This window comes from Vibrio pomeroyi (genome assembly GCA_041879425.1).
Lineage (GTDB): Bacteria > Pseudomonadota > Gammaproteobacteria > Enterobacterales > Vibrionaceae > Vibrio > Vibrio pomeroyi_A.
The window spans coordinates 807401-865071 of the sequence record CP090854.1 but is presented as its reverse complement, the minus strand read 5'-3'; the positions used below and the strand labels follow the sequence as shown (position 1 = coordinate 865071).

Sequence of the window (57671 nt, the reverse complement as noted above, 5' to 3'; positions counted from 1 at the left end):
TTAATACAGAAACGCCCACTAGGTTATCTTAGTGGGCGTTTTTTGTTGTTGGCTAAGTCAAAACTAGGTACGAAGGTCGGCATTTAGCTCGACAGATTAATACCTTTCATTATCGCTCGCCTGCTACAAACACAAATCAGTAAATTGAGCTCGGGTAAGCAAGGCTAAGTCCTTTGGAGCTAGCTCGATTTCCAAGCCCCTCTTTCCTGCACTCACACATATCGTTTCAAAATCCGTCGCAGTGGAATGTACAAAGGTAGGTAATGCTTTCTTTTGACCAAGCGGACTGATTCCACCAACAACATAGCCCGTGGTTTTCTGCGCGATATCAGGGTTAGCCATCTCTGCCTTTTTTCCTTTCGCCGCTTTTGCTGCAAGTTTTAGGTTTAGCTTTTGGTCCACAGGAATAACCGCCACAGCCAAGTCTTTAGCCACACCGTTCAAACAGAACAAAAGCGTTTTGAACACACGTTTAGGATCCTGACCAAGCGCTTCAACCGCTTCCAAACCATAGTTGGTATTGTTGGCATCGTGATGATACTGATGAACGCTATGAGCGATTTTCTTTTTCTTGGCGAGATTGATTGCTGGGGTCATAACAAATCCAAACGATAGATAAACAAAAAGCGACGCCGAGGCGTCGCTTTAGTTAAATTTATCATAGTGCTAGAGTCAATCTAATTCAGCACCTAGTGATTAAATTTAATTGGGTTCAATTACTTGTAAACCATTTGACCAGAAGGTGCGTACTTGTTCACGTCTACTGGGCTGTTTGCTTCTAGGTACTCTTTCAGTACTTCTGCATCAACAAAGCCAGTGTTTACGTAACCAGGGTGGTCAGACAGTTTAGGGTAACCGTCACCACCAGCTGCGTTGAAGCTTGGTACTGTGAAGCGGTATGTTTCGTCTAAACGAAGTTGCTTGCCACCGATGAATACATTCGATACTTCACCGTTTGCTACTGTCATTGAGATGCCAGCAAACTGTGCGTAAGCACCAGAATCGATTGGTTTAGTCGCAACTACATTTAGGTAATCTAGAACTTCTTTACCCGTCATGTCTGTGTAAGTCAGGATGTTTGCAAAAGGTTGTACTGTTAGTACGTCTTTGTAAGTTACATCACCGGCTTCAATTGAATCACGTACACCACCAGAGTTCATCACAGCGAAGTCTGCTTTTGCACGCTCCATGTGAGAAGTCGCAATTAAACGACCTAGGTTAGTCTGTTGGAAACGAACAACGTTACGGTCACCTTCAAGCTTGCCATTAGTTTCAGCAATTTGAACTTCTAGCTGTGCTTGGCCTTGCTCTTGGAAAGGACGTAGGAACTCAAGTAGTTCTGGGTCTTGTGCGATTTCATCTTGAATAAAGACACGCTGTTTCTTGCCGTCAATCTTAACTTTTTTCTTAAGGTTAACTGGAACAAGATTGTAGCTCACCATCTCTAGCTCGCCATTACGGAATTCGTAGTCAGCACGGCCTACATATTTGCCCCACTCGTGAGCTTGAACGATGTAAGTACCATTTTGAAGGTCAGGTTTACACTCATCACCCGGCTTGAAGTTTTTCTTCGCAACGTTAGGCCCTTCCATACATACAGGCTCTTGAGAGTGACCACCAACGATCATGTCTAGGTCACCTTCATCTAGGTAACGGGCTAATGCCACATCGCCCGGTGCGTTAACGCCACGCTGACCATTTTCATAGTGGCCCATGTGAGTCACTGCGAAGATAAGATCTGGTTTTTCTGTTTCTTTAAGTTCAGCGATCAGTTGCTTCGCTTCTTCTTTAGGATCACGGAAGTCGATACCAGCGATAAACTCAGGGTTACCAATCTTTTGAGTATCTTCAGTTGTTAAACCAATAACCGCAATCTTGATACCTTGCTTTTCGAACATCTCGTAAGCTTGGAACTTGCGTTCGCCTGTCGCTTTATCGTAGATGTTTGCAGACAGCATTGGGAAGTTAGCCCAATCGATCTGCTTTTGTAGTACGTCTAGTGAGTTATCAAACTCGTGGTTACCTAATGCCATTGCATCGTAACCAATCTTGTTCATACCTTTGAAATCAGGTTCAGCATCCTGAAGATCTGACTCTGGCACACCTGTGTTGATGTCACCGCCAGATAGAAGCAACACGCTACCGCCTTCTGCTTCAACTTCCGCACGAAGTTGATCAATTAGCGTTTTACGCGCAGACATGCCGTATTCGCCGTATTTGTTCTGCCAGAAACGACCATGGTTGTCGTTAGTGTGAAGAATAGTTAGCTTGTAAGTTTCGTCTTGGTTCCAATCATGGGTCGATTGAGACGCACAACCAGCTAAAGTAGCTAGGATTGCAGCACTTAGTGCTGTCTTTAGAATAAGGCGTTGCTTCATTGTCATACCTTTGAACTTTTTAGGGGAATCCACTGCTTCAACCGCTCTCATTTAGCCAATGTCGACTTAAGAAACATCGTTAGAGAATGGTAAAACTTGAAGTAGTTTAAATTAAGACAGTAAACCTAACAGAGTGATTTCATATTTATGTAGGATAGATCACCTTAATCCGCTATCGAGTGTGTAACAAAGCGGCAAAGTTGCATTTGAGCAAATAAGTGATCACAGGCAAACGTTTTCATAATTTTTTATGATTATTTGTGATTTACTCAATTCAACGCTCCAATTAAGTAATCCTCGTTAAATTTATTTTATTAATCAAAGTCTTGAGCGTTATGTTATAACACCTCAAAACATACATTAGCTTGGTTTGAATATGTCGAAATACCGATAACTCATTTAACAATAGGTACAAAAAAGCCGGCATTTGCGCCGGCTCTTAATTCTTGCAATTCGATTATTTGATATCGATGTGTTCGAAGCCTTTGATAAGATCATCAAGTGCTTTCATCTGCTTCAAGAACGGCTCTAGTTTATCTAGAGGCAGTGCAGATGGGCCGTCACAACGTGCTTGGTCAGGGTTCGGGTGAGCTTCGATAAACAGACCCGCAATACCTGTCGCAAGACCCGCTTTCGCAAGTTCAACCGTTTGCTCACGACGACCGCCAGATGCAGCACCTGAAGGGTCGCGCATTTGTAGAGAGTGCGTCACGTCGAAGATGATTGGGCTGCCGTTTGAAGACTTCTTCATAACGCCAAAACCAAGCATATCCACAACAAGGTTGTCGTAACCCATACAAGCGCCACGTTCACATAGGATGATCTTGTCATTGCCACACTCAGCAAACTTATCAACGATGTTGCCAACTTGGTTCGGGCTCATGAACTGAGGCTTCTTCACGTTGATTACAGCGCCAGTCTTCGCCATCGCTTCAACTAGGTCAGTTTGACGAGCTAGGAATGCTGGAAGCTGGATAACATCAACCACATCTGCAACTGGCTGAGCTTGTGCTTCAGTATGAACATCAGTGATGATCTTCACGCCGAATGTGTCTTTTAGCTCTTGGAAGATTTTAAGACCTTCTTCCATACCAGGACCACGGTACGAGTGAACAGAGCTGCGGTTCGCTTTATCGAAAGACGCCTTAAATACATAAGGGATACCCAGCTTCTCTGTTACTTTTACGTAGTGCTCACAGATCTGCATTGCTAGATCGCGAGATTCAAGAACGTTCATGCCTGCAAATAGCGTGAATGGCTTGTCGTTAGCAATTGGCATATCGCCAATGTGAACTGTTTTCTGTTCCATCATATTCTCTCTAAATAATTATTAATTAGTGAACGACCACTGTCTTTTCGTTCATGACGTTCACTTGAGATTTCAGTAACTCAGATGCAGGGTCATCTGGGCATTGGTCGATAAAGTATTGATAATCCGTTGCTGCTACTTGGTGGCAGTCTAGCTGTTGATAGATAAAGCCACGATCGCGGATTTCATACGGATCATCCGGTACAAACGTTAATGCAAGGTCAGTACATTTCAATGCAAGCGTATAACGCTCTTCTCTTAGTAATGCACTCTTAAGCAATGCGAGCCACTTACCAATAATGGTTGGGTGGTCGGCCACTTCTAAATGCTCCGCTTTAAGCTTAGCTAATGGGCCATCATGCCCAATCAGCCACGCACGCAACGTCTGCTCGCCAACATACTCACCGTTGTAAGGGTTAATATAGACAGCAGCTTGTCCGTACCAGCTCACTTTAAGCAAGAACTGAGTTGGGAAAGAGACACCTTCTACAGGAAAGCCTAGCTTGCGACCTAGAAAAAGAAAGATCGCGCCAAGGCTTACTGGAATGCCTTTCTTTCTCTCAAGTACTTTATCAATGAATGCGTTTTCTGAAGAGAAGTACGCATCTTTATCGCCAGTGAAGCCCCACTCGTAGAAGAAGAGTCGAATAAAAGACTCAAACTTCTGCTGTTCGTCGGTTTCATGAACCAAAGCAAACTCAGCTTCTTTAAACAATCTTGCCAGCTCTTGCTCAGCCCAACTGTCTTGAGTTTCTGGGTTAATCGCTTTATTTAAGATCAATGCACCTTCAGCTAATTCTAGCTGGTCAAAGTCTTCATCAAAAAATTCGTACATAGATAGTTAACCGAAAATAAGGAGATAATTAACCGAAAAATGTTGGTGTCTTCGTCATTGCGATTTTGCCTGCCATTGCTAACCAGCCAAGTGCACCGAAGAACGAGAAAACTCTCAATAGCTTGTTCTTACCTAGCTTAAGCGCAAAGAAACCCAATGCGATGTAAGCCATAACACAGGTTAGTTTTTCGGTTAACCATGGTGCCGCCGGTGTAAATGGAATAAAACCAGTGATAAAAATCAAACCAATACCCGATAGCAGTAGCAACGAGTCATTGATATGAGGAAAACGCTGCAAGAAAGGATGCTTAAGCTTCGAAGAGTTAGCCATCATAAGAGCGAATCGAATCGAAAGCAGCAGTGCGCTTATCGCAATCGTTAGTAAGTGAAAATGTTTCAAACCTTCGTACATGGTATTCCTTTATATTTTTATATGTGCTTTCGTTAACACGAGCCACACAATACCCGTTAATGCTCTGTATTTCTGCGCTAAATGCATCACCGAGTGAAATGTATTGTCGAGTTAAAGGTATAAATCTAGCAAGTTCATCATCTATTGCTCACAAGATGATTAACCGCAGCCGATGGACAGTTACTATCTATGAACAGTCACTACCTATGAACAGTAACGACCCAATGTCACTCGGTCATTACCACCGTAATCTTTCTCTGTGACAACATCTAGATAACCGAGCGCCTGCATTATCTCACGTACTGCCAAGCCTTGATCGTAACCGTGTTCAAACGCCAACCAACCTTCATTTTCCAAAAAGCCACGTGCATTTTTAGAAATGTATCGAATGTCAGCCAGTCCTTTCTCTTCAGCAACCAATGCGGTAATTGGCTCAAAACGCACATCCCCTTGAGATAAATGAGGGTCATCTTTCTCAATATAAGGTGGGTTAGAGACAATTAAAGAGAACTTGGTATCGTTGCCATCAGAAGCTAGCTCGCTTAAAGGATCAAACCAACTGCCATGTAAAAACGTAGCGTTGGTGATGTTTAAGCGCTTCGCATTTTCTGTCGCAAGCTCTTGAGCTTCAGGACGCAGATCAATACCCGTCACAGGGCGATTTGGCATTTCAGACGCCAGCGCCAATGCGATCGCACCTGTACCCGTCCCCAAATCTAGAATCGCACCTTGTTTGCCATAGGTTTTATCCAAAGCCACTTCAACCAAACGTTCAGTGTCTGGACGAGGGATTAAAGTAGAAGGAGAGACTTTTAACGGCAATGACCAAAACTCTCGCTCACCAACAATGTAAGCCACTGGCTCACCGGATAAACGACGTTTTAGTAGGATATTGAATTCAGATTCTTGTTCTGAGGTGAGATGCTTCTCAGGCCAAGTAAGTAGGTAAGATCTTGGTTTGTCTAAGGCGTGACATAGCAGTACCGCAGCATCAATCGAGGGCGATGTGTTATCGCCCTCTTGTAGCTGCACGATTGCTGCTTTTAATGCACTTTCAACCGTATAAGCAGACTGCATATCGTTAGTTATTTTCTGCCAATGCTGCAAGTTGGTCAGCTTGGTGTTCTTGTAGAACAGGATCAAGCAGACTTTGCATATCACCTTCCAAAACTTCGTTCAGGCGGTAGATAGTTAAGTTGATGCGGTGGTCAGAAACACGGCCTTGTGGGTAATTATAGGTACGGATACGGTCACTACGGTCACCAGAACCTAGTAGGTTACGACGTGTGTCAGAGATTGCTGCCGCACGGCGCTCTTCTTCCGCTTGAACGATACGAGCCGCCAGAACTGCCATCGCTTTCGCTTTGTTTTTATGCTGAGAACGCTCGTCTTGACACTCTACTACTGTACCTGTTGGTAAGTGAGTAATACGGATTGCTGAATCCGTGGTGTTAACGTGCTGACCACCCGCGCCTGATGCACGGAAGGTATCAATCTTAAGATCGCCCGCTTTGATTTCTGGAAGATCCGCTTCTGGGATCTCTGGCATAACAGCAACAGTACATGCAGATGTGTGAACACGGCCTTGAGATTCTGTCTCAGGTACACGTTGTACACGGTGACCACCTGATTCAAACTTCATTGTGCCGTAAACACTGTCGCCACTGATCTTAGCGATCATCTCTTTGTAGCCGCCTTGTTCTGAGTCATTGCTGCTCATTACTTCAACGCGCCAGCCTTTCTTCTCTGCAAACTTAGAGTACATACGGAAAAGGTTACCAGCAAAGATACCAGCTTCATCACCACCCGCACCTGCGCGGATTTCTAGGAAACAGTTGCGCTCATCGTTTGGATCTTTTGGAATAAGAAGAATCTGTAGCTCATCAGTCAGACGCTCAATCGCTGCTTTCGCATCTTTGATTTCATCTTGAGCCATCTCACGCATTTCTACGTCGTCTTCGTTTGCCATCTCTTCAGCAGCTTCTAGATCTTCTTTAGCTTGCTGGTATGACTGGAAGCAAGCTGTCACTTCTTCAAGTTGAGAGTACTCTTTTGAAAGTGCACGGAATTTGTCTTGATTCCCGATTACATCTGGATCACCAAGTAGATGTTGAACTTCTTCATAGCGTTCAACAAGTGTTTCAAGCTTTACTAGAATCGAGGCTTTCATAATGTCTTATCTTGTTGGAGGTCTAATATTATTGAGGGTTTTCTAAGCCCAAACTCTGTCTAATGACCATTAATTTTGCAGGTTCTCCTTGCTCAGCTGCACTTTGAAGTGCGCGCGTTGGAGCATGGATCAATTTGTTTGTGAGCTTATTGCTGAGCTCGAGTAAAACTTTTTCAGGGTCACCGCCAGCGGCAAGTGATTGTAAACTTTTACTTAATAATTCTTCGCGGATTTCGTTAGCCGATTTACGGAAATCTCGAATACTGTCTACCGCTTGCAGTGAGCGCATCCAACTCATGAACGCAGCACTTTCTTCACTGACGATCGCTTCAGCTTGAATCGCTTCAACTTTACGTTGTTCGATATTGCCATCAACGATCGACTGCAAATCATCAACTGAATAAAGGTAGGCATCGTTCAGATCACCAACCTGCGATTCAACATCACGAGGAACGGCAATATCAACCAATAGCATAGGCTGATGCTTTCTTGTTTTTAGAGCAGTCTCAACCATACCCTTACCGATAATAGGTAACGGACTTGCGGTTGAGCTGATAACGATATCCGCTCGGTGCAGATGATCAGGAATCTCATTCAAGCTGATCACCTCAGCACCAAACTCTTCAGCTAGCCCTAGAGCACGCTCTCGAGTTCGGTTCGCCACTATCATTTTTGTACAGCCATTCGCCGAAAGATGCTTAGCCACCAGTTCAATGGTTTCGCCCGCGCCCACCAGTAACACGGTTGAATCGGCGATGGATTCAAAAATATGCTTGGCTAAGGTGCAAGCTGCGTAAGCAACAGAAACCGCGCTTCCGCCGATTTCAGTCTCAGTTCGAACACGCTTCGCAACAGAAAATGATTTCTGGAATAGTTTTTCCATTGAAGCATCAACGGATTTGTTCTCTCGCGAGTCCGTATACGCTTGCTTCACCTGACCTAAGATCTGCGGTTCACCCAAGACTAAAGAGTCCAAACCACAAGCAACGCGCATTAAGTGCTTAATCGCGGCTTGCTCTTCATGGATATAAAGGCTTGGTTTTAGCTCTTCAGGGCTCACTTGATGGAAAACTGATAACCAATCGATAAGTTTGTTCTTAGCCACGCCTTTAACGTCGCAATACACTTCAGTTCGATTACAGGTAGAAAGTATGACACTTCCATTCACGTGTGCATTTGCGTTAAGTTGCTTGAGTGCCTCAGATAATTTATCTGGACCAAAAGCGACTTTTTCTCGCAATTCAACCGACGCTGTATTGTGATTGATACCTACGGCAAGCAAAGACATGTATCAGAAGTTCTCGATCAGGGAATGGAAACAAGGGGCGAATTTTACTTGATGCATGGCTCTATTTAAAGAGCAAGCGGGATTTGTTTTCCTGAGTTCGTGAATTCAATGCTATAGTTGAAGCGTTTTTTAGATAAATTTGAACAAGTTGTGAGCAAATATGAGCAAACTTCGTAGAATCACGTCTCTTATTTTTATGACCATAATTATGGTGGGTTGCTCGTCTATACCTGAACAACCGACCAGTGTTGAGTGGCAAAGTCACCAAAACCGACTTCTACAGATAGAAAACTACCAAGCCTCGGGCAAGCTCGCCTACATTTCTCCAGAGCAGCGCCAAAGCCTAAACTTCATTTGGAAACATTCACCAAATCAAAGTCAATTGAGGCTCACTACGTTTCTCGGTCAAACCGCATTGAACCTGACTATAGATCCGTCGGGTGCCAAAGTGGTGACCTATGACGACCAAGTATTTACTCACGCAAGTGCCTCTCTATTGGTTGAGCAACTGACAGGTTTACAGATCCCTATTGATCACCTGCCTCAATGGTTTTTGGGTATTCCAGATCAAGCCGACAGCTACCAGTTAAATACAACCAACACGCTTGAGTATCTAACCAAACAAGTCAGCAGCCAGCTATGGACACTGAACTTCGCGAATTATCGAAATACAGAGATGCCTAGTAATCAACTATCGGATGAAGGCAACGCGAATGTAGAAAGCATCCCCCTCCCTACTCGATTGTCATTCAAGCAAGACGATAACAAAATCAACATTGTAGTTTCGAAGTGGACACTGAAAAAATGATAACAACGCCAACGCATTGGCCTTCTCCGGCTAAACTGAATCTATTTCTTTACATCACAGGTCGACGTGACAATGGCTATCACGAGCTTCAAACCTTGTTTCAGTTTGTCGATTTTGGCGATGAACTAACGGTTACCGTTAATGAAGAAACAAACTCAATCACCATTACACCGGAAATCCCAGGCGTTGCGACCGAAGACAACCTGATTTGGAAAGCCGCCACCGCCCTTCAACAATATACATCGACTTCTTTCGGTGCCGATATTGAGCTAAAGAAAGTACTTCCGATGGGAGGTGGCATTGGTGGAGGTTCTTCAAATGCCGCAACCGTGTTGGTCGCACTGAACTATCTATGGCAACTCAAGCTATCGGATGATCAGCTCGCAGAGATCGGATTGAAACTTGGCGCTGACGTTCCTGTGTTCGTTCGAGGCCATGCAGCCTTTGCAGAAGGCGTTGGAGAACAGCTTCAACCCGCTAATCCGGATGAAAAATGGTATCTCGTTGTTAAACCTCAAGTGAGCATAGCAACTGTAGACATATTCACACATTCAGAATTAACTCGAAATACGCCGAAGCGAGCGCTATCAACGCTTCTAGAGCAAGAATACGTAAACGATTGCGAAAAAATTGTGCGAATGCTGTACCCAGAGGTTGATAAGCAACTTTCATGGCTGCTACAATACGCGCCGTCGAGATTGACTGGCACTGGTTCATGCGTTTTTGCTGAATTTAGCAGCAAAAAAGAAGCCGAATTGGTGTTGGAACAACTGCCTGACACAGTTTCCGCTTTTGTAGCGAAAGGACGAAACATTTCTCCTTTAAAAGAAACTTTGGCTGAATACCACTCAGCCCACCCACAATCTATTTAAAACTGGACGCAACCCGAGGTTTCCACCGTGCCTGATATGAAGCTATTTGCTGGTAACGCAACACCTGAACTAGCCCAACGTATTGCTGATCGTCTATACATCTCTCTTGGCGATGCTACTGTAGACCGTTTTTCTGATGGCGAAGTCGCTGTTCAAATCAATGAAAACGTTCGTGGTAGCGATGTATTCCTGATTCAATCAACTTGTGCACCAACCAATGACAACCTAATGGAATTGGTGGTAATGATTGACGCAATGCGCCGTGCTTCTGCTGGCCGTATTACTGCTGTAATCCCTTACTTCGGTTATGCCCGTCAAGATCGTCGTGTACGTTCTGCTCGTGTGCCAATTACTGCAAAAGTTGTTGCAGATTTCCTTTCTAACGTTGGCGTTGACCGCGTTCTTACTATCGACCTACACGCAGAGCAAATCCAAGGCTTCTTCGATGTACCTGTTGATAACATCTTCGGCACTCCAGTTCTTCTAGAAGACATGGCGAACCGTGGCCTAGAAAACCCAGTTGTGGTTTCTCCAGACCTTGGTGGTGTTGTACGTGCTCGTGCTACTGCTAAAGCGCTAGGTGATGTTGACATCGCTATCGTTGATAAGCGTCGTCCACGTGCTAACGTTTCTGAAGTAATGAACCTAATCGGTGATGTTGAAGGCCGTGACTGTGTTATCGTTGATGACATGATCGATACGGGTGGCACACTATGTAAAGCAGCTGAAGCGCTTAAAGAGCGCGGTGCCAAGCGTGTATTCGCTTACGCAACTCACGCTGTTTTCTCTGGTACTGCTGCGAACAACATCAAGAACTCTGTTCTAGACCAAGTTATCGTAACGGATTCTATCTCTCTATCTCCAGAGATGGCTGCGACAGGTAAAGTAACAACACTTAGCCTTTCTCGCATGCTTGCTGAAGCGATTCGTCGTATCAGCAACGAAGAATCAATCTCAGCGATGTTCAACTAATCAACGCTTCATAGCTTTTTTTTACAAAAGCTTAGTTTTAGAAACACGTTAGAAAAAGACATCAAGCACTTCATTCAATGGAGTGCTTTTTTTATGTCTGAGTTATATCGCACTGCTATTTATCACAATCAGGAATAATCGTGTTGCTATCAGCTAGCTCGCACCTTTTTCACAAACTGTGATATCATACGGCGCTTTTTGAAATCCCAAGAGAGATCCATACCTTGAGCCAACAAATAAAACTTCTCGTTGGACTGGCTAATCCAGGTCCAGAATACGCCAAAACTCGCCATAATGCGGGTGCTTGGGTAGTTGAAGAATTAGCACGTGTACACAACGTGACACTAAAGAACGAACCAAAGTTCTTTGGCCTAACGGGTCGTATCATGGTTCATGGTGAAGATCTTCGTTTGCTGATCCCAACGACTTTTATGAACTTGTCAGGCAAAGCAGTTGCAGCTTTGGCAAAATTCTACCAAATTAAACCTGAAGAGATCATGGTTGCTCATGATGAGTTAGACCTTCCTCCTGGTATTGGAAAGTTTAAAAAAGGGGGTGGTCACGGCGGACATAACGGTCTGAAAGACATCATCAGTAAACAGGGTAACAATAAAGAATTCTATCGTCTTAGATTAGGCATTGGCCATCCAGGACACAAAGATAAAGTTGCAGGTTATGTATTAGGCAAAGCTCCACAAAAAGAGCAAGAGTGTATCGAGGCCGTCGTTGACGAATCGGTTCGCAGCCTAGACATCTTATTAAAAGATGGCCTACCAAAAGCACAAAATCGCTTACATACGTTCAAAGCAGAATAAGGTTTATATCATGGGTTTTAAATGTGGCATCGTTGGTCTACCAAACGTTGGTAAGTCAACTCTGTTTAACGCACTGACTAAAGCAGGCATCGAAGCAGCAAACTTTCCATTTTGTACGATCGAACCAAACACAGGTATCGTTCCGGTTCCAGATCTACGCTTAGATACATTAGCAAAAATTGTTAATCCACAGAAGATCCTTCCAACGACAATGGAATTCGTAGATATCGCAGGCCTAGTTGCTGGCGCATCTAAAGGTGAAGGTCTTGGTAACAAATTCCTAGCTAACATCCGTGAAACTGACGCTATCGGTCACGTTGTACGCTGCTTTGAAAATGAAAACATCGTTCACGTTTCTGGCAAAGTATCTCCAATCGAAGACATCGAAGTGATCAACCTTGAACTTGCGCTGGCTGACTTAGACAGCTGTGAACGTGCAATTCAACGTAACGCTAAGAAAGCAAAAGGCGGCGACAAAGACGCTAAGTTCGAAATCACAGTACTAGAAAAGCTACTACCAGTTCTTACTGAAGGCGGTATGGCGCGTACTGTTGAACTAGGCAAAGAAGAAGCGGCAGCAATCGGCTACCTAAACTTCCTAACGCTGAAACCAACAATGTACATCGCAAACGTTGCTGAAGATGGTTTTGAAAACAACCCTTACCTAGACGCTGTTCGTGAATACGCAGAAAAAGAAAACAACGTTGTTGTTGCTGTTTGTGCGGCTATCGAATCTGAGCTTTCTGAGCTTGATGACGAAGATCGCGAAGAGTTCCTAGCAGACATGGGTATCGAAGAACCAGGTCTTAACCGAGTGATCCGTTCTGGTTACGAGCTACTGACTCTTCAAACTTACTTCACAGCTGGCGTTAAAGAAGTTCGCGCATGGACAATTCCTGTAGGTGCAACAGCACCACAAGCTGCTGGTAAGATCCACACAGACTTCGAAAAAGGCTTCATCCGAGCTGAAGTTGTTGGTTTTGATCACTTCATCGAGTTTAACGGTGAGAGCGGTGCAAAAGATGCAGGTAAATGGCGTCTTGAAGGCAAAGAATACATCGTAAAAGATGGCGACGTTGTTCACTTCCGTTTCAACGTATAATTGTTGATTTAACATCAAATAAAAGGCCAGTGAATTCACTGGCCTTTTTGTTTTTACTCTTTCGAAATAGTCCTGCATCAGAAAGTTAACTTCCTATATATATCGCCTTTTTGACCTGTTTTTTGCCGACAAATACGCCTCTTTGCCTAAAAAGAAACCGAACAGATGTTTATTCGCGATTTATTCAAAAAAAAAGTTGACGGGTTTCACTCAACTCCGCATAATGCGCCCCGTTCACAGCGAAGCGGCAACGTTTCAAAATGAGCAACAATATGGAAATGGCTACTTAGCTCAGTTGGTTAGAGCACATCACTCATAATGATGGGGTCGCAGGTTCAAATCCCGCAGTAGCCACCATTTCCTAAGCACTCTATTTGATATTAAAGTTTGTCTTTAGTAACAAAGAGTTTTTAGGAAATAATGCGGTCGTGGCGGAATTGGTAGACGCACCAGATTTAGGTTCTGGCGCCGAGAGGTGTGAGAGTTCAAGTCTCTCCGACCGCACCATATTGAGATGTCTTCAAGACATCATTGTTGGGCTATCGCCAAGCGGTAAGGCACCGGCTTTTGATGCCGGCATTCCCTGGTTCGAATCCAGGTAGCCCAGCCACAATTTAAAGTGTAATTATCTTTAAAAAGATAATGGCATTGAAAGCAAGATTATATTATATTGTCTCGCTCTCAGATGGCTACTTAGCTCAGTTGGTTAGAGCACATCACTCATAATGATGGGGTCGCAGGTTCAAATCCCGCAGTAGCCACCATTCTTTCTTCGAGAAAGAAAAGACAACGTTGTATTGAATCACCAATATTCAGTATGACTAAAAGATTTGCTGCGGTCGTGGCGGAATTGGTAGACGCACCAGATTTAGGTTCTGGCGCCGAGAGGTGTGAGAGTTCAAGTCTCTCCGACCGCACCATTATTCAGAATGTGTTTCTTTTAATAGATGACCATTCATTGTTGGGCTATCGCCAAGCGGTAAGGCACCGGCTTTTGATGCCGGCATTCCCTGGTTCGAATCCAGGTAGCCCAGCCACATACAACGTTACTTAGACAAACCATAAGTCTTCTTAACTATACTCTTCGCTAGAGTAAAAGCTTTGCTGCGGTCGTGGCGGAATTGGTAGACGCACCAGATTTAGGTTCTGGCGCCGAGAGGTGTGAGAGTTCAAGTCTCTCCGACCGCACCATTATTTCTCTTTCATTAGAGAACAAATAGTGAATCTATTAGATTTATTATTGGCTACTTAGCTCAGTTGGTTAGAGCACATCACTCATAATGATGGGGTCGCAGGTTCAAATCCCGCAGTAGCCACCACTTTTTCTTTTGAAATAGAAAGACAACGTCTTATTGAATCACCAATATTCGATATGACTATAAAGATTTGCTGCGGTCGTGGCGGAATTGGTAGACGCACCAGATTTAGGTTCTGGCGCCGAGAGGTGTGAGAGTTCAAGTCTCTCCGACCGCACCATTATTTAGAATGCGTTTCTTTTAGTAGATAACCATTCATTGTTGGGCTATCGCCAAGCGGTAAGGCACCGGCTTTTGATGCCGGCATTCCCTGGTTCGAATCCAGGTAGCCCAGCCACTATTTATAACTCCTTGCAAAAGCAAAGAGCACAACGTCTTATTGAATCACCAATATTCAGTATGACTATAAAGCTTTGCTGCGGTCGTGGCGGAATTGGTAGACGCACCAGATTTAGGTTCTGGCGCCGAGAGGTGTGAGAGTTCAAGTCTCTCCGACCGCACCATTATTTAGAATGCGTTTCTTTTAGTAGATGAGCATTCATTGTTGGGCTATCGCCAAGCGGTAAGGCACCGGCTTTTGATGCCGGCATTCCCTGGTTCGAATCCAGGTAGCCCAGCCACTATTTATAACTCCTTGCAAAAGCAAAGAGCACAACGTCTTATTGAATCACCAATATTCAGTATGACTATAAAGATTTGCTGCGGTCGTGGCGGAATTGGTAGACGCACCAGATTTAGGTTCTGGCGCCGAGAGGTGTGAGAGTTCAAGTCTCTCCGACCGCACCATTATTCAGAATGTGTTTCTTTTAATAGATGACCATTCATTGTTGGGCTATCGCCAAGCGGTAAGGCACCGGCTTTTGATGCCGGCATTCCCTGGTTCGAATCCAGGTAGCCCAGCCACATACAACGTTATTTAGACAAACCATAAGTCTTCTTAACTATACTCTTCGCTAGAGTAAAAGCTTTGCTGCGGTCGTGGCGGAATTGGTAGACGCACCAGATTTAGGTTCTGGCGCCGAGAGGTGTGAGAGTTCAAGTCTCTCCGACCGCACCATTATTTAATAATGAATCTATTAGATTTATTATTGGCTACTTAGCTCAGTTGGTTAGAGCACATCACTCATAATGATGGGGTCGCAGGTTCAAATCCCGCAGTAGCCACCATTTATACAACGTCTTATTGAATCACCAATATTCAGTATGACTATAAAGATTTGCTGCGGTCGTGGCGGAATTGGTAGACGCACCAGATTTAGGTTCTGGCGCCGAGAGGTGTGAGAGTTCAAGTCTCTCCGACCGCACCATTATTCAGAATGTGTTTCTTTTAGTAGATGACCGTTCATTGTTGGGCTATCGCCAAGCGGTAAGGCACCGGCTTTTGATGCCGGCATTCCCTGGTTCGAATCCAGGTAGCCCAGCCACATACAACGTTATTTAGACAAACCATAAGTCTTCTTAACTATACTCTTCGCTAGAGTAAAAGCTTTGCTGCGGTCGTGGCGGAATTGGTAGACGCACCAGATTTAGGTTCTGGCGCCGAGAGGTGTGAGAGTTCAAGTCTCTCCGACCGCACCATTATTGAATGAAACCCAGCTTTTTAGCTGGGTTTTGTTTTATCTGGAATATGTAAATCTGCTATCCAGGTCACCAAGTATTTTCTCCTGCTTAATCACTTCATGGCTTTTTTATAAGACAATGTCTGCTCCATTTTCTAATTGAGTATGACTGCCTATGAAAACCCTACCTTTAACGATTGGTTGCTACACAGATACTCCCAGTAAAAGCCAAGGCGTATATCAGACTCAATTAGATTTAGATAACGGAAAGCTATCACCGTTAGAACTCGTTGCTGAATGTACCAATCCATCTTTTGTCGTAGCGACACAACTCGGTATCTACACGGCTTCTGAAGTTGACCAGCCCAAACAGCCACAATTGGTTCATATCGCTAATGCTAGCTCAAAGACCGCTAATAACTCAGGGGCTATCTCTGGTGATCATCCTTGTCATATCACCATTGATCCTAGCCATAAGTTTGCTATTACGTCGCAATACTCATCAGGCACATTCGATATCTTTAGTTTAAGTATCAACGGTAATATCGATAAACGACTCAAAACAATCAAAATGGTCGGTTCTGGTCCAAACAAAGAACGACAAACAGGACCACATGCCCATCAGTGTTTGTTCTTACAAAACTCACCACAATTTGTCACCGTCGATCTTGGCGCCGATAGAATCAACTTTTACTGCTTTGATGAAGAACAGGAAGAGTTTCTAGACGAACCAATGCAATCCATAAAAGCTCCAGCTGGCAATGGGCCTCGTCATTTAATCTTCAATAAGGCTGAAGATAAGGCCTATGTGATCTGTGAGCTATCCGAAACGATACTAATGTTGGAAAAGGTTTTAGGTGTATGGAACATTGTGGAGGAAATAGACGCGCTTCCCAATATGGAGAAAGGTGAAGCAACGGCTGCAATAAAACTATCACCGGATGAACAATTTCTTTATGTGTCTTGTCGACACCAATCAAGGATCAGTAGTTTCAAAATCGAACCAAACACCAAAATGCCTATTTTTATTGATAGTTATAGTACTGAAGGTAATTTTCCTCGTGATTTTCATATTACCGACTGCGGGCAATGGCTTATCGCCGCAAACCAGCACTCCAATAACATCACCTCATTCAAACGAAATATTGAGGATGGCTCTCTGGTTTACACAGGCTACTCTTTGGAGCTAGATGCACCTGTTTGTGTAACACAACAGCGATAGTAATCATCGGATACAAAAAAGGAGAGCATTCGCTCTCCTTCTCTTTATAAGCAGTCTAAAAGTTCAACTAAAGACCCAAGGCGTATTTCAATACTTGAACTTTAATCGGGCCTGAATTTTCAGCAAGCTTAAGCGCAGCATTACGTACAAACTTCAGTGGGCCAATATCATTACTGAATGTTTTATAGAAGAAATCCATACCGCTTTGCATCATCAGGTTGTCGCCTCTTCTCATCACCTCATAGCGCCTTGCTACAGAGTGATTCAGCTCGCCTTTATCCTTGGTCACATCCAATAGAGCGGCAACATCTTTAAAGCCTAAGTTTACGCCCTGCCCTGCTAATGGGTTTATCGTGTGTGCCGAATCTCCAACCAGAATGCAGTTGTTCTTAACATAAGATTGCGCATGACGTCGAGTGAGAGGGAATGAACCAGAATTGAGGACTTTGATGTCTCCCAGTTCCGCAGGGAAGTTAGCAAGCACTTCATTTCGCAACTTGTCTGGGCTCATTGCCGACAGTTGCTTTATGCGAGATGGCGAGTCATACCAAACCAATGAACCCTGCCCGACTTCTTTCCCTTCAGAAACGACAGAACACAGAGGCAGAAACGAACGCGGGCCACTTGGTAGAAACTGTTGCCAAGTAATATCTTGTTGAGGGAGCTCAGTTTCCACATTGATCAGCATACAGTGCTGGCGGTAGTCCCAAGCCGTGATACCGATACCAGCCTGCTGACGAACAGCGGAGTTAGCGCCATCAGCACCAATCACCCATTTAGCCGATAACTCAGCACCAGATTGAAGCTTAACGATATTAGTTTCGCCAAATTCAATAGAATCCAACTTTTCAGGGCACAACAGTTCTAAATTGTCATAAGCATCAAACTGAGACCATAAGCCCAATTGAATCAGTCGGTTTTCAACAATGCAGCCTAAACGAGGTAAATCTAGTGATGCGGCATCAAACCGAGTACGACATTCTGGGTGTTCCCACGTCTCTAAGCGCTTATAAGAACATACTCGCATTGCTTCTATGTTCTGCCATGCGCCAAGATCGTCAAGCAAATCGACCGATGCTTGAGAAATAGCGGAAACACGAATATCCATTGCTTGCGACTGATCAAAAGCTTGTGGGGCAAAACCTTCGATCACAGCAACACTCAGACCTTGCTTTGCAAAACCAATCGCTGTTGCTGCACCGACCATGCCACCACCGACTACCACAATATCGTAACTGTTCATATTTTGTACTTATCAGTTTGATTCTTTGACTGTTTTTGATTGTACTTTTTCATAACTAACTTGTAACCAAAAACCTTATTTGAAAAAAGGGTTATCCCTTGCTGTGTCTAGCGTTAACGATAATAAAAACCACTACATAAGAGATTTTATCAGACTACTAGTCAGTCGGTTTTGAAACCAGTACAATACGCCGCTTGCTGCTAGAGCCAGTCATAAAATGAATACCTAATTATGACAAATGGTCCTCGCGGATGAATACTGGGCGATTTGCTCCCTTAAATTAAACTAACGATCGAGCGAACAAAAAATGAGTAAGAAACTGCTAATTAAAACTTGGGGCTGTCAGATGAACGAATACGATTCATCAAAAATGGCCGACCTGCTTAACGCTGCTAATGGCTATGAGCTAACTGAAGTACCTGAGGAAGCAGATGTACTACTACTGAATACTTGTTCTATCCGCGAAAAAGCGCAAGAGAAAGTATTCCACCAGCTTGGTCGTTGGAAAACGCTAAAAGATAAGAAAGAAGGCGTGGTGATCGGTGTGGGTGGCTGTGTTGCGACTCAAGAAGGCGATCACATTCGTCAACGTGCACCATACGTAGACGTTATCTTTGGCCCTCAAACACTGCACCGTCTTCCTGAGATGATTAAATCTTCTCTATCAAATGACGCGCCAGTGATGGACATCTCTTTCCCTGAGATCGAAAAGTTCGATAGCCTGCCTGAGCCGCGTGCTGAAGGTGCAACGGCGTTCGTTTCTATCATGGAAGGTTGTTCTAAATACTGTACTTACTGCGTTGTGCCTTACACGCGTGGTGAAGAAGTTAGCCGCCCAATGGACGATGTACTGTTCGAAGTGGCTCAACTTGCAGAGCAAGGCGTACGTGAAGTTAACCTGCTAGGTCAAAACGTAAACGCATACCGTGGGCCAACTCACGAAGGTGATATCTGTTCATTCGCAGAACTGCTTCGCCTTGTGGCTTCTATCGATGGTATCGACCGTATTCGTTTCACAACAAGCCACCCGCTTGAGTTTGGTGATGACATCATCGCAGTTTACGAAGATACACCAGAGCTTGTGAGCTTCCTTCACCTGCCTGTACAAAGTGGTAGTGACCGTATTCTTACTATGATGAAGCGCCCTCACACAGCGATTGAGTACAAGTCGATTATTCGTAAGCTACGTAAAGCGCGTCCAGACATTCAAATCAGCTCTGACTTTATCGTTGGTTTCCCTGGTGAATCTAACCAAGATTTCCAAGATACGATGAAACTGATCAAAGACGTTGATTTCGATATGAGCTTCAGCTTTATCTTCTCTCCTCGCCCAGGTACACCTGCTGCAGATTACCCATGTGATGTGCCAGAGCAAGAGAAGAAAGATCGTCTATACGAACTACAGCAAACCGTGAACACACAAGCAATGCGCTACTCTCGCCTAATGCTTGGTACAGAGCAACGCGTATTGGTTGAAGGTCCATCGAAGAAGAACCTAATGGAACTGCGTGCTCGTACTGAAAACAGCCGCGTAGTGAACTTCGAAGGTTCTGCTGACCTTATCGGCCAGTTCGTAGACGTGAAAATCACAGAAGTATTTGCTAACTCTCTACGTGGTGAAGTAGTACGTACAGAGAAAGACATGGATCTTCGCAGCGTGATCTCGCCGACTCAAATGATGGCAAACACAAAACGCGAAGACGAGCTAGGTGTAGCGACATTTACGCCATAGGCAATACAACTGTTTGAGCACAAAGCGCAAGCACAAAGCTTGAAATTACCTAACTAAGTGACCATCTTAGAAATAGGGACATCACCATCAGAAGCCCGGTCTAAATCGGGCTTTTTGCTCTTTGTTTTATTTAAGAGCGAGTGGCACAAAATGAGAGGCTAATTTGAGCAATAAAATCGTTACCTTAGAGATAAATCTAGAGCCAGCCGACAATAAGCGCTTGGCTAGCTTATGCGGACCATTCGACGACAACATCAAGCACCTTGAGCGTCGTCTTGGCGTTGAGATTAATTACCGTAGCAACTTCTTCACCATCGTTGGTAAGCCTCACACTACTGCTGCTGCTTTAGACATCATCAAACACCTCTATGTTGAAACGGCTCCAGTTAAAGGCAACATCATCGATATTGAACCAGAGCAAGTGCACTTAGCGGTCACTGAGTCTGGCATTTTGGAGCAACACGTCGAGTCTGAAATTGACTACGGCAAAGAAGTCACGATTAAGACTAAAAAAGGCGTGATTAAGCCACGTACTCCGAACCAAGCACAATACCTAATGAATATGGTCACTCATGACATCACTTTTGGTATTGGCCCTGCAGGTACAGGTAAAACGTACCTAGCGGTTGCGGCGGCTGTCGATGCACTTGAACGCCAAGAGGTTCGCCGTATTCTACTGACTCGCCCTGCTGTTGAAGCGGGTGAGAAGTTAGGTTTCCTTCCTGGTGATTTGAGCCAGAAAGTCGACCCATATTTGCGTCCACTTTACGATGCACTTTTTGAGATGCTCGGTTTTGAACGTGTTGAAAAGCTGATTGAACGTAACGTGATTGAAGTCGCTCCACTGGCTTACATGCGTGGCCGTACTCTGAATGATGCATTTATCATTCTTGATGAGAGCCAAAACACCACGGTAGAACAGATGAAAATGTTCTTAACTCGTATCGGTTTCAATTCGCGTGCAGTTATCACGGGTGACATTACGCAAATCGATTTACCTCGTGGCGCGAAATCTGGTCTACGTCATGCAACGGAAGTACTGAGCGAAGTCGATGACATCAGCTTTAACTTCTTCATGTCTGAAGATGTGGTTCGTCACCCTGTTGTTGCTCGTATCGTTAATGCCTACGAGAAATGGGAAGCAAAAGACCAGAAAGAACGTAAAGAGTTTGAGAAGCGTAAACGTGAAGAGCGCGAAGCCAAACTTCTTGAGGCTCAGCAAGCAGTTACGACACAATTAGCAACACAAAATAGTTCTGAGATTACAGAACAAGGTGATAAATAGATGTCTATTGAACTAGACCTGCAAATTGCGGTCGAAAATGAGCAAGGTCTTCCAACCAAGCAAGATATTCAGCTTTGGTTAGACAAGACAATTCCTCAATTTCAAGAGAACGCCGAGTTGACGGTTCGAATCGTTGATACGGACGAAAGCCACCAGCTCAATCATGAATACCGTGGTAAAGATAAGCCAACCAACGTGCTGTCTTTCCCATTCGAAGCTCCTCCAGGGATCGAATTAGATCTTCTGGGCGACCTCATTATTTGCCGCCAAGTTGTCGAAAAAGAAGCAGAAGAGCAAAATAAGCCTCTGCTAGCACACTGGGCTCATATGGTTGTACATGGCAGTCTGCATCTGCTAGGTTATGATCATATCGAAGATGATGAAGCTGAAGAGATGGAGTCACTCGAGACAGAAATCATGCAAGCTATGGGGTTTGAAGACCCTTACATTCTAGAAAAATAAACTGATTCTAGGTAAGTAGTTTGCAGAGAAACAACGACTCATCGAACCTGTTATTTTCAGGAATCTGAGTTGTGATGTGTGCTATCACACTTCTGATAGCGTTATTTTTTGAGAAATCATGAACGAAGGTAACCCCCCCACTTCTGAGGGAAGTAAAAAATCTGAAGGTCCGAGTAGAAAGTCCTTCTTTGAACGCCTAGGCCAACTATTTCAAGGCGAGGTAAAAGACCGCCAAGAGCTCGTAGATGTAATCCGCGACTCAGAAATTAATGATCTAATTGACCACGACACACGCGACATGCTCGAAGGTGTTATGGAAATTTCAGAGATGCGAGTACGCGATATCATGCTGCCTCGCTCTCAAATGGTTACAGTTGAACGCACCGATGATCTAGACACATTGATTGCGCTTATTACTGATGCTCAGCACTCTCGCTACCCAGTGATCAGTGAAGATAAAGACCATGTTGAAGGCATTCTATTAGCGAAGGACCTACTTAAGTACTTGGGTTCAGACAGTGCTCCATTTGACATCGAACAAGTGATTCGCCCTGTAGTTGTTGTTCCTGAAAGTAAGCGTGTTGATCGCCTACTCAAGGAATTCCAGGAAGAGCGTTACCACATGTCTATCGTTGTCGATGAGTTTGGCGGTGTCTCTGGCCTAGTAACCATTGAAGATATCCTCGAAGAAATCGTTGGTGAAATTGAAGACGAGTTCGACGATGAAGAAGAGTTAGATATTCGTAAGCTGAGTAAGCATACTTTCTCTGTTAAAGCTTTAACCACTATTGAAGAGTTCAACGACACGTTTAACACGACCTTTAGTGATGATGAAGTAGATACAGTGGGCGGTATGGTGATGACAGCACTCGGTCACCTGCCAGTTCGTGGCGAAATTGTAGAAATCGAAAACTACCATTTCAAAATTACATCTGCAGATAACCGTCGTGTGATTCAGCTACAGGTAACCATTCCTGACGAACAGCCTCTTCCGACTATCGAAGAATAACAACTTCTCTCTAAAGAGATGACAGAAATTAGATGACTAAGACTTTTATTCATCGCCTATTACGGCCGCTTGCGGCCGTTTTTGTTGGCGCTATAACAACCCTTTCATTCGCTCCATACTCAATATGGCCTCTTGCTATTCTCAGCCCAGCTTTGTTGCTGCTACTGATCCATGATCGCTCTCCTAAAAGTGCACTTTGGATAGGTTACGCATGGGGTTTAGGCCAATTCACCACGGGTGTCAGTTGGGTATACGTCAGTATTGATGGCTTTGGTGGAATGCCACTGGCAGCCAACTTGTTCTTGATGGCACTGCTTGTGGGCTATCTAGCAGTTTACTCAGGGCTTTTTACCTGGAGTTTAAACAAGTTCTTCCCTACTAATAACCTAAGTCGTTTTTTCCTAGCAGCACCCGCATTGTGGCTCATCAGTGATTGGTTGCGCGGTTGGGTAATGACGGGCTTCCCGTGGTTGTGGCTAGGTTATAGCCAAATCGATTCCCCGCTTGGCTCTTTCGCACCTATTGGTGGTGTAGAGCTAGTGACGCTTGCAATTATCGTCTCAGCTTCTGCGCTCGCTTATACGGTCATCAACAAAGCCTGGAGTGTCGCCGTCATCCCTGCTGTTGTATTTAGCACCGGTTTTGGTCTTCGCAATATCGACTGGGTGACACCGAACCCTGACAAAACAACGTCAGTGGTATTAATTCAAGGCAACGTCGACCAAGACAGCAAATGGCTACCAAGTCATCGCTGGCCAACTATGATGAAATACACCGATCTGAGCAGAGAAAACTGGGATGCGGATATCATCATCTGGCCTGAAGCGGCTATTCCTGCATTTGAGGTAGAGATCCCTTCTTTTCTGCGTAACTTAGACAGCGCAGCCAAGATGAATAACAGCTCTATCATCACAGGTGTACTGAATCAGTCTGAAGATAAGAAGTACTACAACAGCATTTTGTCGCTTGGAGTGAACCCATACGGCGAATACAGCTACGATCCAAACGAACGCTACCACAAGCATCACTTATTGCCATTTGGTGAGTTTGTACCGTTTGAAGATATATTGCGTCCATTAGCACCGTTCTTTAATTTACCAATGTCATCGTTTAGCCGTGGCGATTACGTTCAACCAAACATCGTTGCTAATGGTCGTCACCTTGCACCAGCGCTTTGCTATGAGATCATCTTTAATGATCAAGTTAGACAGAACGTGACCGATGAAACGGACTTTATTCTCACGCTCTCTAACGATGCGTGGTTCGGCCGTTCAATTGGCCCGTTGCAACATATGGAAATCGCACAAATGCGTGCTTTAGAGCTTGGTAAGCCGCTTATTCGCTCGACCAACAATGGTGTAACGGCAGTAACGGATCACAAAGGCAAGATCATCAAGCAAACCCCGCAATTTGAAACAGCAATATTAAAAGCCGAGCTTGTTTCAACAGATGGTCAAACCCCTTATCACGTTGTCGGGACTTGGCCGCTGTATATCTGGGCTTTGTTGAGCTTAGTGATTGGCTGGCTTGTGAGAAGAAAAGACTAGATTCGACGAAAAGTGTTTGAGGGTTGGCCAATTACGGTCAACCCTTTTTAATTGCTACGATTTTGAACTGGCGACACTGATTTGAACTAGTTACGCTATCGCTCGGTATTTTATGGTTTAAGCGCTTTACGACTAAATCCTTTCGAACCACATTTGATACACGGAATGATCGTCGTTGGATGGTTGTACTCAGTTTGATGACCACACTCATCACAGACTAGTGTACCAAGACCAATAACCTCATCCGCTTGATACAAGCCTTGATGCTCTAAATCTTGGAATAGCTCAACCCATTCCACTTTGGTGCGATCAGTTATATCCAAAAGCCCCTGCCAAATAGAGTCAGCAATCATCAAATAAAACGGGCCGCTTTTGCTCTCTTCATAACTTTCAGAGAATTCTTTCAAGTCCGATTTCACATAGGCTGAAATCAGCGATAGCTCATCTTTAGTCATGTCATTGGCTGCTTTCGCAAACTTACCTGACGTTTCGATTTTATTGTTGAGCTCTTCAGGACTATGCTTCAGCGTTTCGATGACCTCTTCAACCACTTCTTCATAGAGTGCTTTTTTCTTCGGCATAACAACCTCCTTAAGATAACCAACTTTTAAGCGTGCAAACGAAGTGCTATAACGCCCCCTTCGCTCACAAACAAATGCAATTCATACTCTTAAGTATAGTTGCCCTGCGAAATTCAGTGAAAATTACGCCATCTACTAGGCAGCAACTGCAAGTATGAAGGGTATAACTATTGTTGTACTAGGCTCCTTTAGGTATTCTATGACGATCTGTAAGATTCTGTTCTAACCGAACTCACAAATTCCAAGATAACCGGATACCATCGATGCAAGAACAATATAACCCGCAAGAGATTGAACAAAAGGTTCAACAACACTGGGATGACAGCGAGACTTTCGTTGTAAGTGAAGACCCAAACAAAGAAAAATTCTACTGTCTTTCTATGTTCCCGTACCCAAGTGGCCGACTGCACATGGGTCACGTGCGTAACTACACCATCGGTGATGTGGTATCTCGTTTCCAACGTCTACAAGGCAAAAACGTAATGCAGCCAATCGGTTGGGATGCATTCGGCCTACCTGCAGAAAACGCAGCTGTTAAGAACAACACAGCGCCTGCACCATGGACTTACGAAAATATCGAGTACATGAAAAACCAGCTTAAGCTTTTAGGCTTTGGTTACGACTGGAACCGTGAATTCGCAACGTGTACGCCAGAGTACTACCGTTGGGAACAAGAGTTCTTCACTAAGCTTTACGAAAAAGGCCTAGTTTACAAGAAGACCTCTTCTGTTAACTGGTGTCCGAACGACCAAACAGTACTTGCAAACGAGCAAGTAGAGGACGGTTGCTGCTGGCGTTGTGATACTCCAGTTGAACAAAAGAAAATTCCACAGTGGTTCATTAAGATCACTGAGTACGCTCAAGAGCTACTAGACGATCTAGACAACCTAGAAGGTTGGCCTGAAATGGTTAAGACCATGCAGCGCAACTGGATCGGTCGCTCTGAAGGTGTTGAGCTATCTTTCGCTGTTAACGGTGAAGAAGCACCGCTGGAAGTTTACACTACTCGTCCAGACACACTAATGGGTGTATCTTACGTTGGTATTGCTGCAGGTCACCCTCTTGCAGAGAAAGCATCTCAAAACAACCCTGAGCTTGCAGCATTCGTTGAAGAGTGTCGTAACACTAAAGTTGCTGAAGCTGAACTAGCGACGATGGAAAAGAAAGGCATGGATACTGGCTTAACGGCTATCCACCCTCTTAACGGTCGTGTTGTTCCTGTATACGTAGCAAACTTCGTTCTTATGGATTACGGCACAGGTGCGGTAATGGCGGTTCCTGCTCACGATCAGCGTGACTACGAATTCGCAACTAAGTACGGCATCGATATCATTCCAGTAATCAAGCCAGAAGACGATTCTGAGTTAGACGTTTCAGAAGCGGCTTACACAGAGAAAGGTGTGCTGTTCGATTCTGGTGAATTCGATGGTCTTGCTTTCCAAGAAGCATTCGACGCAATCGCTGCGAAGCTTGAAGCCGAAGGCAAAGGTAAGAAGACAGTAAACTTCCGTCTACGTGACTGGGGTGTATCTCGTCAACGTTACTGGGGGGCGCCAATCCCAATGGTAACCACTGAAGACGGTGAAGTTCACCCAGTACCTGCAGACCAGCTACCCGTTATTCTTCCAGAAGATGTGGTAATGGATGGTGTGACTAGCCCAATCAAGGCTGACAAGTCTTGGGCTGAGACAACATTCAACGGCGAACCTGCTCTACGTGAGACAGATACATTCGATACGTTCATGGAATCTTCTTGGTACTACGCTCGTTACTGTTCACCACAAGCTGACGACATCCTAGATCCAGAAAAAGCGAACTACTGGCTACCAGTAGACCAGTACATCGGTGGTATCGAGCACGCTTGTATGCACCTGCTTTACTCTCGTTTCTTCCATAAATTGCTACGCGATGCAGGTTACGTAACGTCTGATGAACCGTTCAAGCAGCTTCTATGTCAAGGTATGGTTCTAGCTGACGCGTTCTTCCACACGAATGAGAAAGGCACGAAAGAGTGGATTGCTCCTACTGACGTGACTATCGAACGTGACGGTAAAGGCCGTATCGAAAAAGCTGTCGACAACCAAGGCCGCGAAGTTGAACACTCAGGCATGATCAAGATGTCTAAGTCGAAAAACAACGGTATCGACCCACAAGAGATGGTAGACAAGTACGGTGCTGACACAGTACGTCTATTCATGATGTTTGCTTCTCCTGCTGACATGACACTTGAGTGGCAAGAGTCTGGCGTTGAAGGCGCAAACCGCTTCCTTAAGCGTGTTTGGAAACTGGTTCACGCTCACTCTTCTAAGGGTGCTGCTGAATCTGTTGATGCTTCTGCTCTGTCTGGTGACCAAAAAGCACTACGTCGTGACATCCACAAGACTATCGCGAAAGTAACGGACGATATCGGCCGTCGCCAAACGTTCAACACAGCTATCGCTGCAATCATGGAACTGATGAACAAACTAGCGAAAGCACCTCAAGAGTCTGTACAAGATCGTGCAATCCTTGATGAAGCGCTAAAAGCTGTTGTTCGCATGCTTTACCCAATGACTCCTCACATCTCTTACGAAATGTGGATTGCACTGGGTGAATCAAACGTAGACTCAGCAACATGGCCAACTTTCGATGAGAAAGCGCTAGTTGAAGATGAGAAGACTATCGTTGTAATGATCAACGGTAAGCTACGTGCGAAACTGACTGTTGCTGCTGACGCAACCGAAGAGCAAGTTCGTGAACTTGGTCTAAATGATGAGAACGCTAAGAAGTTCCTAGATGGCCTAACTATCCGTAAAGTTATCTTCGTACCTGGTAAGCTTCTAAACATCGTTGCTAACTAATTTCGTTAGCACAATGCAATTGCTAAAGAATTAACGAACTTAATTCATCAAAAGTAGTCTGTAGACAGGGTAGTTAATTACCCTGTCTACTTATTTAAACGCTTTACTTTCAGTGACTAACCCCACGCCAACAAACTAAAGCCTTTAAATAAGTATTCTACCTTCATGAGAGCCATCAAATAATGCGCCTGACTTCACTATCTTCATTGAAAGTTACTATTGTTGTTCTAACCGTTAGCCTATTGAGTGCCTGTGGTTTCCACCTACGCGGTGATTACTCCGTGCCAGAAGAACTTAACAAAATCTCTGTGACCAGTTACGACCAATACAGCACGTTTACACGTATGATGAAAGGTCAGCTACGCATGAATGATGTAGAAATTGTGCCACCCGCAGAGAACACTCCTAACCTTCATATCATTAGCGAAAGCGTAGGTGAGCGAACTCTGTCTCTTTACCAAAATACTCGTGCGGCAGAAATTGAACTGACTTTCTACGCTTCGTACCGTGTAACGATCCCAGAGCTAGGCTCAAAGACATTCTCAACCAGTGTAACCCGTAGCTACCTAGACAACCCGTTAACAGCTCTCGCGAAATCGGTTGAGCGCGACATGATCGAAGATGAGATGCGTAAACTCGCGACTAGCCAAATCCTTCGTCAAATGGCTCGTCTCAAGGCTAATATTGCCGCTGACAGCATGGATCTAGAAGCACTTGAACACAATCAGGTTAAAGAGCTTGAAAAACAGTACAACATCAAAAATATTGAAGTTGAAGACGTTGAAGTTGCTCCAGGCTCAGAAGAACAGCCAGAGCTCAGCGAATCTGCTGAATAATAGGTTTATTTGATGCGTATTTTTGCCGATCGTTTGTCGGAGCAACTGTCTAAACAGCTGAGCAATGTTTACCTGATTTTTGGTAACGAACCTCTGCTGTTACAAGAGAGCCGAGAAGCGATCCTGAAAGCTGCTAAACAACAAGGCTTCGAAGAACGTCACCGCTTTGCGATCGATAACAGTCTCGATTGGAATGAAGTTTACGATTGCACTCAAGCACTCAGCTTATTCTCTAGCCGTCAGGTCATCGAGCTTGAGCTTCCGGAGTCGGGTGTCAATGCGGCGATAGCAAAAGAATTGCTCGCCATTTCTGAGCATATTCATAGTGATATTCTATTAATATTGGTTGGCACTAAGCTAACCAAAGCTCAAGAGAGTGCAAAATGGTTTAAAGCACTCTCTAATCAAGGACACTGGGTAAGCTGTTTAACTCCAGATGTCAGCCGATTGCCTCAATTTGTCCAAGCACGCTGTCGCCAAATCGGTTTATCACCAGATCCTGAAGCGATTCAAATGCTAGCGCAATGGCATGAAGGCAACCTTTTTGCGTTGACTCAAAGCCTAGAGAAACTGGCGCTACAATACCCAGATGGAAAGCTCACTTTAGTACGCTTAGAAGAATCGCTGAGTCGCCACAACCATTTTACTCCATTCCATTGGAGTGATGCGTTACTGGCAGGTAAAGGCAATCGAGCACAGCGGATTCTAAGACAGCTAGAAGCGGAAGGGGTTGAACCTGTTATTCTACTGCGTAGCATACAACGTGAGCTTGCTCTGTTATTGCAGATGCAGCAACAAATGAAACAGATGCCAATTGGTCAGGTTTTCGAAAAACACCGCATCTGGCAATCTAAAAAGCCGCTTTATAACGCCGCGCTAACAAGAGTTTCGATTTCTCGATTACACTCCTTGTTCGCGTTGCTCACTCAAGCTGAATTGATGACAAAAACTCAATACGAGCAGTCGCCATGGCCACTAATTCATCAGTTAAGCGTAGAGTTTTGTATCCCTTCAGCTTCAATACCATTCCACGCATAAAAGCGTGTTATATTCTAGGGTCAACAAGCCCTAAACAAAGCTAAATTCAGATTAAAGGAACACCCAGTGTTACGTGAAGAACTAAAAGATTTTCTTGCAGACAAAGCCGACGACATGAAAGCAGAATCGATTGTAACTATCGATGTAGAAGGCAAATCAAGTGTGACTGATTACATGATTGTTTGTACTGGTACCTCTAAACGCCATGTTGCTTCTATTGCACAACATGTTGCTGATGAAGTGCGTAAAGCGGGTATGCAACCTCTAGGTATGGACGGTCAGCAAGAAGGTGAATGGGTTGTTCTAGATATGGGCACAAGCATGCTTCACGTTATGCAAGAAGAGCATCGTGAGCTGTACCAACTAGAAAAACTTTGGGGCTAAGCTTTGAAGATCCAGTTAATCGCAGTTGGCACAAAAATGCCAAAGTGGGTTGAAGAAGGGTTTCAAGAATACAAACGCCGCTTCCCTCACGATATGCCATTAGAGCTCATTGAAATTACTGCCGGAAAACGCGGTAAAAATGCCGATATTGCACGCATTCTTCAAAAGGAAGGCGAAGCGATGCTGGCTGCAGTTCCAAAAGGCAACCGTATTGTCACGCTCGATATCCCAGGTAGAAAGTGGGATACACCTCAACTTGCTGAGCAATTAGAAAGTTGGAAGCTGGATGGACGTGACGTATCTATCCTAATTGGCGGGCCTGAAGGATTAGCACCTGCATGTAAAGCGGCTGCAGACCAAAGTTGGTCTCTGTCTGCGCTTACTCTCCCTCACCCATTAGTACGCGTTATCATGGCTGAAAGCTTGTATCGAGCTTGGAGCATCACTGCTAACCACCCTTATCATCGAGAATAAGCGTTAATGTTACGTAAACGTAGCCAAATCCGTGATTACAAAGCAGAAGCACGACTATTTACTAGCCGTGCTTTTGTTGCGTTTGCGGGGATCATAGTCATGATGTCGATGTTGGTTGTTAACCTGTACAACATTCAGGTCAATCAATACCAAGACTATAAAACTCGTTCTAACGACAACCGTATCAAGGTCGTTCCAATCGCCCCTAACCGTGGTTTGATTTACGATCGCAACGGTGTACTTCTTGCCGAAAACCGTCCTGTTTTCAACCTAGAAATCATACCCGAAAAAATCAAAGATATGGATGACACGCTTGCTCGTCTGCAAGCATTAATCGAGATCCCGCCAGAACGTATCGAGCGCTTTAATCGTGATCGTCGTAATTCACGACGCTTTAAATCGGTACCGATTCTTAATCAACTCTCTGAAGAACAAGTTGCCGTTTTCTCTGTAAATCAACATAAATTCCCAGGTGTTGAGGTTACGGGAACATTGAAGCGTTTCTACCCTTATGGCGATGTGCTCACTCATGTGATTGGCTACGTATCGCGCATCAATGATCGTGATATGCAGCGCTTGATGCGAGAAGAAAAAGACGCCAATTACCAAGCAACTCGTGATATCGGTAAGCTGGGTATTGAGCGTTATTACGAAGACATGTTGCACGGTACAGCTGGCTACCAAGAAGTTGAAGTTAACAGCCGTGGACGAGTGATTCGTACCCTCAAATTTGTACCTTCGGTTCCAGGCAAAGATATCGTACTCAACTTAGATATCAAGCTACAGCTTTACGTACATAAGTTACTTGATGGCCGCCGTGGTTCAGCTATCGTTCTCGACCCAAAAGACAATGGCGTGTTAGCCATGGTATCGAGCCCAAGCTACGACCCAAACGCATTCGTACATGGTATCTCGTCTAAAGGCTATAACGCGCTACTTCAAGACAAAAACCGCCCTTTGGTTAACCGTGCCACGCTAGGTATTTATCCACCAGCATCAACGATCAAGCCATTCATTGCTGTTGCTGCTCTGCAAGAAGGTGTGATTACGCCGAACACAACCCGTAATGACCCAGGCTATTGGAAGATACCAAACTCAAAAACGAGACCATTCCGTGACTGGTTACGTTGGGGACACGGTGTCGTGGATATAGAGAAAGCGATTGAAGAGTCGGTGGATACCTTCTTTTACCAAATTGCTTATGATCTCGGCATTGATCGCATATCTAAATGGATGATGATGTTCGGCTTCGGTGATTATACTGGCATCGATATCTACGAAGAAAGCAAAGCCAATATGCCAACTCGTGATTGGAAGATGGCTAGACACCGTGTGCCTTGGTATCAAGGTGACACCATCCCTGTTGGCATTGGCCAAGGCTACTGGACTGCAACACCAATGCAGATTGCGAAAGCAACCTCTGTATTAGTCAATGAAGGTGAAGTAACAGCACCTCACCTACTGCGTTCAACCATTGATAATGGCCGTCCATTCGATGAACAAATCATGTCCGACATTGAAACTTACCCACCGTTAACCGGGGTTAAGAAGAAGTATTGGGATATCGCTCAGGAAGGTATGAGGCTGGCTAACCACGGCAAAAAAGGCACGGCAAGACGTTCATTCCAAAAGATGTCTTACCAAACCGCGGGGAAATCTGGTACTGCGCAGGTATTCGGCCTTAAAGAAGATGAAGAGTACAACGCGGACGAAATCGCAGAGCACTTACGCGATCATGCCCTCTTTACGGGTTACGCGCCTTTTGAAGATCCTGAAGCCGTCGTGACTATCGTTCTAGAGAATGCAGGTGGCGGTTCTTCTAACGGCGGCCCAGTAGTAAGAAGGATTTTAGACCATATTATCCTTGCAGAAGATTATCAAAGTGAGCCAATTAAATAATGAAACTTGATCCCTCAACTGGACGAAATAGAGCCTTATTCGAAAGGCTACATATCGATCTGCCATTATTACTCGGCATTCTGGTTTTAATGGGCTTTGCCTTATTAATCATGTACAGCGCAAGCGGACAAAGCCTTGCGATGATGGATCGCCAAGCGATGCGTATGGCTCTGTCTTTGGGTGTAATGATTTTCTTGGCGCAAATCTCACCGCGGACCTACGAAACCTTAGCTCCGCTGCTGTTTGCAGGCGGTGTCATCTTACTATTGGGCGTATTGTTCTTTGGTGAGGCTTCTAAGGGTGCTCAACGTTGGTTGAACTTCGGCTTTATTCGATTCCAGCCCTCTGAGTTGTTGAAACTGGCGGTACCTTTGATGCTGGCACGATTTATCGGTAAACGCTCACTACCACCAACTTTCCAAACGCTAGCGATCTCACTAGTGATGGTGTTTGTACCGACGATTTTAATCGCGAAGCAACCCGATTTAGGTACCTCTATCCTTATCGCTGCGTCGGGTATCTTTGTAATATTCCTAGCGGGTATTAGCTGGAAGATAATCGCCAGTGCTGCGATAGCACTTGGGGCGTTCATACCAATTCTTTGGTTCTTCTTGATGCGTGAATATCAAAAAGTACGTGTAAGAACCCTTTTTGATCCTGAATCAGATCCATTAGGTGCGGGCTACCACATCATTCAGAGTAAGATTGCGATAGGTTCTGGTGGTATATCAGGAAAAGGCTGGCTGCAAGGTACTCAATCTCAACTGGAGTTCATCCCAGAGCGTCACACCGACTTCATTTTTGCGGTTATTGCCGAAGAATGGGGCATGATCGGTATTTTGTTCTTGCTTGCTATCTACCTGTTTATTATTGGACGCGGTTTAGTACTGGCTAGCCAAGCTCAAACGGCTTTTGGCCGAATGATGGGAGGCAGTATTGTACTGAGCTTCTTCGTCTATATTTTTGTAAACATTGGCATGGTAAGCGGCATCCTACCAGTTGTAGGTGTCCCTCTTCCTCTGGTCAGTTATGGTGGTACCTCAATGGTTACCCTTATGGCTGGTTTTGGTATTTTAATGTCGATCCACACACACAGAAAAGCATTCTCAAAGGCGACCTAATCGATGTCTATTACAACGTTTTCAAAAAAAGCATCCTTGATTGATGAGCTGCCAATTAAAAAAATCCTCTCTATTGTTGGGCTAGTTGTTTTCATCAATGGTTGTTCTTCACAGCAACCAACGGGCCGCTACGATATTGATTCAGATATTGCGCCAGACGCACCTATCTCGGTAGAGCATTTAGAAGATGCTCACCCACAGTATGAACCTTACAGTTTGGGTGGTAACAATAACTACACACTGCGCGGTGAAGACTACAAGATTGTAAAAGAGACGGAAGGATTTACCGAGAAAGGAAAAGCATCTTGGTACGGTAAGAAATTTCATGGCCATTTAACCTCAAATGGAGAGATTTACGACATGTATTCGATGTCTGCAGCGCACAAAACATTGCCGATTCCAAGCTATGTAAAAGTGACCAATACCGACAACAACAAAACCACGATTGTTCGTATCAATGACCGCGGCCCATTCCACGAAGGCCGAATCATTGACCTTAGTTATGCGGCGGCTTACAAGCTCGATGTATTAAGAACTGGCACTGCAAATGTTGAGATAGAAGTCATTACTGTAGCTATGCCAACCGACGCTAAGAAAAAGGCCGCTTTGCCGCATTTTATTATTCAAGTTGCCACATCTCCACATGAAGATAGAACAGAGAAGTTGGCCAAAGATCTAAGCGAAAAGCTAGAAGTAGCAACGTTCTTGCAGCCAAATGATGACAACTACCGTCTGATGCTTGGGCCATTTCATGACTATGCTCTGACTCAAGAGAAATTAGAACAAGTTAAGCTAATGGGTTACCCGTCAGCTTATATAAAAAAACACACCCTAACTCGCTAATTAATCTAACAGTTACTTCTGGTAATCAGCGCTCTGGTGTGACAGAGTGATTCTGTTAATATATGAATAGTTCACCAAATAATTGCATTCAAAATGATTAAATCTAATAAACTTGTTAAATCGATTTTTGCTACTTCTGTTGCGCTTTCTGCAACGATAGCTACATCGTCATTCGCCGCTCCTATTGTTGTTCCTGATGCACCTCAAATCGCCGCTAAAGGTTTTGTTCTGATGGATTACCATTCAGGCAAAGTACTAGCAGAGAAAGAGATGAATACTCAACTTTCTCCAGCAAGTTTAACCAAGATGATGACGAGCTACGTGATCGGCCAAGAGCTTGATCGTGGCAACATCAACCTAAACGACGATGTTGTAATCAGTGAAAATGCTTGGGCTAAAAACTTCCCAGATTCATCTAAGATGTTCGTTGAAGTAGGTACAACGGTTAAAGTTGAAGAACTAAACCGCGGTATCATCATTCAATCAGGTAACGATGCTTGTGTTGCAATGGCTGAACACATTGCTGGCTCTGAAGATGCATTCGTTGACCTAATGAACGCTTGGGCAAGCTCTATCGGCATGAAAGACACGCACTTTGCTAACGTGCACGGTCTAGACAACCCGAACCTATACTCAACGCCTTACGATATGGCGCTACTTGGTCAGGCGCTAATTCGCGACGTTCCTGATGAGTACCGTATCTACTCAGAGAAAAAATTCACTTACAACGGCATCACCCAATACAACCGTAACGGTCTGTTGTGGGATAAGAGCATGAACGTTGACGGCATCAAAACTGGTCATACAAGCAACGCAGGTTACAGCCTAGTAAGCTCAGCAACAGAAGGTAAAATGCGCCTAGTTGCGGTTGTAATGGGTACTAAGAATGCGAACGCTCGTAAAACAGAAAGCAAAAAGCTTCTTAGCTACGGTTTCCGTTTCTTCGAAACAGTGGCACCGCACACAGCTGGTGAAACCTTCGTAGAAGAGAAAATCTGGATGGGTAGCAAGGACACTGTTGCACTAGGTGTCGACGAAGATACTTTCGTAACTCTACCTCGTGGCCAAGCTAAGAACCTAAAAGCAAGCTTTGTACTTGAGAAAGAGCTAGAAGCGCCAATCAGCAAAGGCGATGTGGTTGGTAAACTATTCTACCAAGTTGATGGTGAAGATGTTGCGGAATACCCGCTACTAGCACTTGAAGACGTAGACCAAGGCAGCCTATTTAGCCGTCTGTGGGATTACCTAGTACTGCTGTTCAAAGGCTTATTCTAAGTAAGTAAAAGGTTTGTCCTAAACAAAACCTAAGCTTATCGGAAAGCTAACCTAATGAGTAAGTTCATTATTTACTCATTAACGAAACCAAAGCCGCCATGTGCGGCTTTTGTTGATCTTGAGTTCGGTGATATTTACACGTAATATTCCGCCTTATTACTCGTGTCTGTAGACCGAACACGCTTTTTATCGACTATCGCCAATTTGCGAGAGTCTAGCCTTTTGGAGCTAATCATGAACATCAATTCTGATGCAAAACTAAAAGACCTCTTAGAGTTCCCTTGTTCATTCACTTACAAAGTAATGGGCCACGCTAAGCCAGAACTGACTGAGCTAGTACTAGAAGTGATCCAGCGTCATGCTCCTGGTGACTACAGCCCAACGCTAAAACCGAGTGCGAAAGGTAACTACCACTCTGTTTCTATCAATATTACTGCGACGTCAATTGAGCAGGTAGAAACACTATACAAAGAACTGGGCGAGATCGAAATCGTTCGTATGGTTCTGTAATCTTCGATTACGCATGAAAAACAGCGGCTTATTGCCGCTGTTTTTGTTTAAAGCACAGTATCGACACCAAATTCATTCAACTTAATTTTAAATAAATACAAAGAAAGTTGAAAAACCTTGCAGTCCGTCTGTAGTTAGAATCATGTTTCGCGTTTATAATGCGTTCACTTTATTAATCCTTGAGGGAGTGCCGCTTTGCAAAATAAGCTAATCGTAAAAAAATTAGGCCGTCAGGATTATGAACCTGTATGGAAAGCCATGCATAAGTTCACAGACGAACGCACGGAAGAAGACGTAGACCAAGTTTGGTTGGTTGAACACAACCCTGTCTTCACTCAAGGACAAGCAGGCAAAGCTGAGCATGTTTTAAATGCCGGTGATATCCCTGTGATACAAAGCGATCGCGGTGGCCAAGTGACTTATCACGGCCCAGGTCAGTTAGTTGCTTACTTTCTGATTAACATTCGCCGCAAGAAATTCGGAGTACGTGATTTGGTTACTCATATCGAGAACCTCGTAATCAATACTCTGAAAGCTTACAATATAGATTCAGCTGCCCGACCTGACGCTCCTGGTGTTTATGTCGATGGCAAGAAAATCTGTTCACTCGGATTGCGTATTCGACGTGGCTGCTCGTTCCATGGGCTAGCACTTAACGTTGATATGGATCTGTCTCCATTCCTACGTATTAACCCATGTGGTTATCAAGGAATGGAAATGGCACAGGTCAGCCAACTTGGCGGACCAAGTGAACTAGAAAACGTTGAGCAACAGTTAATACAAGAGCTCGTAGAGCTACTCGGCTATGACCAAGTAGACATTCAAGCCACCAGTAACATTACAGCAGAAGCATAAAATCATGAGCAAACCAATCCAAATGGAAAAAGGCGTTAAATATCGTGACGCTGACAAAATGGCATTAATTCCCGTAAAGAATATGCCTGCTGAACAGAAAGAAGTTCTACGTAAGCCTGAATGGATGAAGATTAAACTTCCTTCAGACAGCCATCGTATCCAAGAAATCAAATCAGCAATGCGCAAAAACAACCTGCACTCAGTTTGTGAAGAAGCGTCTTGCCCTAACCTAGCCGAGTGTTTCAACCACGGTACGGCAACGTTTATGATTCTTGGCGCTATCTGTACTCGTCGCTGCCCGTTCTGTGATGTTGCCCATGGTCGTCCAGTTGCTCCTGAAGCAGAAGAGCCGAAGAAACTGGCTAAGACAATTAAAGACATGAAGCTGAAGTACGTGGTAATCACTTCAGTTGACCGCGATGACTTGCGTGACGGCGGTGCTCAGCACTTTGCTGACTGTAACCGTGAGATTCGCGAGCTAAACCCAAATATTCGTATCGAAACACTGGTACCAGACTTCCGCGGTCGTATGGACGTTGCGCTTGACCTAATGAAAGACAACCCGCCAGATGTTTTCAACCACAACCTAGAGACAGCGCCACGCCTATACCGTAAAGCGCGCCCGGGTGCGAACTACAAATGGTCTCTAGATCTACTGAAGAAGTTCAAAGAACAGCACCCAGATATCCCAACAAAGTCTGGTGTAATGATGGGCCTTGGTGAGACGAAAGAAGAGATCGTTCAAGTACTGAAAGATCTTCGCGAACACGGTGTAACTATGTTGACATTAGGTCAATACCTAGCACCAAGCCGTCACCACTTGCCAGTAGAGCGCTACGTGCCACCTTCAGAGTTCGACGAGCTGAAAGAGATTGCTCTTGAACTTGGCTTCACACACGCTGCATGTGGTCCGTTTGTACGTTCTTCTTACCACGCAGATCTACAAGCTCAAGGTATGGAAATTAAGTAAGCAATTACTTAACTCTCCTCTATTTTAAAGGCGCATCCCCTCGGGTATGCGCCTTTTTAGTATCGACAGACCGTCACGTTACATCACCATAGTTCCTATACAACAAAGCCGCTCTAAGAGAGCGGCTTTGTTAAATTAAGACGAGTGAACAATTATGGCCAATTAACCGAAAGAAGCCCAGATTACCGTTGCGACTAAGATTGGGCACACGAACTTCACATACATCGGCCAAACCTTACCAAACCAGCCAAGCTGAAAATCAGGGCAACCTTGCTCAAGCTCTTTCACTTTTGAAGCTCGGCTCCACACCCAACCACCAAACAGACAGAACATCAATGCGGCGATCGGTTGAAGGTATTGAGTCGCTATCATCGCCACCATGCCAAACATCGCAGCAAAGTTGTAAACAATTACCACACTGAACAGTGCGATAGCACCACCAATCACCCAACTTGTTGGCGTTCTTCTGGTATTGAAGCGCTCACTCACTAGCGCTACCGGGCCTTCTAGCATTGAGATAGAAGAAGTCAGTGCGGCAATCGTTAGCAACAAGAAGAAAACAATCGCAAAGATCTGACCAAGCACACCTAAGCTATCAAACATCAAAGGCAGAACTGTAAACACTAGCGTGTCAGAACTTAACAGCGAGCCATCTTCTGCGTAGATTTGAACGCCTTTTTGCATCGCAACAAACATCGCAGGCATAACCACTAGGCCCGCAATAAAGGCAACAGCAGTATCAACCAAGGTTACGTTCATCGCCATTTTTGGCAGGTTCTCTTTCTTACTTAAGTAAGAGCCATAAACCAACATTGAACAGCCACCAATGGTTAGCGAGAAGAAGCCTTGTCCCATCGCTGCTAGAATCAGCTTTCTATCCCACACTTTCTCAAAGTCTGGCACTAGGTAATGTTTTAAGCCTTCCATCGCGCCAGCTTGCGTCATGATGTAGACAAACAATAGGCCGAACAATACAAACAGTGCCGGCATTAAGCGCGTCGACCACTTCTCGATACCTTGCTTAACACCGCCCTGTACAATCAAAATTGTCAGTACGTAGAACGCAACTGTACCAAAGACATTACGCTCAACGCTGAAGCCTTTAAACCAATCCGCAATCGCCTCTAGGCCAATCAGATCTGCAACAGCGCCGATTAGGAAGCAGATCAACCAACCGCCGACAATGCTATAAAACGCTAATACTGCGCTTGGAACACTGAGACCAATCCAACCAACAAATTCACCGACTTTCTTGCCTAGCGGGTTAGCCGTTAGTGAACGCATACTATCGACTGGGTTCGCTTGGCCGTGGCGGCCGATAGCCATCTCAACCACCAGCATAGGGAAAGCAACCACGAAGATCATGATTAGGTAAACAAGCAGAAAAGCACCACCGCCATTGCTCGCAACTTGAGTTGGGAAGCCCCAAATATTACCCAAACCAACAGCTGCACCAGCCGCTGCTAAAATAAAACCCAAACGAGAACTAAATAGCTCTCTTGAAGAGGAAGATTGTTGGTCCATATTGCCCGCATAAAAATCAGTGAACTAGTTGAGAAGTACAATAATCAAAAGCAATGATAGACACAACCAATAAATGAGCAATTCTCTAATTTTTACAATCAATACGCTATTTAGAACCACAAAATTAACAACAACCCAGTTCGATAGTTTTTCAACTACAGACACCAAAGGATTATCAACAGATTCCAGCCGCAAAATTGATACTTATCATTGAGTGAACAATACAAACAAAAAGAGCACCAACTGGTGCTCTTGCTATTCATCACTAGACTCGAATTAAATCGTGAATACTTGGTAATCTTTCAGGTTCGGAATGATTTCATGCAGTTCTTGCTCTTGTTCTGCCATCTCATCAAGTGAATCACAGAACTCAGTGCCTTCTTCTTGCATTTGCTGAGCATGTTCCTTCATTCGCTCTTCAACTTTAAGCTTGAGATCCGCCATGCTGTCGGCCAGTTCAGTCAGGTTTAGCCCACCCTCTTGCTTCATCTTTTCAGACATCGCATTGAAAGCACTCGAGATAAACTCTTGGTTAAAGATCTCCTTAGCTTTCTCGAAATCTTCAGACCAGCCATTGGCCATCGAGTCGAAACTGTCTGCTGGTAGTACTAGCTCACCACCTTTGTAGTAACGCGCCTCCAGTTCAGCAAAATACGTCTTCATTGACTCTTTTACATTATCAAACGACTCAGGCGAATCTAGGCTAGCGGCAATATCATCAATAACGTCATTGGCTAATGCTAAGCTCTCGTTAGCCATTTGCTTTGCGCGAGGTAAATACTCACTCATGCTGTCACGATACTTCTCTATCGCGGCTTGTTGGTCAGCATCGAGCTCAACTTTCTCGCCATGGATATAGAGGTCATTGTTTTCATCGAAGACCGCAGTATCGCCATTCACCTGATGGATTTCGACTTTCTGGTCATCGATTCGTAATTCATTCTTCAAATCAACTCGACACTGCGCTGCAAACGTTGGCAGGCTCACAACAGCAATAACCGCTGTTAGTGATGCAATTAATACATTATTTTTCATAAATACATTGCTTTTCATAACATCCTCTCATCAATCTGACAAATTACTATACCTTGGGTTTATGCTTCTTTGTCAGAGAAACGTTTTATATCTATTAGCCAGTTAGTTAGTCGATAGATATAACTTCGTAGCAAAACTGTTTATCAGCGACCTTAAACTCAATTTCATCGCCAACTTCTTTACCCATCAGAGCCTGACCAAACGGCGCGTTCGCGGTCACGATAGCAACTTCATGATCATTCCACATAACAGAGAGTCCACCAACTCTCGGCCCCATGAAAAAGTGTTTATATTGGTTATGCTCGTCAATCACCACCACATAACTGCTCACCGTAATCTTTTCACTGTCACGCAATACAAGGTTTCGGTAACACTGAATATCATCTTCACACTCTTGCACTCTCACCGCTTGTCCATGCGCAAGATACGAGGCTTCTAGAGCTAAGGTGTCGTACTTGTGTTCTGGTACTGTCTCTTCATCGGTCGCGGCGTCAATGGCACGCTGGGTAGCGGACTGCGCGATACGTAATCGGGTTTCGAGTTGCTCAATGATTATTTGTAGAAGCTCAGACTTATTCATACTATTGGGGTGCTTTTCTATAGGAGCTACAGAATAGAATTAGGTACAATCAGGTGCAAGACATTTGATTCAACGAGCGACGCTATCATGAATAGACGCCCGCTTTAGCATCAATACGACACTTATTAAATCAGGTAGAACATAAATGATTGAGCAGAAGCTAAAACAAGTATTCGGATTCGATTCACTGCGAAACGGACAAAAGCAAGTCATTGATAATGTTCTATCTGGTCACTCGACAGCCGCGATATTCCCAACGGGATCAGGCAAGTCGCTTTGCTACCAATTGCCAGCATTAGAGCTTCCTCATTTAACCTTGGTGATATCACCACTATTAGCGCTAATGAAAGATCAACTCAGCTTCTTACACAGTAAAGGCATCAGCGCGGCTGCCATCGAATCAAGCCAAGACAGACAAACCACACAACAGGTTATGCAGTCGGTACGTAACGGTGACACAAAAATCCTAATGATCTCGGTTGAACGCTTGAAGAACGAACGCTTTCGTCAGTTTATCTCCCAAGTGCCTATCTCGTTACTTGTGGTCGATGAGGCGCACTGTATCTCTGAATGGGGTCACAACTTCAGACCAGACTACCTAAAACTTCCTCAATACCAAAAACAACTGAATATTCCTCAAGTGCTATTGCTCACGGCAACCGCGACGACCTCTGTTATCCAAGATATGAAGTCTAAGTTTGATATCGATGAAGAACGCGTTGTGGTTACTGGCTTCTATCGTCAGAACCTAGACCTTTCAATTCAACCTTGCGAACAAGCCAGCAAACTAGAAACCTTGTGTAATGTCGTTAACCAAGCTTCTCTCGCTCCAACTATTGTGTATGTCACTCTTCAACAAACAGCAGAGATGGTCGCTCAGCAGCTTCGTAATGCTGGCGTAAATGCCGTGGCTTATCATGCCGGCCTTAAGCCAGAAAACAGAGACGCCATCCAACATCAATTCATGAGTGATGACGTCAACTGTATCGTGGCAACCATTGCATTTGGTATGGGTGTCGACAAGTCAAATATTCGCCGAGTGATTCACTTTGACTTACCAAAATCGATAGAGAACTACTCACAAGAGATAGGAAGAGCTGGCCGTGATGGACAAGCTTCTGAGTGTATCTTGCTCGCGAACAAACACGGCTTGAGCACACTAGAGAACTTCGTCTTTGGCGATACGCCAGACAACATATCGATCCAGGCAGTATTAAAAGAGATCTACGAAAACCAAAACAGTAATGCTTCAGGTTCGAATCAATGGGAGATCATGCTTAATCAGCTATCGCGTGAATCCAACATTCGTCAGCTACCGCTTAAAACACTGCTGGTTTACCTCGAAATTGAAGGAGTGATTGAGCCGAAGTACAGCTACTTCGCGGATTACAAATTTAAGTTCATTCGCCCTAAACAGCAGATCTGCGAGCAGTTCCAAGGCGAACGTCGTAATTTCGTAGAAGCGATTTTCCAATGTTCACCACAAGCGAGAGTCTGGTGCCAAATCGACTTCGAGGCGCTTTGGACTCACTTCCAAGCGGATCGCCAACGAGTTATCGCGGCTATTGATTACTTCAACGAACAGGGTTGGATTGAGCTAGAAAGCAAACAGATCACGGATGTCTACGCGATTCACAATACCTCTGAAGATATGATGCAATTATCTGAGCGATTAACTGAGTTGTTTAAGGCAAAAGAGAACAGTGAAATCAATCGTCTTAATCAGATGCTGAGCTTCTTTGAAGCCGACACCTGTCTAAGCTCGCGCCTTGCAAGTTACTTTGCTGATGACAAAGCGCCAACCAAGTGTGGTCACTGTTCTGTATGTCGCGGTCAAGTAGCAACCTTACCTACCGTTGATGTTGAGCCTGTTGATGATGAAACAGTAATGACATGGATTCACGAGTTCATTTCAGCAAGCCAACAATTGATTACCGATGAAGCGATTACTCGTTTTCTATGTGGAATCGCCACCCCACTTTCAACCAAGCTTAAAGCGAGCAAAATGGTCGGCTACGGTAAGTTAGAGCAACAACCATTCAGTGATACCTTAGCAAAAGTGAAGCAGCTTCCTAGGTAGCCCTTACCTATAAAAAACCGACTAGGCTATGAAGCTTAGTCGGTTGCCATCTAGATCATTACCTTTAAAAAAAGCTCAGCTGACGCATCTGGTCTTTGGGTTGTAGCATCACACTTAGGCCAAGTAGGCGAATTTCTCGTCCTTGTTGTCTTTTCAGTATTTCACTCAAGAGCTCTTTGAAATGTTCGCGGTCGAGTGAAGCATGTATGTGTTCGATAGTGGTTTGCTGAAAGTCTGCAAACTTGAGTTTTATACCCTGCTTTATGATCGCTTTACTTGGGCTAGCCTTTTCTAAGCGAGTTTCGAGCTCAGGAAACAACTTGTCTTCTATCACCTGCCAACATTCAGCATAGGTCGATATATTTTGGGTAAAGGTTCGCTCAACGCCTACCGACTTTCTTTCACGCTCAATGATGACTTCTCGGTCATCAATGCCATGGCTACGCTTCCAAAGTGACGCACCTTGGCGGCCAAACTTGAGAAGCAGGTCGCGATAGTCAGATTCCTTAATGTCCTTACAAGTAAAGAAACCCGCTTGATGCAGCTTTTCAATGCTCACCTTGCCGACACCAGGAATTTTTTCGAGGGGTAATTCATCGATCACCGCTTGGACATCTTGAGGAGGGATAACAAATTGCCCATTGGGCTTATTCATATCCGAGGCGACTTTCGCCAAGAACTTTATTGGAGCAATACCTGCGGAAGCCGTTAGATTGAGTTCATTCCAAATATCACGACGAATCGACTCTGCGATGAGCGTCGCCGAACCATGACACTGTTTTGAATCAGTCACATCAAGAAACGCTTCATCCAAAGAAAGCGGCTCAATCACTGAGGTATATCGAGAAAAGATTTCGCGGATCTTCTTAGATATCTCGACATAGACTGACATTCTACCCGGCACAACCAACAAATTAGGGCAAAGTTGCAGCGCTTTACCAGTAGGCATAGCAGAACGAACGCCAAACTTACGCGCTTCGTAGTTGCACGTGCTCAACACGCCGCGTTGTTTTTCATGGCCACCCACTGCAAGCGGTCGATTTCGGTAAGATGGGTTGTCTCGAATTTCTACAGCTGCGTAAAAACAATCCATATCGACATGGATTATTTTTCTGACTTTCTCTTGGTCCGAACTGCACATTTGGAAATAACTCAACCTTACAACTGTATCTATGAACAGTATAATCAATTATTCTCAGATTTAAAATGATCTGGAGTCCAGCTCAACAGGTTTCACTTCATTCGCCGCCCACTATTCTGATAGTATTGTGAGGAGTATTTAGTCTATGAGTAGGGATAGCTTTTGAGTGAAAAAATACTAGTGGTAGAGGATAGTCGCGCATTCAGAAACTATCTTTACCAGCAATTTAAGAACGATGGCTATGAAGTTGCGCTGGCGGAATCTGTAGAAGAAGCCAAAGCGATCTTAGAGCAAGAAACGGATTTCTTGTGTGCAGTCCTCGACTACTGTTTACCTGACGGCCAAGACGGCGAGATCATTGATCTGGTACTCGGTTACCAGCAAAAGATCATCGTGCTAACCGGCATGTTCAACAACACACTCCGAGAGCAAGTTCTTGCCAAAGGTGTGCTTGATTACATCCTCAAAGACAGCATGTCATCAGTCAGCTACTTGCTTCCTCTGGTTAATCGAATCTCCAATAATCGCCACCATAAAGCGCTGGTCGTTGATGATTCTGCTGTGGTTCGCCGATATGTTGTCCAGCTCCTCGAACATCAATATATTCAAACCGTTCAAGCGGAAGACGGTGAGCAAGCACTCACGCTTCTTCAGAACGATCCTGATATCACTTTTGTTGTGACCGACCATGATATGCCGAATAAAGATGGCATTTCGATGACCCGCGATATTCGAGTCCATCACGACCGTAATCAACTCGCGATTCTAGGATTGTCTGGTAGCGATGATCGCACCATGACGGCACGCTTCCTCAAAGCTGGTGCTAACGACTTCCTATATAAACCTTTCAACCAAGAAGAGTTTTTCTGTCGCATCCACCAATTGTTGGATATGAAAGAAGCCACTAATGAACTGTTTCGTCATGCCAATGAGGATGCCCTTACCGGATTATGGAACCGTCGTTACCTGTTCAATCAAACGTGTAAAGGTTGTGAGCAGCGCAGTATCGCCATGATGGATATCGACTTCTTCAAGAAAGTGAACGACACCTACGGTCATGATGGTGGTGATGCTGTACTGGTAGAAGTCGGCAAGATCATCAAAGACCACTTTAAAGATGATGTTGCGGTTCGTTTCGGTGGTGAAGAGTTTTGCATTCAATCATGTGGTCCATTTGAAGACTTCGTCGAAACGTTAGAGTCGATGCGAGTAGCAATACAAAACCAAGACGTCATTCATGATTCACAGCTAATCAAGGTCACGATGAGTATAGGAGTCACTGACTTGGTTGGCAGCTTAGATGAACAAATCAAAGCCGCTGACGAACTGCTCTATACCGCAAAAGAGCAAGGCAGAAACCAGTTAGTATGCGCTCGCAATAATCTTCAACTCGTTAACGAGTAGCTCCAATACTCTAGGAATTTAATACAGATAATTGTGTGACACTAAGAAAGTGTAGAAACGAAAAGAGCCCAAGGCGTTAACCTTGGGCTCTTTGCTTTTTGGGGAGCCGAATTAGCTCCTAATCAGCATCGCCAATTAAGCGATACGATCTTTGTTCCAAGCCGCTTCTTTTTGTTGACGCTCCGCAAGCTTCTCTTCGCGGTATGCTTCGCGTGCTTCACGTTTTTTACGTGCATCACAAGGTTCTGGGCAGTTACATACTTTATCAATGCCAACCGCACCCAAGCCACCACAGCTGCCTTTCACAACTTTCTTTTGGATAATGTAGCCAATCGACATTGCTGTGATCACTGCTAGAAAAACACCAAATGTAATCAGAAATGTATTCATAATTATCTCGCTTACCTTATTTACCTAAGTATGGCTTAAATGCTTCAGAAGCAATCTCTTTAAAGCCATCTGCTGTTTTTACCACCATGAACACAGGGATGTTATGTTGGTTTGCGACTTCCATTCCTTTCTCCTCACCTAAGACCATAAGGCCAGTAGATAAGCCGTCTGCAGTCATTGAAGACGGGTTTAAAACAGTCACAGAAACCACTTTATGATGAAGAGGCTTTCCTGTTTCTGGGTTGATGATGTGTGAGTAACGAACACCATCATGCTCAAAGTAGTTACGGTAATCACCCGATGTTGCGATTGCCATATCACCCGGTTCGATGATCTCTTGAATGTTGCGTTCATCGACACTTGGCTTTTCGATAGCAATACGCCAGCCTACACTTTCACGGTTTAGGCCTTTCAGACGGATTTCACCACCGACTTCAACCATGTAGTTATGAATGCCAATTGAATCAAGGTAGTCAGCAACCACATCCACACCCCAACCTTTTGCGATAGTTGAAAGGTCAACATACAGGTTCGGTAAATCTTTAGTCAGCTTATTGCCTTCAACACTTAGGTGGTGAATGCCCACTTTTGCTTTACGAGCTGCCAGTTCTTCATCTGTTGGCACCACTTCAGGGCGCGCTTCAGGACCAAAACCCCAAAGGTTAACTAATGGACCAACCGTCACATCCAATGCACCTTCAGTAAGACCGTTCAAACGAATCGCTTCTTTCACAACAGTCGCAGTTTGTTCCGATACTTCGAAAGCATCCGCGCCTTTGTGTTGGTTAAAGCGGCTCAGTTCAGAGTCTTCACGGTAGGTCGACATCTGGTCGTTCACTTCTTCAAGTAGACGATCGATCTCGGTATGAACTTCATTAGACTCAGGAAATTCATCACCGTTGATGTATTTAATATTGTAGCTAGTACCCATTGTTGGGCCACTTAAATGCACTTGCTCTCTTGGCTGTTCACAGCCCGCAAGAAAAATCAAAGAAGTTAATGCAACAAGCCAAATTCTCACTTGCTTACTCCTGTCTAATGTTGAGGATTTATATAAGGAAAAATAAGAGTAAAAAATAGGTCTTTCGAATACCTTACTCTTTCTTATATAAGTCAGTATGTTGTCAAAAGCAGTCTTAGAAAAACAAATGGCTGACTCGCAGGAGTCAGCCATAATATCAATCACTTAAGTGGATTAACCACCGAAGTCATCTAGTAGGATGTTTTCATCTTCTACACCAAGATCTTTCAGCATGCCGATAACAGCAGCGTTCATCATTGGTGGACCACACATGTAGTACTCACAGTCTTCAGGAGCTTCGTGATCCTTCAGGTAGTTTTCGTACAATACGTTGTGGATGAAACCAGTGTAACCGTCCCAGTTGTCCTCTGGTTGAGGATCAGACAGTGCACAGTGCCACACGAAGTTTTCGTTTGCAGCCGCTAGACCGTCGAAATCTTCAATGTAGAACATCTCACGCTTAGAACGCGCACCGTACCAGTAAGACATCTTACGAGTAGAGTTAAGACGCTTAAGTTGGTCGAAGATATGTGAACGCATTGGCGCCATACCTGCACCGCCACCGATGAATACCATTTCATTGTCTGTGTCTTTAGCAAAGAACTCACCAAATGGACCAGAAATAGTACATTTGTCGCCTTCTTTAAGAGACCAGATGTATGAAGACATCACACCAGGAGCTACATCAGGGTTGTTTGGCGGCGGAGTTGCGATACGCACGTTAAGCTTGATGATGCCTTTCTCTTCTGGGTATGAAGCCATAGAGTAAGCACGGATCGAATGCTCTTTAACGATAGACTCGTAACGGAACAAGTTGAACTTATCCCAGTCACCACGGTATTCCTCAGGAATATCGTAATCTGCGTATTTCACGTGATGTGGTTCAGCTTCAATCTGAATGTAACCACCCGCGCGGAACGGAACTTCTTCACCTTCAGGGATTGCTAGTGCAAGTTCTTTGATGAAAGTAGCTTCGTTGTTATTCGAGATAACAGTACATTCCCACTTTTTAACACCAAAGATATCTTCGTCTAGTTCAATCTCCATGTCAGTTTTCATAGCAACTTGACATGCAAGACGTTCGCCTTCGCGAGCTTCGCCTTTTGTGATGTGATCAAGTTCAGTTGGTAGGATGTCGCCACCACCAGACTTAACTTTTACACGACACTGACCACAAGAGCCACCGCCACCACAAGCAGAAGATACGAAGATACCAGCGCCAGCTAGGGCACCAAGTAGCTTGCTACCAGGTTGAGTAACGATCGCCTTTTCAGGGTCGCCGTTTACAGCAATAGTGATGTCACCTGATGGTACCAGCTTAGATTTAGCGAAAAGAATCACTAGCACTAGAGCCAATACAATAATGGTAAACATCGCTACGCCAAGAATAATGCTTTGCATTTGTTATTCCTTATTACTGGGTGCTTACCCTACAGTTGAACACCAGAGAAAGACATAAAGCCTAACGCCATCAGACCAACAGTAATGAACGTGATACCAAGGCCACGAAGACCTGGAGGTACGTCAGAGTACTTCATCTTCTCACGGATACCCGCAAGAGCAACGATAGCTAACATCCAACCCACACCAGAACCGAAGCCGTAAACAACAGATTCAGCAAAGTTGTAGTCACGAGTTACCATGAAAGATACACCACCAAAGATTGCACAGTTAACTGTGATCAGTGGAAGGAAGATACCTAGTGCGTTGTACAAAGGTGGGAAGAAACGGTCTAGAACCATCTCTAGGATTTGTACAAGTGCCGCGATAACACCGATGAATGCGATGAAGTTAAGGAAACTTAAATCGACACCTTCAACAAGCGCGTTTTCTTTTAGGATGTGCGTGTAAACAAGGTTGTTTACAGGAACAGCGATTGTAAGTACTACAACTACCGCAACACCAAGACCAAAAGAAGTTTTAACTTTCTTAGATACCGCTAGGAATGTACACATACCTAGGAAGAAAGAAAGCGCCATGTTTTCGATGAAAATCGATTTAACTAGCAGACTAATATAATGTTCCATGACTACCTTACCCCTTCGCTTCTACTTGTTCTGGTTTGAACACACGAATTGCCCAAATCAAGAAACCAATTAGGAAGAATGCAGAAGGTGCTAGAAGCATCAAGCCGTTTGGCTGATACCAACCACCGTTGCTCACTAGAGGTAGTACTTCCATACCAAATAGTTTGCCAGAGCCTAGAAGCTCACGGAAGAAACCAACAGTGATAAGAACGAAACCGTAACCAAGACCGTTACCAAGACCATCGATTAGAGATGGGATTGGCGCAGACTTCATTGCGAATGCTTCAGCACGACCCATTACAATACAGTTAGTAATAATTAGGCCTACGAATACAGATAGCTGCTTAGAGATATCGTATAGGTATGCTTTTAGCACTTGGTCTACCACGATTACTAGTGATGCGATAATTGCCATCTGAACGATGATACGCACACTGTTAGGAATGTGGTTACGGATCAAAGAAACGAAAAAGTTAGACAGAGCAGTAACGAACATTACCGCGATAGTCATAACAAATGCTGTTTCTAGTTTAGTGGTTACCGCAAGAGCAGAACACACACCAAGAACCTGTAGCGCGATTGGGTTGTTGTCCAACACCGGCGCTAAGATGCTCTTTTTAATTTCTTTTGCACTAGACATTAGTTCAGACCTCCGTCACGAACTTTTGCTAGGAACGGACCAAAGCCCATATCACCTAACCAGAAGTCAAATGTATGTTGAACACCAACGCTAGTCAGTGTTGCACCAGAAAGGCCATCTACACCGTGCTCAGAACCTTGAGGAGCGCCACCTTTAACAACCTGAATAGCAGGTTTGTGGTTTTCGTCGAATAATTTCTTACCAACGAATTGAGCGCGCCAAGCTGGGTTCTCAACCTCACCACCAAGTCCAGGAGTTTCACCTTGCTCGTAGTAAGTGATACCAGAAACTGTGTTGCCATCAGTTTCTACCGCAACGAATGCGTACATCATTGACCATAGGCCGTTACCGTGAACAGGGATGATAACTTTAGAAGTTTCAGCGCCATCTTTCACAAGGTATACAGTACCTGTGTTAGCACGACGAAGGATCTTAGCAATGTCTTCTTCAGCTGAAAGCTTGATTGACTGAGCTGGATCTTTTGCCGCTTTACGTTGGTCGTATGCAGCAGCATCGCCGTCAACGAAATCGCCAGTAGCGAAATCAACTAGACGAGGTTCGATGTTCTCTGCGTACAACGCTGGAATATCACCTGCAAGGTCAATGCCCGCAACTTCAAGGATCTTAGTTTGCTGATCCAGAACTGCGTTAGCTTGTTGCTTAGGTTTAAGAACAACTGCAGCTGTTGAAACGATGATTGAGCACACTAGGCTCAATGCGATAACAACAAACAGCGTCTTTTTAATGCTATCGTTATTACTTGCCATAGCGCGCTAGTCTCCGCTTAATGTTCTTCTCGATTACAACGTGGTCAAACAGAGGAGCAAATAGGTTTGCGAACAGAATCGCAAGCATCATGCCTTCTGGGTATGCAGGGTTAACTACACGGATCATTACACACATTGCGCCGATTAGGATGCCGTACCACCACTTACCATTGTTGGTAAATGAAGCTGATACTGGGTCAGTCGCCATGAAGAACATACCGAATGCGAAGCCACCTAGAACTAGGTGCCAGTGCCAAGGCATGCTGAACATTGCGTTAGTATCAGAACCGATCACGTTAAACAGCGTAGACACAGCAATCATACCGATCATTACACCAGCAATGATGCGCCATGAAGCGATACGCATGTAAACGATCATCGCTGCACCAATCATAAGTGCTAGAGTCGATACTTCACCGATAGAACCTGGGATGTTACCAATGAATGCGTCCATCCAAGTGATTGCTTCACCAGATGTAACGTTCATTAGTGCGCTACCGCCGCCTTGAGCCCATTGGCTAAGAGCAGTTGCACCAGAGAAACCGTCTGCAGCAGTCCAAACTACGTCACCTGAAATCTGTGCAGGGTATGCAAAGAATAGGAACGCACGGCCAGCAAGTGCAGGGTTCAGGAAGTTACGCCCCGTACCACCGAAGATCTCTTTCGCTACAACAACACCGAAGGTAATACCTAGTGCTGCTTGCCATAGAGGAAGTGTTGGCGGAACGATAAGCGCGAATAAGATAGAAGTAACAAAGAAACCTTCGTTTACTTCGTGCTTACGCACCATACAGAACAGAACTTCCCAGAAACCACCAACGATGAATACCGTTGCGTAGATAGGTAGGAAGTAAGTCGCACCAAGTAGCATCTTACTGCCAACACCTGCATCGGCTCCTAAGGAGGCGCCAAGCATTTCGGTTAGCCAGTAGTGCCAGTTACCATCGATAACAGATGCTAGTTCAGCGCCTGCGTACATATGGTTAAGTGCTGCGATAGCTTGGCCACCCGCGTTGTACATACCCCAGAACATTGCTGGGAATACCGCGAACCAAACCATGATCATGATACGTTTTAAATCAACGCTATCACGAACGTGCGAGCTTTTCTTTGTAATAAGACCTGGCGTGTAGAACACTGTCGCTGCTGCTTCGTAAAGCGCAAACCACTTCTCGTGTTTACCACCTGGCTCAAAATGATGCTCGATGTCTTCAAGAAACTTTTTAAGGCCCATGAAAATTACCCTTCCTTCTCAATCGTATCTAGGCATTCACGAAGTAGTTGACCGTACTCGTACTTACCTGGACATACAAAGGTACACAATGCTACATCTTCTTCGTCTAGCTCTAGCGCACCTAGTGCTTGAGCACTATCAACGTCGCCAGCACATAGATCACGAAGCAGCAATGTAGGTTCCATATCTAGAGGCATTACGCGCTCGTAGTTACCGATTGGAACCATTGAGCGGTCACTACCGTTTGTCGTCGTTGTCATGTTGAACAACTGACCTTTAAACAGGTGACCAAGGAATGAACGAGTAACAGAGAACTTGTTCTTACCAGGCATAGCCCAGCCGAATAGCTCTTTATCACGACCTTCACGTAGAACAGAAACTTGCTGATGGTAACGACCAAGGAAAGCATGTGGACCTGTTGCTTCAGTACCCGTAAGTACAGAACCAGAAATCACACGAACTTCGCCTGGCATTAACTCGCTGTCAGTCAACTCTTCAAGGCTAGCACCAATTTGAGTACGAACTAGACGTGGGTTGTTAACCACTGGACCAGCCAGAGAAACAACACGCTCAGAGTAAATCTCACCAGTAAGGAAAAGCTTACCGAATGCGATAACATCTTGGTAGTTAATGCTCCACGCTACATTTTGTGCATTTACCGGGTATAGGTAATGCATATGCGTGCCTGCAAGACCTGCAGGGTGTGGGCCATCAAAAACATGTTCTTCAACGTTAGACTGAGCTGAACGAGGTAAGCTAGTACCTTTTTTACAAACGTACACTTTACCGTTAGTCAGAGTTGAAAGAAGATCTAAACCAGCAACGAAAGCATCAGACTGCTCGTTAATGATTAATTCTGGCTCAGCTGCTAGTGGATTAGTATCCATAGCAGTAACGAAAATAGCCTGAGTTTCAGAATCAACTGCTGGAACCTTGCTGAACGGACGAGTTCGCAAAGCGGTCCATGCGCCAGACTCAACTAACTGAGTTTTAACCGTTTCACGGTCAAGACCTGCTAGTTGGTTAGCTTCATAGCTATTGAACGTGATTTGCTCATTGCCTGCTACTTCAATCACTACTGATTGAAGAACACGCTTAGCACCACGGTTCACTTCAATAACTTTACCGCTTGCTGGAGAAGTAAATACAACACCTGGGTTCTTTTTATCTGCAAAAAGAACTTGGCCTTTCTTCACTTCATCACCAACGCGAGCATGCATCGTAGGACGCATACCAACGTACTCTTCGCCAAGCAAGGCGACTTTAGTGATGGACTTACCATCATTAATCACCTGGGATGGAGTTCCTGCGATAGGAAGATCCAAACCCTTCTTTATTGTAATCATACGCACTTGCACTACTTTATCGGGAAAAAGATTCTTTTAATTGCGTAAATTCAGGACGTTTTAAAATCGCCCTTAGACACGACATTACAGTGTCCGGTTTTGGTAAATTTGAGATACCAAAATCGCAACATTATCTTAATAAACTCATCACACAAAACATGTGAGATTTATCAGGTGCCGTATTCTAGCATTTTTTGACAACTTGATGCCATGACCAATAACTTGAATACCGCCTTTATTTGGTGAGATTTGAAGCATATGGACTCTCAAATATGTATAAATTTGACGAGCCGCACAGATAAAATGGCTTTTGAAACGTGTTTTAAACAAGAGATTAATACTCTGTCACAAACTAATATTTTACGAGTTATGTTGAAACACTGTTAATAAAAACATTACTCATTGTAGGTATTTTCGGCCGTTCAAATTGCCATCAGTTTGAGTGATATAACAACGAAAAACACATAGGTTTGGCGACAAAAAAGGCGGCATCGCCGCCTTTTCTCAATATGCTCGTTGTGTTACTTGCCACCACCCATACACATAGGGCTGTCTGGCACGTTATCGAGCTGCTTCATCCATTCATCTTTTGTATAAGTGTGAATGGACAGTGCGTGAATATTATTCGCTAACTCTTCTGAAAGTGCTTTATTTACCGCTCGATGACGAGCAATAAGACGTAAACCTTCAAACACATCACTGACAACAATCACTTTAAAATGACTCTCAGAACCGGCCGGAACATTGTGCATATAGCTCTCATTGACCACGTTTAAATGACTTGGTGAAAACTCATTGTGCAATTTTGTTTCGATAACTTCTTGGATCATTGTGATTCCTTAATAACGTATTGGCATTATCCGTGGGGTGAGTATAAACCCTAAGCGGTCGGCTGTCTGAGTATTTGATAGCGAATGGCATAGGTTTGCTTGAGTTTTTTCTATCTTGTTCAGCCTGCATTTGAGACAATATCCTTGTTATTCCTTACATAAGTATCTCAAGCAATGAAAACCGAACTTACCCTTCACGATAGAACTTTGACCTTACATCGTTTCCCTAAACGTTCAAATGAAACCCTTCAAGCTTGGGATGCGGGCGACGAATACCTGATCAGTCATGTTGAAGAGATGAATCTTGAACCTGGCAAACACATCCTGATCATGAACGACAGCTTTGGTGCCCTATCCGCTTGGTTCTCGAAAGATCATGATGTCACAATGATGAGCGACTCATTTATTTCTCATCGCGGTGCGCTAAAAAACTTACAGCGTAATCAATGTAATCGAGTCAACTTTTTAAACACCATGGATGATATCCCACACGGTATCGACCTTGTGATCATGCAGCTGCCAAAGACCAACCGCCACCTTGTATGGCAGTTAAGTCAATTACGCCAAGCACTGCCTGAAGGCTGCCAAGTGCTCGGTGTCAACAAAGTAAAAGAGATCCACACCTCTACACTTAACCTTTTCGAGAAGTACCTAGGCGAGACCAAAACCTCGTTAGCGAAGAAAAAACACCGCTTGGTTTTCTCTTCTCCAAATTGCCAACCGATTCAAACCGTTGAGCCGTTTGTGGAGTGGGATGTAGACGGTGAAGATATCCGCTTGAAAAATTTACCGAATGTTTACTCAGGCGAAGCACTCGATCAAGGCGCTCGCTATATGCTAGAGCATATCCCTCAAGACCCTGAGCTACGCCATATCATCGACTTAGGCTGTGGTAACGGTGTTTTGAGTGTTAAAGCAGGGCAATTGAACCCTCAGGCTCGTATCACTTGTGTTGATGAGAGCTTCATGGCGATTGAATCGGCACGCCAAAACGTCAAGGATAACCTTGGTGAAGAAGGTAACTTCCAGTTCATCGCCAACAACTGTTTAGATGGTTTTAAGAAAAACAGCACTTACTTAGTAATGTGTAATCCTCCGTTCCATCAGCAACAAGCGATTACTGATCACATTGCATGGCAAATGTTCTGTGATGCAAAGCATGTTCTAAGCAATGGAGGCAAATTAATTGTTATTGGCAACCGACACCTCGGATACGATGTCAAACTAGCAAGACTATTTGGTGAAGCTAACGTTGAAACGCTTGAACTAAACCAAAAATTTGAGATATTACAAGCAACAAGAGAACCTGCGAATTTTAATAAATAAGCAGAAACGACTTCACAAGAATTTAAGATACCGAGCTTCTGGTGTGAATTTAGAAAGGATAAAGGAATGAAAAAACTGATTTTGGCTGCTTCTATTATGGCTTTGACAGCATGTTCAGCCCCTCAGCAAGAACAGATCAATGTAATGCCAGAAGCTTCACTAAGCTCAAGCAACCTAGTACAAGGCAAAACATACACACTAACAAGTAAAGATGTTCGTGCCGCTCAATACGTTGCATTGGTTGATAGTGGCCGTTCAAATATTCAGCCAATTCACGCTAAGCAGAACATGCGTATTTCTCTAGAGAACGCTGTAGCACAACAGTTAGAGTCTCAAGGTTACCGTGCAAGCGTAAATAGCGAAAACTCGATTGTTTTAGAGATTCAAGAAGCGCTTGTTACCGTAGAGCACACCATTATGGAAAACCAAATGGACGGTAAAGTAACGCTTGAAGTAACGGCTGAGACACCGGAAGGTAAGCTCGTTAAAACATTCAACGGTACCGCAACTCGCACAGGCGCATTAAGCGCTTCAAACGATGATATCGCGATGGTGCTTAACGATGTAATCAACTTGGTATTGAAAGAGATTGCCAACGACCAAGAGCTACAAACTTACATGAAGGAACGTTTCTAATGGGTCGCATTTTATCTTCTATTGCTCTAATGCTGGTGAGCGTGAGCGTTTGGGCTGGTCCTAAAGTGAACGTAGAAACAACATTAGGCGACTTCACTATCGAGCTTAACCAAGAGCAAGCACCGGTGAGTGCTGAGAACTTTCTAAAGTACGTTGCTGACGGCAGCTACGAAGGTACTATCTTCCACCGTGTTATTCCTGGTTTCATGGCGCAAGGTGGCGGCTTCGATCAAGACATGAATCAACAAGCAACTTATGCTCCTATCAAGAATGAAGGCAGCAATGGCTTGAAGAACGATACAGCCACAATCGCTATGGCTCGTACTAATGCGCCAGATTCTGCGACTCGCCAGTTCTTCATTAACTTCTCTGATAATGATTTCTTGAACGCAAAAGGCGGTAACCCAGGTTACGCAGTATTCGGCAAAGTAACTGAAGGTTTTGATGTTGTTCAAAAGATGGCAACGATTCCAACCAAGCGAATGGGCCGTATGTCAGACATCCCAGTCGACCCAATCGTCATCACTAAAGTGACCCTTCTTAAGTAATCCAATGTAACGCCCTTATTTCTTAAGGGCGTTTTTCTATACAAGGACGCCCTATGTCATCAGGCACTCCCTCTCTTTCTTGGATGCAGACTTTCCGCAGCTACCTTGATAAACGCCTACTTTGGGTGTTTATGCTCGGTTGTTCGAGCGGCTTCCCATGGGTTCTTATTGGCTCCAACATGTCTGGTTGGCTAAAAGATGCAGGTTTAACGCGAGCAGCCATCGGCTACTTTGGTAGTGTGTTTGCCGTCTATGCGATTAACTTTTTATGGGCACCATTGGTAGACCGAGTAAAACTGCCGGTGCTTCATGCAATACTTGGCCAACGCCGCAGTTGGATCTTTTTCTGCCAAACCATTGTTTTGATCGGCACCTTATTCATCGCAGGCGTCAATCCCGCAGAGAATTTGGCGTTTACCTCAATGTTGGCGCTTGCTATTGCCATTGCCTCAGCCACGCAAGACATCGCGATTGATGCATTTCGTATTGATACCTTCCCAAAATCGGAAGCATCAAAACTGCCGCAAGCTTCTGCAATGGCCGTAATTGGTTGGTGGACAGGGTATTCTCTACCAGGCTACCTTGCCTTTATTAATGCAGACTCAATCGGTTGGAATGGCGTGTATTACGGAATGGCAGGTGTCGTTGTTGTATTAATGCTGTTTACTCTTTGTGTCGGAGAGCCAAATACACGACGTGAAGCCCTACAAGAGCAAGCACAACAGCGCCACAATAAAGTGGTCGGCTCAAAGCTTGTCGCTTGGTTCAGTGTAACGGTAATTGAACCATTTTATGATTTCTTCAAAAGAAACGGCGTTCAAGTTGCCATTACTCTATTGCTGTTTGTGTTCCTATTTAAGATAGGTGAAGCCTTCCTAGGTCGCATGTCGATTACCTTCTATAAAGAGATAGGTTTCAGTAACGAGCAGATCGGTCATTACTCCAAGTTAATTGGCTGGGGAGCAACCATATTCTTCACTTTGGTAGGCAGTGTCTTCAATGTGAAATTCGGTATTGTACGCGGGCTGATGATCGGCGGTGTGGCAATGGCGGCAAGTAATCTAATGTTTGCGTGGATCGCTCAGACTGGCCCGAGTGAAACCTTGTTCTTGGCAACCATCATTGTCGACAACTTCACAACTGCCTTTTCTACCGTTGCGTTTGTCTCTTTCCTAACGTTATTAACAGGCCAAGCTTTTTCGGCAACACAATATGCCTTACTCGCATCCTTAGGTAACTT

General features: G+C 44.5%; 52 protein-coding genes and 19 tRNA genes (1 of these 71 cut by a window edge). 48 read left to right on the top strand and 23 right to left on the bottom strand.

What is annotated here, in order from left to right; translation table 11 throughout:
• Positions 1-123: 123 nt before the first annotated feature.
• The 8 genes from ybaK to hemA all read right to left on the bottom strand — a co-directional run bounded on the left by ybaK (position 124) and on the right by hemA (position 8392).
• On the bottom strand, positions 124-597 hold the full coding sequence (ybaK, locus tag L0992_03905) for a Cys-tRNA(Pro) deacylase (GenBank protein ID XGB67837.1): 474 nt from the start codon (positions 595-597) through the stop codon (positions 124-126).
• Positions 598-716: 119 nt separating this feature from the next.
• A complete protein-coding gene (gene ushA, locus L0992_03900) occupies positions 717-2378 on the bottom strand; it encodes a bifunctional UDP-sugar hydrolase/5'-nucleotidase UshA (GenBank protein XGB67836.1) in 1662 nt (553 codons plus the stop codon).
• A gap of 457 nt (positions 2379-2835) precedes the next feature.
• Positions 2836-3690, bottom strand: a complete 855-nt coding sequence (gene kdsA, locus L0992_03895; protein XGB67835.1) for a 3-deoxy-8-phosphooctulonate synthase — start codon at positions 3688-3690, stop codon at positions 2836-2838.
• Between the two features lie 22 nt (positions 3691-3712).
• Positions 3713-4522 (bottom strand): SirB1 family protein, encoded by an 810-nt coding sequence (locus L0992_03890; GenBank protein XGB67834.1) that lies wholly within the window; start codon positions 4520-4522, stop codon positions 3713-3715.
• Positions 4523-4550: 28 nt separating this feature from the next.
• A complete protein-coding gene (locus L0992_03885) occupies positions 4551-4934 on the bottom strand; it encodes a SirB2 family protein (protein XGB67833.1) in 384 nt (127 codons plus the stop codon).
• 204 nt (positions 4935-5138) lie between these two features.
• Positions 5139-6011, bottom strand: coding sequence for a peptide chain release factor N(5)-glutamine methyltransferase (gene prmC, locus L0992_03880; protein ID XGB67832.1), 873 nt, complete (start codon positions 6009-6011; stop codon positions 5139-5141).
• Between the two features lie 4 nt (positions 6012-6015).
• The gene (prfA, locus tag L0992_03875) at positions 6016-7104 is read right to left on the bottom strand and encodes a peptide chain release factor 1 (GenBank protein XGB67831.1); all 1089 of its coding nucleotides are present in this window, start codon (positions 7102-7104) and stop codon (positions 6016-6018) included.
• A 28-nt stretch (positions 7105-7132) separates the two neighbouring features.
• Positions 7133-8392 (bottom strand): glutamyl-tRNA reductase, encoded by a 1260-nt coding sequence (hemA, locus tag L0992_03870; protein ID XGB67830.1) that lies wholly within the window; start codon positions 8390-8392, stop codon positions 7133-7135.
• A gap of 160 nt (positions 8393-8552) precedes the next feature.
• On the opposite strand from hemA, the gene lolB reads away from it, so the two are divergent.
• From lolB to L0992_03745, 25 genes are all read left to right on the top strand, one after another.
• Positions 8553-9200, top strand: a complete 648-nt coding sequence (gene lolB / locus L0992_03865; protein ID XGB67829.1) for a lipoprotein insertase outer membrane protein LolB — start codon at positions 8553-8555, stop codon at positions 9198-9200.
• Positions 9197-10072 (top strand): 4-(cytidine 5'-diphospho)-2-C-methyl-D-erythritol kinase, encoded by an 876-nt coding sequence (gene ispE, locus L0992_03860; protein XGB67828.1) that lies wholly within the window; start codon positions 9197-9199, stop codon positions 10070-10072. Before lolB ends, ispE begins: the two co-directional genes overlap by 4 nt.
• A gap of 27 nt (positions 10073-10099) precedes the next feature.
• A complete protein-coding gene (locus L0992_03855; GenBank protein ID XGB67827.1) occupies positions 10100-11044 on the top strand; it encodes a ribose-phosphate pyrophosphokinase in 945 nt (314 codons plus the stop codon).
• Positions 11045-11268: 224 nt separating this feature from the next.
• Positions 11269-11859: an aminoacyl-tRNA hydrolase gene (gene pth, locus L0992_03850; protein ID XGB67826.1), complete on the top strand. Its 591-nt coding sequence runs from the start codon at positions 11269-11271 to the stop codon at positions 11857-11859.
• 10 nt (positions 11860-11869) lie between these two features.
• Positions 11870-12961, top strand: a complete 1092-nt coding sequence (ychF, locus tag L0992_03845) for a redox-regulated ATPase YchF (GenBank protein ID XGB67825.1) — start codon at positions 11870-11872, stop codon at positions 12959-12961.
• Positions 12962-13241: 280 nt separating this feature from the next.
• Positions 13242-13318: transfer RNA gene (locus tag L0992_03840), tRNA-Met, on the top strand.
• A gap of 65 nt (positions 13319-13383) precedes the next feature.
• Positions 13384-13468, top strand: a tRNA-Leu gene (locus L0992_03835).
• A 28-nt stretch (positions 13469-13496) separates the two neighbouring features.
• A tRNA-Gln gene (locus L0992_03830) sits at positions 13497-13571 on the top strand.
• A gap of 77 nt (positions 13572-13648) precedes the next feature.
• Positions 13649-13725 (top strand) — tRNA-Met (locus L0992_03825).
• 71 nt (positions 13726-13796) lie between these two features.
• Positions 13797-13881: transfer RNA gene (locus L0992_03820), tRNA-Leu, on the top strand.
• Between the two features lie 42 nt (positions 13882-13923).
• A tRNA-Gln gene (locus tag L0992_03815) sits at positions 13924-13998 on the top strand.
• A 69-nt stretch (positions 13999-14067) separates the two neighbouring features.
• A tRNA-Leu gene (locus tag L0992_03810) sits at positions 14068-14152 on the top strand.
• 51 nt (positions 14153-14203) lie between these two features.
• Positions 14204-14280 (top strand) — tRNA-Met (locus L0992_03805).
• Positions 14281-14352: 72 nt separating this feature from the next.
• A tRNA-Leu gene (locus L0992_03800) sits at positions 14353-14437 on the top strand.
• A gap of 42 nt (positions 14438-14479) precedes the next feature.
• A tRNA-Gln gene (locus L0992_03795) sits at positions 14480-14554 on the top strand.
• Positions 14555-14635: 81 nt separating this feature from the next.
• A tRNA-Leu gene (locus tag L0992_03790) sits at positions 14636-14720 on the top strand.
• 42 nt (positions 14721-14762) lie between these two features.
• Positions 14763-14837, top strand: a tRNA-Gln gene (locus L0992_03785).
• 81 nt (positions 14838-14918) lie between these two features.
• Positions 14919-15003: transfer RNA gene (locus tag L0992_03780), tRNA-Leu, on the top strand.
• Positions 15004-15045: 42 nt separating this feature from the next.
• Positions 15046-15120, top strand: a tRNA-Gln gene (locus tag L0992_03775).
• A gap of 69 nt (positions 15121-15189) precedes the next feature.
• Positions 15190-15274 (top strand) — tRNA-Leu (locus L0992_03770).
• 33 nt (positions 15275-15307) lie between these two features.
• A tRNA-Met gene (locus tag L0992_03765) sits at positions 15308-15384 on the top strand.
• A 55-nt stretch (positions 15385-15439) separates the two neighbouring features.
• Positions 15440-15524, top strand: a tRNA-Leu gene (locus L0992_03760).
• Positions 15525-15566: 42 nt separating this feature from the next.
• Positions 15567-15641 (top strand) — tRNA-Gln (locus L0992_03755).
• 69 nt (positions 15642-15710) lie between these two features.
• Positions 15711-15795: transfer RNA gene (locus L0992_03750), tRNA-Leu, on the top strand.
• 156 nt (positions 15796-15951) lie between these two features.
• Positions 15952-16998 (top strand): lactonase family protein, encoded by a 1047-nt coding sequence (locus L0992_03745; protein ID XGB67824.1) that lies wholly within the window; start codon positions 15952-15954, stop codon positions 16996-16998.
• A gap of 67 nt (positions 16999-17065) precedes the next feature.
• On the opposite strand, the gene L0992_03740 is transcribed toward L0992_03745, so the two are convergent.
• Positions 17066-18241, bottom strand: coding sequence for a 2-octaprenyl-3-methyl-6-methoxy-1,4-benzoquinol hydroxylase (locus L0992_03740; GenBank protein ID XGB67823.1), 1176 nt, complete (start codon positions 18239-18241; stop codon positions 17066-17068).
• 307 nt (positions 18242-18548) lie between these two features.
• Between L0992_03740 and miaB the strand changes: the two genes are divergently transcribed.
• The 5 genes from miaB (at position 18549) to lnt (ending at position 24276) form a co-directional block, all read left to right on the top strand.
• Positions 18549-19973 carry a tRNA (N6-isopentenyl adenosine(37)-C2)-methylthiotransferase MiaB gene (miaB, locus tag L0992_03735; protein XGB67822.1) on the top strand — a complete coding sequence of 475 codons (1425 nt, stop codon included), beginning with the start codon at positions 18549-18551 and terminating at the stop codon, positions 19971-19973.
• A gap of 163 nt (positions 19974-20136) precedes the next feature.
• On the top strand, positions 20137-21258 hold the full coding sequence (locus tag L0992_03730; protein XGB67821.1) for a PhoH family protein: 1122 nt from the start codon (positions 20137-20139) through the stop codon (positions 21256-21258).
• Entirely contained in the window at positions 21259-21720 is a 462-nt protein-coding gene (ybeY, locus tag L0992_03725; protein XGB67820.1) for an rRNA maturation RNase YbeY, read from the top strand.
• A gap of 118 nt (positions 21721-21838) precedes the next feature.
• Positions 21839-22729: a CNNM family magnesium/cobalt transport protein CorC gene (gene corC / locus L0992_03720; protein ID XGB67819.1), complete on the top strand. Its 891-nt coding sequence runs from the start codon at positions 21839-21841 to the stop codon at positions 22727-22729.
• 32 nt (positions 22730-22761) lie between these two features.
• Positions 22762-24276 (top strand): apolipoprotein N-acyltransferase, encoded by a 1515-nt coding sequence (gene lnt / locus L0992_03715; protein ID XGB67818.1) that lies wholly within the window; start codon positions 22762-22764, stop codon positions 24274-24276.
• A 110-nt stretch (positions 24277-24386) separates the two neighbouring features.
• Here the strand turns inward: lnt and L0992_03710 are convergent, their stop codons facing one another.
• Positions 24387-24857, bottom strand: coding sequence for a zinc ribbon-containing protein (locus L0992_03710; protein XGB67817.1), 471 nt, complete (start codon positions 24855-24857; stop codon positions 24387-24389).
• A gap of 263 nt (positions 24858-25120) precedes the next feature.
• On the opposite strand from L0992_03710, the gene leuS reads away from it, so the two are divergent.
• The 12 genes from leuS to lipA all read left to right on the top strand — a co-directional run bounded on the left by leuS (position 25121) and on the right by lipA (position 37902).
• Complete coding sequence (leuS, locus tag L0992_03705) at positions 25121-27697, top strand: leucine--tRNA ligase (GenBank protein XGB67816.1); 2577 nt, start codon at positions 25121-25123, stop codon at positions 27695-27697.
• A 182-nt stretch (positions 27698-27879) separates the two neighbouring features.
• A complete protein-coding gene (gene lptE, locus L0992_03700) occupies positions 27880-28533 on the top strand; it encodes an LPS assembly lipoprotein LptE (GenBank protein XGB67815.1) in 654 nt (217 codons plus the stop codon).
• Positions 28534-28545: 12 nt separating this feature from the next.
• Positions 28546-29571 carry a DNA polymerase III subunit delta gene (gene holA / locus L0992_03695; protein ID XGB67814.1) on the top strand — a complete coding sequence of 342 codons (1026 nt, stop codon included), beginning with the start codon at positions 28546-28548 and terminating at the stop codon, positions 29569-29571.
• Between the two features lie 66 nt (positions 29572-29637).
• Positions 29638-29955 (top strand): ribosome silencing factor, encoded by a 318-nt coding sequence (gene rsfS, locus L0992_03690; protein ID XGB67813.1) that lies wholly within the window; start codon positions 29638-29640, stop codon positions 29953-29955.
• Between the two features lie 3 nt (positions 29956-29958).
• The gene (rlmH, locus tag L0992_03685) at positions 29959-30429 is read left to right on the top strand and encodes a 23S rRNA (pseudouridine(1915)-N(3))-methyltransferase RlmH (GenBank protein ID XGB67812.1); all 471 of its coding nucleotides are present in this window, start codon (positions 29959-29961) and stop codon (positions 30427-30429) included.
• Positions 30430-30435: 6 nt separating this feature from the next.
• A complete protein-coding gene (gene mrdA / locus L0992_03680) occupies positions 30436-32328 on the top strand; it encodes a penicillin-binding protein 2 (GenBank protein XGB67811.1) in 1893 nt (630 codons plus the stop codon).
• Positions 32328-33449 carry a rod shape-determining protein RodA gene (gene rodA, locus L0992_03675; protein ID XGB67810.1) on the top strand — a complete coding sequence of 374 codons (1122 nt, stop codon included), beginning with the start codon at positions 32328-32330 and terminating at the stop codon, positions 33447-33449. The genes mrdA and rodA overlap by 1 nt, the downstream gene beginning before the upstream one ends.
• A gap of 3 nt (positions 33450-33452) precedes the next feature.
• Complete coding sequence (locus L0992_03670) at positions 33453-34292, top strand: septal ring lytic transglycosylase RlpA family protein (GenBank protein XGB67809.1); 840 nt, start codon at positions 33453-33455, stop codon at positions 34290-34292.
• A 93-nt stretch (positions 34293-34385) separates the two neighbouring features.
• A complete protein-coding gene (locus L0992_03665; protein ID XGB67808.1) occupies positions 34386-35567 on the top strand; it encodes a serine hydrolase in 1182 nt (393 codons plus the stop codon).
• Positions 35568-35798: 231 nt separating this feature from the next.
• Positions 35799-36077, top strand: coding sequence for a DUF493 family protein YbeD (gene ybeD, locus L0992_03660; GenBank protein ID XGB68685.1), 279 nt, complete (start codon positions 35799-35801; stop codon positions 36075-36077).
• A 195-nt stretch (positions 36078-36272) separates the two neighbouring features.
• Positions 36273-36932 carry a lipoyl(octanoyl) transferase LipB gene (gene lipB, locus L0992_03655; GenBank protein XGB67807.1) on the top strand — a complete coding sequence of 220 codons (660 nt, stop codon included), beginning with the start codon at positions 36273-36275 and terminating at the stop codon, positions 36930-36932.
• A gap of 4 nt (positions 36933-36936) precedes the next feature.
• A complete protein-coding gene (gene lipA, locus L0992_03650) occupies positions 36937-37902 on the top strand; it encodes a lipoyl synthase (GenBank protein ID XGB67806.1) in 966 nt (321 codons plus the stop codon).
• A gap of 162 nt (positions 37903-38064) precedes the next feature.
• On the opposite strand, the gene L0992_03645 is transcribed toward lipA, so the two are convergent.
• From L0992_03645 to L0992_03635, 3 genes are all read right to left on the bottom strand, one after another.
• Positions 38065-39426: a sodium-dependent transporter gene (locus L0992_03645; protein ID XGB67805.1), complete on the bottom strand. Its 1362-nt coding sequence runs from the start codon at positions 39424-39426 to the stop codon at positions 38065-38067.
• A 276-nt stretch (positions 39427-39702) separates the two neighbouring features.
• Positions 39703-40479, bottom strand: a complete 777-nt coding sequence (locus L0992_03640; GenBank protein XGB67804.1) for a YggN family protein — start codon at positions 40477-40479, stop codon at positions 39703-39705.
• Positions 40480-40567: 88 nt separating this feature from the next.
• Complete coding sequence (locus L0992_03635) at positions 40568-41041, bottom strand: GreA/GreB family elongation factor (protein XGB67803.1); 474 nt, start codon at positions 41039-41041, stop codon at positions 40568-40570.
• 145 nt (positions 41042-41186) lie between these two features.
• On the opposite strand from L0992_03635, the gene L0992_03630 reads away from it, so the two are divergent.
• Complete coding sequence (locus tag L0992_03630) at positions 41187-43121, top strand: RecQ family ATP-dependent DNA helicase (GenBank protein XGB67802.1); 1935 nt, start codon at positions 41187-41189, stop codon at positions 43119-43121.
• A gap of 64 nt (positions 43122-43185) precedes the next feature.
• On the opposite strand, the gene dinB is transcribed toward L0992_03630, so the two are convergent.
• Positions 43186-44262 carry a DNA polymerase IV gene (dinB, locus tag L0992_03625; GenBank protein ID XGB67801.1) on the bottom strand — a complete coding sequence of 359 codons (1077 nt, stop codon included), beginning with the start codon at positions 44260-44262 and terminating at the stop codon, positions 43186-43188.
• Positions 44263-44424: 162 nt separating this feature from the next.
• Here dinB and L0992_03620 point away from each other — a divergent pair, with 162 nt between their 5' ends.
• Positions 44425-45666 carry a diguanylate cyclase gene (locus tag L0992_03620; protein XGB67800.1) on the top strand — a complete coding sequence of 414 codons (1242 nt, stop codon included), beginning with the start codon at positions 44425-44427 and terminating at the stop codon, positions 45664-45666.
• 135 nt (positions 45667-45801) lie between these two features.
• On the opposite strand, the gene nqrM is transcribed toward L0992_03620, so the two are convergent.
• The 9 genes from nqrM to bolA form a co-directional block, all read right to left on the bottom strand.
• Entirely contained in the window at positions 45802-46056 is a 255-nt protein-coding gene (gene nqrM / locus L0992_03615) for a (Na+)-NQR maturation NqrM (protein ID XGB67799.1), read from the bottom strand.
• 16 nt (positions 46057-46072) lie between these two features.
• Entirely contained in the window at positions 46073-47077 is a 1005-nt protein-coding gene (locus L0992_03610) for an FAD:protein FMN transferase (protein ID XGB67798.1), read from the bottom strand.
• A gap of 174 nt (positions 47078-47251) precedes the next feature.
• Entirely contained in the window at positions 47252-48478 is a 1227-nt protein-coding gene (nqrF, locus tag L0992_03605; protein ID XGB67797.1) for an NADH:ubiquinone reductase (Na(+)-transporting) subunit F, read from the bottom strand.
• Positions 48479-48507: 29 nt separating this feature from the next.
• Positions 48508-49104 (bottom strand): NADH:ubiquinone reductase (Na(+)-transporting) subunit E, encoded by a 597-nt coding sequence (gene nqrE / locus L0992_03600; protein ID XGB67796.1) that lies wholly within the window; start codon positions 49102-49104, stop codon positions 48508-48510.
• Positions 49105-49111: 7 nt separating this feature from the next.
• Positions 49112-49744 (bottom strand): NADH:ubiquinone reductase (Na(+)-transporting) subunit D, encoded by a 633-nt coding sequence (locus L0992_03595; protein XGB67795.1) that lies wholly within the window; start codon positions 49742-49744, stop codon positions 49112-49114.
• Positions 49744-50511, bottom strand: coding sequence for a Na(+)-translocating NADH-quinone reductase subunit C (locus L0992_03590; protein XGB67794.1), 768 nt, complete (start codon positions 50509-50511; stop codon positions 49744-49746). The genes L0992_03595 and L0992_03590 overlap by 1 nt, the downstream gene beginning before the upstream one ends.
• Positions 50501-51745, bottom strand: a complete 1245-nt coding sequence (locus L0992_03585) for an NADH:ubiquinone reductase (Na(+)-transporting) subunit B (GenBank protein XGB67793.1) — start codon at positions 51743-51745, stop codon at positions 50501-50503. Before L0992_03585 ends, L0992_03590 begins: the two co-directional genes overlap by 11 nt.
• Positions 51746-51750: 5 nt before the next feature.
• A complete protein-coding gene (locus L0992_03580) occupies positions 51751-53091 on the bottom strand; it encodes a Na(+)-translocating NADH-quinone reductase subunit A (protein ID XGB67792.1) in 1341 nt (446 codons plus the stop codon).
• Between the two features lie 521 nt (positions 53092-53612).
• Complete coding sequence (gene bolA, locus L0992_03575) at positions 53613-53921, bottom strand: transcriptional regulator BolA (GenBank protein XGB67791.1); 309 nt, start codon at positions 53919-53921, stop codon at positions 53613-53615.
• 174 nt (positions 53922-54095) lie between these two features.
• Between bolA and L0992_03570 the strand changes: the two genes are divergently transcribed.
• From L0992_03570 to L0992_03555, 4 genes are all read left to right on the top strand, one after another.
• On the top strand, positions 54096-55247 hold the full coding sequence (locus L0992_03570; protein XGB67790.1) for a methyltransferase: 1152 nt from the start codon (positions 54096-54098) through the stop codon (positions 55245-55247).
• Positions 55248-55313: 66 nt separating this feature from the next.
• Positions 55314-55883 carry a YajG family lipoprotein gene (locus tag L0992_03565; GenBank protein ID XGB67789.1) on the top strand — a complete coding sequence of 190 codons (570 nt, stop codon included), beginning with the start codon at positions 55314-55316 and terminating at the stop codon, positions 55881-55883.
• Positions 55883-56431: a peptidylprolyl isomerase gene (locus tag L0992_03560; protein ID XGB67788.1), complete on the top strand. Its 549-nt coding sequence runs from the start codon at positions 55883-55885 to the stop codon at positions 56429-56431. The genes L0992_03565 and L0992_03560 overlap by 1 nt, the downstream gene beginning before the upstream one ends.
• A 53-nt stretch (positions 56432-56484) precedes the next feature.
• A protein-coding gene (locus tag L0992_03555) for an MFS transporter (protein XGB67787.1) crosses the window boundary here: on the top strand, positions 56485-57671 show its 5' portion. Its footprint extends 172 nt past the window's final position; only the first 1187 of its 1359 coding nucleotides appear in the window; its start codon is at positions 56485-56487; its stop codon lies off the right edge, out of view.

Coding starts and splice junctions, on each gene's coding strand:
- nqrE (XGB67796.1), bottom strand. CDS start 49,104: ATGGAACATTATATTAGTCTGCTAGTTAAATCGATTTTCATCGAAAAC.
- ushA (XGB67836.1), bottom strand. CDS start 2,378: ATGAAGCAACGCCTTATTCTAAAGACAGCACTAAGTGCTGCAATCCTA.
- L0992_03745 (XGB67824.1), top strand. CDS start 15,952: ATGAAAACCCTACCTTTAACGATTGGTTGCTACACAGATACTCCCAGT.
- L0992_03570 (XGB67790.1), top strand. CDS start 54,096: ATGAAAACCGAACTTACCCTTCACGATAGAACTTTGACCTTACATCGT.
- ychF (XGB67825.1), top strand. CDS start 11,870: ATGGGTTTTAAATGTGGCATCGTTGGTCTACCAAACGTTGGTAAGTCA.
- L0992_03635 (XGB67803.1), bottom strand. CDS start 41,041: ATGAATAAGTCTGAGCTTCTACAAATAATCATTGAGCAACTCGAAACC.
- L0992_03565 (XGB67789.1), top strand. CDS start 55,314: ATGAAAAAACTGATTTTGGCTGCTTCTATTATGGCTTTGACAGCATGT.
- L0992_03580 (XGB67792.1), bottom strand. CDS start 53,091: ATGATTACAATAAAGAAGGGTTTGGATCTTCCTATCGCAGGAACTCCA.
- lipA (XGB67806.1), top strand. CDS start 36,937: ATGAGCAAACCAATCCAAATGGAAAAAGGCGTTAAATATCGTGACGCT.
- L0992_03890 (XGB67834.1), bottom strand. CDS start 4,522: ATGTACGAATTTTTTGATGAAGACTTTGACCAGCTAGAATTAGCTGAA.
- holA (XGB67814.1), top strand. CDS start 28,546: ATGCGTATTTTTGCCGATCGTTTGTCGGAGCAACTGTCTAAACAGCTG.
- L0992_03665 (XGB67808.1), top strand. CDS start 34,386: ATGATTAAATCTAATAAACTTGTTAAATCGATTTTTGCTACTTCTGTT.
- L0992_03630 (XGB67802.1), top strand. CDS start 41,187: ATGATTGAGCAGAAGCTAAAACAAGTATTCGGATTCGATTCACTGCGA.
- hemA (XGB67830.1), bottom strand. CDS start 8,392: ATGTCTTTGCTTGCCGTAGGTATCAATCACAATACAGCGTCGGTTGAA.
- L0992_03640 (XGB67804.1), bottom strand. CDS start 40,479: ATGAAAAGCAATGTATTTATGAAAAATAATGTATTAATTGCATCACTA.
- mrdA (XGB67811.1), top strand. CDS start 30,436: ATGTTACGTAAACGTAGCCAAATCCGTGATTACAAAGCAGAAGCACGA.
- corC (XGB67819.1), top strand. CDS start 21,839: ATGAACGAAGGTAACCCCCCCACTTCTGAGGGAAGTAAAAAATCTGAA.
- leuS (XGB67816.1), top strand. CDS start 25,121: ATGCAAGAACAATATAACCCGCAAGAGATTGAACAAAAGGTTCAACAA.
- ybaK (XGB67837.1), bottom strand. CDS start 597: ATGACCCCAGCAATCAATCTCGCCAAGAAAAAGAAAATCGCTCATAGC.
- L0992_03590 (XGB67794.1), bottom strand. CDS start 50,511: ATGGCAAGTAATAACGATAGCATTAAAAAGACGCTGTTTGTTGTTATC.
- miaB (XGB67822.1), top strand. CDS start 18,549: ATGAGTAAGAAACTGCTAATTAAAACTTGGGGCTGTCAGATGAACGAA.
- L0992_03645 (XGB67805.1), bottom strand. CDS start 39,426: ATGGACCAACAATCTTCCTCTTCAAGAGAGCTATTTAGTTCTCGTTTG.
- lolB (XGB67829.1), top strand. CDS start 8,553: ATGAGCAAACTTCGTAGAATCACGTCTCTTATTTTTATGACCATAATT.
- L0992_03595 (XGB67795.1), bottom strand. CDS start 49,744: ATGTCTAGTGCAAAAGAAATTAAAAAGAGCATCTTAGCGCCGGTGTTG.
- nqrM (XGB67799.1), bottom strand. CDS start 46,056: ATGAATACATTTCTGATTACATTTGGTGTTTTTCTAGCAGTGATCACA.
- prmC (XGB67832.1), bottom strand. CDS start 6,011: ATGCAGTCTGCTTATACGGTTGAAAGTGCATTAAAAGCAGCAATCGTG.
- lnt (XGB67818.1), top strand. CDS start 22,762: ATGACTAAGACTTTTATTCATCGCCTATTACGGCCGCTTGCGGCCGTT.
- L0992_03670 (XGB67809.1), top strand. CDS start 33,453: ATGTCTATTACAACGTTTTCAAAAAAAGCATCCTTGATTGATGAGCTG.
- rodA (XGB67810.1), top strand. CDS start 32,328: ATGAAACTTGATCCCTCAACTGGACGAAATAGAGCCTTATTCGAAAGG.
- bolA (XGB67791.1), bottom strand. CDS start 53,921: ATGATCCAAGAAGTTATCGAAACAAAATTGCACAATGAGTTTTCACCA.
- kdsA (XGB67835.1), bottom strand. CDS start 3,690: ATGATGGAACAGAAAACAGTTCACATTGGCGATATGCCAATTGCTAAC.
- ybeY (XGB67820.1), top strand. CDS start 21,259: ATGTCTATTGAACTAGACCTGCAAATTGCGGTCGAAAATGAGCAAGGT.
- ispE (XGB67828.1), top strand. CDS start 9,197: ATGATAACAACGCCAACGCATTGGCCTTCTCCGGCTAAACTGAATCTA.
- lptE (XGB67815.1), top strand. CDS start 27,880: ATGCGCCTGACTTCACTATCTTCATTGAAAGTTACTATTGTTGTTCTA.
- L0992_03740 (XGB67823.1), bottom strand. CDS start 18,241: ATGAACAGTTACGATATTGTGGTAGTCGGTGGTGGCATGGTCGGTGCA.
- dinB (XGB67801.1), bottom strand. CDS start 44,262: ATGTGCAGTTCGGACCAAGAGAAAGTCAGAAAAATAATCCATGTCGAT.
- L0992_03710 (XGB67817.1), bottom strand. CDS start 24,857: ATGCCGAAGAAAAAAGCACTCTATGAAGAAGTGGTTGAAGAGGTCATC.
- L0992_03560 (XGB67788.1), top strand. CDS start 55,883: ATGGGTCGCATTTTATCTTCTATTGCTCTAATGCTGGTGAGCGTGAGC.
- prfA (XGB67831.1), bottom strand. CDS start 7,104: ATGAAAGCCTCGATTCTAGTAAAGCTTGAAACACTTGTTGAACGCTAT.
- L0992_03885 (XGB67833.1), bottom strand. CDS start 4,934: ATGTACGAAGGTTTGAAACATTTTCACTTACTAACGATTGCGATAAGC.
- L0992_03585 (XGB67793.1), bottom strand. CDS start 51,745: ATGGGCCTTAAAAAGTTTCTTGAAGACATCGAGCATCATTTTGAGCCA.
- nqrF (XGB67797.1), bottom strand. CDS start 48,478: ATGCAAAGCATTATTCTTGGCGTAGCGATGTTTACCATTATTGTATTG.